The organism is Microbacterium sp. MYb45 (assembly GCF_002979655.1).
In the GTDB taxonomy this organism is placed as follows: Bacteria; Actinomycetota; Actinomycetes; order Actinomycetales; family Microbacteriaceae; genus Microbacterium.
In genome coordinates, this window is sequence record NZ_PCPG01000002.1 from 111250 (window position 1) to 166053 (window position 54804).

At 70.2% G+C, this 54804-nt stretch carries 57 protein-coding genes, 1 tRNA gene and 1 pseudogene (2 of these 59 cut by a window edge); 26 read left to right on the forward strand and 33 right to left on the reverse strand.

Going from position 1 to position 54804, the window contains the following annotated elements:
• The 4 genes in view from CQ034_RS06910 to CQ034_RS06925 are tightly spaced (at most 56 nt apart) and all read right to left on the reverse strand, a layout consistent with a single transcriptional unit that may run on beyond the window.
• Nucleotides 1–333 carry the start of an FAD-dependent oxidoreductase gene (locus tag CQ034_RS06910; protein WP_105710450.1) on the reverse strand. 1041 nt of this gene lie to the left of the window's left edge, so only the first 333 of its 1374 coding nucleotides appear in the window; the start codon lies at nucleotides 331–333; its stop codon lies off the left edge, out of view.
• 56 nt (nucleotides 334–389) lie between these two features.
• Nucleotides 390–1451 (reverse strand): polyprenyl synthetase family protein, encoded by a 1062-nt coding sequence (locus tag CQ034_RS06915; RefSeq protein ID WP_105710451.1) that lies wholly within the window; start codon nucleotides 1449–1451, stop codon nucleotides 390–392.
• Between the two features lie 47 nt (nucleotides 1452–1498).
• Entirely contained in the window at nucleotides 1499–2218 is a 720-nt protein-coding gene (locus tag CQ034_RS06920; RefSeq protein WP_105710452.1) for a class I SAM-dependent methyltransferase, read from the reverse strand.
• The gene (locus tag CQ034_RS06925) at nucleotides 2215–2778 is read right to left on the reverse strand and encodes a hypothetical protein (protein WP_029260903.1); all 564 of its coding nucleotides are present in this window, start codon (nucleotides 2776–2778) and stop codon (nucleotides 2215–2217) included. The genes CQ034_RS06920 and CQ034_RS06925 overlap by 4 nt, the downstream gene beginning before the upstream one ends.
• Nucleotides 2779–2834: 56 nt before the next feature.
• On the opposite strand from CQ034_RS06925, the gene CQ034_RS06930 reads away from it, so the two are divergent.
• The gene (locus tag CQ034_RS06930; protein ID WP_105710453.1) at nucleotides 2835–4088 is read left to right on the forward strand and encodes an isochorismate synthase MenF; all 1254 of its coding nucleotides are present in this window, start codon (nucleotides 2835–2837) and stop codon (nucleotides 4086–4088) included.
• A gap of 6 nt (nucleotides 4089–4094) precedes the next feature.
• Here the strand turns inward: CQ034_RS06930 and CQ034_RS06935 are convergent, their stop codons facing one another.
• From CQ034_RS06935 to CQ034_RS06945, 3 genes are read right to left on the reverse strand one after another with little or no spacing between them, the layout of a single operon-like run.
• Entirely contained in the window at nucleotides 4095–4937 is an 843-nt protein-coding gene (locus tag CQ034_RS06935; protein ID WP_105710454.1) for a PPK2 family polyphosphate kinase, read from the reverse strand.
• 16 nt (nucleotides 4938–4953) lie between these two features.
• Nucleotides 4954–6603: a 2-succinyl-5-enolpyruvyl-6-hydroxy-3-cyclohexene-1-carboxylic-acid synthase gene (gene menD / locus CQ034_RS06940; protein ID WP_105710594.1), complete on the reverse strand. Its 1650-nt coding sequence runs from the start codon at nucleotides 6601–6603 to the stop codon at nucleotides 4954–4956.
• A gap of 14 nt (nucleotides 6604–6617) precedes the next feature.
• Nucleotides 6618–6968: a PLD nuclease N-terminal domain-containing protein gene (locus CQ034_RS06945; RefSeq protein ID WP_029260899.1), complete on the reverse strand. Its 351-nt coding sequence runs from the start codon at nucleotides 6966–6968 to the stop codon at nucleotides 6618–6620.
• A 74-nt stretch (nucleotides 6969–7042) separates the two neighbouring features.
• Between CQ034_RS06945 and CQ034_RS06950 the strand changes: the two genes are divergently transcribed.
• Together CQ034_RS06950 and CQ034_RS06955 are read left to right on the forward strand one after the other, a co-directional pair.
• The gene (locus tag CQ034_RS06950) at nucleotides 7043–7471 is read left to right on the forward strand and encodes a hypothetical protein (protein WP_258134114.1); all 429 of its coding nucleotides are present in this window, start codon (nucleotides 7043–7045) and stop codon (nucleotides 7469–7471) included.
• Nucleotides 7472–7540: 69 nt separating this feature from the next.
• A complete protein-coding gene (locus CQ034_RS06955) occupies nucleotides 7541–8191 on the forward strand; it encodes a thioredoxin domain-containing protein (RefSeq protein WP_105710456.1) in 651 nt (216 codons plus the stop codon).
• 14 nt (nucleotides 8192–8205) lie between these two features.
• On the opposite strand, the gene CQ034_RS06960 is transcribed toward CQ034_RS06955, so the two are convergent.
• A complete protein-coding gene (locus CQ034_RS06960; protein ID WP_258134115.1) occupies nucleotides 8206–8748 on the reverse strand; it encodes an RNA polymerase sigma factor in 543 nt (180 codons plus the stop codon).
• Nucleotides 8745–9371, reverse strand: a complete 627-nt coding sequence (locus CQ034_RS06965) for a hypothetical protein (protein ID WP_146114813.1) — start codon at nucleotides 9369–9371, stop codon at nucleotides 8745–8747. The genes CQ034_RS06960 and CQ034_RS06965 overlap by 4 nt, the downstream gene beginning before the upstream one ends.
• A 140-nt stretch (nucleotides 9372–9511) precedes the next feature.
• On the opposite strand from CQ034_RS06965, the gene CQ034_RS06970 reads away from it, so the two are divergent.
• The 3 genes from CQ034_RS06970 (at nucleotide 9512) to CQ034_RS06980 (ending at nucleotide 13349) form a co-directional block, all read left to right on the forward strand.
• On the forward strand, nucleotides 9512–10318 hold the full coding sequence (locus CQ034_RS06970; protein ID WP_105710458.1) for a tyrosine-protein phosphatase: 807 nt from the start codon (nucleotides 9512–9514) through the stop codon (nucleotides 10316–10318).
• Nucleotides 10319–10352: 34 nt separating this feature from the next.
• A complete protein-coding gene (locus CQ034_RS06975; RefSeq protein ID WP_105710459.1) occupies nucleotides 10353–12431 on the forward strand; it encodes a bifunctional lysylphosphatidylglycerol flippase/synthetase MprF in 2079 nt (692 codons plus the stop codon).
• A gap of 93 nt (nucleotides 12432–12524) precedes the next feature.
• A complete protein-coding gene (locus CQ034_RS06980; RefSeq protein WP_258134116.1) occupies nucleotides 12525–13349 on the forward strand; it encodes a nucleotidyltransferase domain-containing protein in 825 nt (274 codons plus the stop codon).
• Nucleotides 13350–13384: 35 nt separating this feature from the next.
• On the opposite strand, the gene CQ034_RS06985 is transcribed toward CQ034_RS06980, so the two are convergent.
• The 3 genes from CQ034_RS06985 to tet(42) are packed head-to-tail and all read right to left on the reverse strand — an operon-like array spanning nucleotide 13385 to nucleotide 16074.
• Nucleotides 13385–13756, reverse strand: a complete 372-nt coding sequence (locus tag CQ034_RS06985; RefSeq protein WP_105710461.1) for a GntR family transcriptional regulator — start codon at nucleotides 13754–13756, stop codon at nucleotides 13385–13387.
• Nucleotides 13753–14709 (reverse strand): hypothetical protein, encoded by a 957-nt coding sequence (locus CQ034_RS06990; RefSeq protein ID WP_105710462.1) that lies wholly within the window; start codon nucleotides 14707–14709, stop codon nucleotides 13753–13755. The genes CQ034_RS06985 and CQ034_RS06990 overlap by 4 nt, the downstream gene beginning before the upstream one ends.
• 51 nt (nucleotides 14710–14760) lie before the next feature.
• Nucleotides 14761–16074, reverse strand: a complete 1314-nt coding sequence (gene tet(42) / locus CQ034_RS06995; RefSeq protein ID WP_258134117.1) for a tetracycline efflux MFS transporter Tet(42) — start codon at nucleotides 16072–16074, stop codon at nucleotides 14761–14763.
• A 70-nt stretch (nucleotides 16075–16144) separates the two neighbouring features.
• Here tet(42) and CQ034_RS07000 point away from each other — a divergent pair, with 70 nt between their 5' ends.
• Entirely contained in the window at nucleotides 16145–16759 is a 615-nt protein-coding gene (locus CQ034_RS07000; protein ID WP_105710463.1) for a TetR/AcrR family transcriptional regulator, read from the forward strand.
• A gap of 60 nt (nucleotides 16760–16819) precedes the next feature.
• Entirely contained in the window at nucleotides 16820–18136 is a 1317-nt protein-coding gene (locus CQ034_RS07005; protein WP_105710464.1) for a Fic family protein, read from the forward strand.
• Here CQ034_RS07005 and CQ034_RS07010 read toward each other — a convergent pair.
• A complete protein-coding gene (locus CQ034_RS07010) occupies nucleotides 18123–18422 on the reverse strand; it encodes a hypothetical protein (protein ID WP_105710465.1) in 300 nt (99 codons plus the stop codon). The two genes, CQ034_RS07005 and CQ034_RS07010, sit on opposite strands and share 14 nt — an antisense overlap.
• Nucleotides 18423–18445: 23 nt before the next feature.
• Nucleotides 18446–18886: an alternative ribosome rescue aminoacyl-tRNA hydrolase ArfB gene (gene arfB / locus CQ034_RS07015; RefSeq protein ID WP_105710466.1), complete on the reverse strand. Its 441-nt coding sequence runs from the start codon at nucleotides 18884–18886 to the stop codon at nucleotides 18446–18448.
• A 117-nt stretch (nucleotides 18887–19003) separates the two neighbouring features.
• Between arfB and CQ034_RS07020 the strand changes: the two genes are divergently transcribed.
• The 9 genes from CQ034_RS07020 to CQ034_RS07060 all read left to right on the forward strand — a co-directional run bounded on the left by CQ034_RS07020 (nucleotide 19004) and on the right by CQ034_RS07060 (nucleotide 28625).
• Nucleotides 19004–19846 (forward strand): AraC family transcriptional regulator, encoded by an 843-nt coding sequence (locus tag CQ034_RS07020; RefSeq protein ID WP_105710467.1) that lies wholly within the window; start codon nucleotides 19004–19006, stop codon nucleotides 19844–19846.
• 168 nt (nucleotides 19847–20014) lie between these two features.
• Complete coding sequence (locus CQ034_RS07025) at nucleotides 20015–21082, forward strand: ABC transporter substrate-binding protein (protein WP_105710468.1); 1068 nt, start codon at nucleotides 20015–20017, stop codon at nucleotides 21080–21082.
• The gene (locus CQ034_RS07030; protein ID WP_105710469.1) at nucleotides 21079–22164 is read left to right on the forward strand and encodes an iron ABC transporter permease; all 1086 of its coding nucleotides are present in this window, start codon (nucleotides 21079–21081) and stop codon (nucleotides 22162–22164) included. The genes CQ034_RS07025 and CQ034_RS07030 overlap by 4 nt, the downstream gene beginning before the upstream one ends.
• Nucleotides 22161–23264, forward strand: coding sequence for an iron chelate uptake ABC transporter family permease subunit (locus CQ034_RS07035; RefSeq protein ID WP_105710470.1), 1104 nt, complete (start codon nucleotides 22161–22163; stop codon nucleotides 23262–23264). Before CQ034_RS07030 ends, CQ034_RS07035 begins: the two co-directional genes overlap by 4 nt.
• Before the next feature lie 11 nt (nucleotides 23265–23275).
• Nucleotides 23276–24064: an ABC transporter ATP-binding protein gene (locus tag CQ034_RS07040; protein ID WP_105710471.1), complete on the forward strand. Its 789-nt coding sequence runs from the start codon at nucleotides 23276–23278 to the stop codon at nucleotides 24062–24064.
• A complete protein-coding gene (locus CQ034_RS07045) occupies nucleotides 24061–25695 on the forward strand; it encodes an ABC transporter ATP-binding protein (protein ID WP_105710472.1) in 1635 nt (544 codons plus the stop codon). Before CQ034_RS07040 ends, CQ034_RS07045 begins: the two co-directional genes overlap by 4 nt.
• Nucleotides 25688–27475: an ABC transporter ATP-binding protein gene (locus CQ034_RS07050; protein ID WP_181156242.1), complete on the forward strand. Its 1788-nt coding sequence runs from the start codon at nucleotides 25688–25690 to the stop codon at nucleotides 27473–27475. The genes CQ034_RS07045 and CQ034_RS07050 overlap by 8 nt, the downstream gene beginning before the upstream one ends.
• A complete protein-coding gene (locus tag CQ034_RS07055) occupies nucleotides 27472–28362 on the forward strand; it encodes a siderophore-interacting protein (RefSeq protein WP_105710474.1) in 891 nt (296 codons plus the stop codon). The genes CQ034_RS07050 and CQ034_RS07055 overlap by 4 nt, the downstream gene beginning before the upstream one ends.
• Nucleotides 28363–28433: 71 nt before the next feature.
• Entirely contained in the window at nucleotides 28434–28625 is a 192-nt protein-coding gene (locus CQ034_RS07060) for a hypothetical protein (RefSeq protein WP_029260876.1), read from the forward strand.
• Between the two features lie 34 nt (nucleotides 28626–28659).
• Here the strand turns inward: CQ034_RS07060 and CQ034_RS19545 are convergent.
• Both CQ034_RS19545 and CQ034_RS07065 read right to left on the reverse strand, forming a co-directional pair.
• A tRNA-Met gene (locus tag CQ034_RS19545) sits at nucleotides 28660–28735 on the reverse strand.
• An 87-nt stretch (nucleotides 28736–28822) separates the two neighbouring features.
• Nucleotides 28823–29809 (reverse strand): YafY family protein, encoded by a 987-nt coding sequence (locus CQ034_RS07065; RefSeq protein ID WP_105710475.1) that lies wholly within the window; start codon nucleotides 29807–29809, stop codon nucleotides 28823–28825.
• A 62-nt stretch (nucleotides 29810–29871) separates the two neighbouring features.
• Between CQ034_RS07065 and CQ034_RS07070 the strand changes: the two genes are divergently transcribed.
• On the forward strand, nucleotides 29872–30936 hold the full coding sequence (locus tag CQ034_RS07070; RefSeq protein ID WP_105710596.1) for an ABC transporter ATP-binding protein: 1065 nt from the start codon (nucleotides 29872–29874) through the stop codon (nucleotides 30934–30936).
• The gene (locus tag CQ034_RS07075) at nucleotides 30933–31712 is read left to right on the forward strand and encodes an ABC transporter permease (protein ID WP_105710476.1); all 780 of its coding nucleotides are present in this window, start codon (nucleotides 30933–30935) and stop codon (nucleotides 31710–31712) included. The genes CQ034_RS07070 and CQ034_RS07075 overlap by 4 nt, the downstream gene beginning before the upstream one ends.
• A 129-nt stretch (nucleotides 31713–31841) precedes the next feature.
• Here CQ034_RS07075 and CQ034_RS07080 read toward each other — a convergent pair.
• Together CQ034_RS07080 and CQ034_RS07085 are read right to left on the reverse strand one after the other, a co-directional pair.
• A pseudogene (locus CQ034_RS07080) lies at nucleotides 31842–32836 on the reverse strand (NADP-dependent oxidoreductase).
• A gap of 9 nt (nucleotides 32837–32845) precedes the next feature.
• Nucleotides 32846–33556 carry an SDR family oxidoreductase gene (locus tag CQ034_RS07085; RefSeq protein ID WP_105710477.1) on the reverse strand — a complete coding sequence of 237 codons (711 nt, stop codon included), beginning with the start codon at nucleotides 33554–33556 and terminating at the stop codon, nucleotides 32846–32848.
• Nucleotides 33557–33658: 102 nt separating this feature from the next.
• On the opposite strand from CQ034_RS07085, the gene CQ034_RS07090 reads away from it, so the two are divergent.
• The gene (locus tag CQ034_RS07090) at nucleotides 33659–34264 is read left to right on the forward strand and encodes a TetR/AcrR family transcriptional regulator (RefSeq protein WP_105710478.1); all 606 of its coding nucleotides are present in this window, start codon (nucleotides 33659–33661) and stop codon (nucleotides 34262–34264) included.
• A 10-nt stretch (nucleotides 34265–34274) separates the two neighbouring features.
• On the opposite strand, the gene CQ034_RS07095 is transcribed toward CQ034_RS07090, so the two are convergent.
• From CQ034_RS07095 to CQ034_RS07110, 5 genes are all read right to left on the reverse strand, one after another.
• Entirely contained in the window at nucleotides 34275–35663 is a 1389-nt protein-coding gene (locus CQ034_RS07095) for a DUF6716 putative glycosyltransferase (protein WP_105710479.1), read from the reverse strand.
• Nucleotides 35660–36532 (reverse strand): N-acetylneuraminate synthase family protein, encoded by an 873-nt coding sequence (locus tag CQ034_RS19665; RefSeq protein ID WP_029260868.1) that lies wholly within the window; start codon nucleotides 36530–36532, stop codon nucleotides 35660–35662. The genes CQ034_RS07095 and CQ034_RS19665 overlap by 4 nt, the downstream gene beginning before the upstream one ends.
• A gap of 93 nt (nucleotides 36533–36625) precedes the next feature.
• Nucleotides 36626–37807: an acylneuraminate cytidylyltransferase gene (locus CQ034_RS19670; protein ID WP_258134118.1), complete on the reverse strand. Its 1182-nt coding sequence runs from the start codon at nucleotides 37805–37807 to the stop codon at nucleotides 36626–36628.
• A gap of 20 nt (nucleotides 37808–37827) precedes the next feature.
• Nucleotides 37828–39174, reverse strand: coding sequence for a polysialyltransferase family glycosyltransferase (locus CQ034_RS07105; protein ID WP_105710480.1), 1347 nt, complete (start codon nucleotides 39172–39174; stop codon nucleotides 37828–37830).
• Entirely contained in the window at nucleotides 39171–40151 is a 981-nt protein-coding gene (locus tag CQ034_RS07110) for a glycosyltransferase family 2 protein (RefSeq protein WP_105710481.1), read from the reverse strand. Before CQ034_RS07110 ends, CQ034_RS07105 begins: the two co-directional genes overlap by 4 nt.
• A 405-nt stretch (nucleotides 40152–40556) precedes the next feature.
• On the opposite strand from CQ034_RS07110, the gene CQ034_RS07115 reads away from it, so the two are divergent.
• Nucleotides 40557–41483 carry a hypothetical protein gene (locus CQ034_RS07115; RefSeq protein ID WP_105710482.1) on the forward strand — a complete coding sequence of 309 codons (927 nt, stop codon included), beginning with the start codon at nucleotides 40557–40559 and terminating at the stop codon, nucleotides 41481–41483.
• 9 nt (nucleotides 41484–41492) lie between these two features.
• Nucleotides 41493–41792: a DUF4229 domain-containing protein gene (locus CQ034_RS07120; protein WP_029260863.1), complete on the forward strand. Its 300-nt coding sequence runs from the start codon at nucleotides 41493–41495 to the stop codon at nucleotides 41790–41792.
• Nucleotides 41793–41807: 15 nt separating this feature from the next.
• On the opposite strand, the gene CQ034_RS07125 is transcribed toward CQ034_RS07120, so the two are convergent.
• The 3 genes from CQ034_RS07125 to CQ034_RS07135 are packed head-to-tail and all read right to left on the reverse strand — an operon-like array spanning nucleotide 41808 to nucleotide 43501.
• Nucleotides 41808–42782 carry a 1,4-dihydroxy-2-naphthoate polyprenyltransferase gene (locus tag CQ034_RS07125; RefSeq protein WP_029260862.1) on the reverse strand — a complete coding sequence of 325 codons (975 nt, stop codon included), beginning with the start codon at nucleotides 42780–42782 and terminating at the stop codon, nucleotides 41808–41810.
• A gap of 51 nt (nucleotides 42783–42833) precedes the next feature.
• A complete protein-coding gene (locus CQ034_RS07130) occupies nucleotides 42834–43124 on the reverse strand; it encodes a DUF4287 domain-containing protein (RefSeq protein ID WP_029260861.1) in 291 nt (96 codons plus the stop codon).
• A 14-nt stretch (nucleotides 43125–43138) separates the two neighbouring features.
• A complete protein-coding gene (locus CQ034_RS07135; RefSeq protein WP_105710483.1) occupies nucleotides 43139–43501 on the reverse strand; it encodes a cupin domain-containing protein in 363 nt (120 codons plus the stop codon).
• A gap of 45 nt (nucleotides 43502–43546) precedes the next feature.
• On the opposite strand from CQ034_RS07135, the gene CQ034_RS07140 reads away from it, so the two are divergent.
• On the forward strand, nucleotides 43547–44572 hold the full coding sequence (locus CQ034_RS07140) for a DUF5937 family protein (protein ID WP_105710484.1): 1026 nt from the start codon (nucleotides 43547–43549) through the stop codon (nucleotides 44570–44572).
• Between the two features lie 11 nt (nucleotides 44573–44583).
• Here the strand turns inward: CQ034_RS07140 and CQ034_RS07145 are convergent, their stop codons facing one another.
• Nucleotides 44584–45042: an Lrp/AsnC family transcriptional regulator gene (locus tag CQ034_RS07145; RefSeq protein ID WP_029260858.1), complete on the reverse strand. Its 459-nt coding sequence runs from the start codon at nucleotides 45040–45042 to the stop codon at nucleotides 44584–44586.
• 72 nt (nucleotides 45043–45114) lie between these two features.
• Here CQ034_RS07145 and CQ034_RS07150 point away from each other — a divergent pair, with 72 nt between their 5' ends.
• Nucleotides 45115–46554, forward strand: a complete 1440-nt coding sequence (locus tag CQ034_RS07150) for a DUF6421 family protein (RefSeq protein WP_105710485.1) — start codon at nucleotides 45115–45117, stop codon at nucleotides 46552–46554.
• 131 nt (nucleotides 46555–46685) lie between these two features.
• Nucleotides 46686–47345, forward strand: a complete 660-nt coding sequence (locus CQ034_RS07155) for an SDR family oxidoreductase (RefSeq protein ID WP_105710486.1) — start codon at nucleotides 46686–46688, stop codon at nucleotides 47343–47345.
• 157 nt (nucleotides 47346–47502) lie between these two features.
• Here CQ034_RS07155 and CQ034_RS07160 read toward each other — a convergent pair whose 3' ends face one another.
• Entirely contained in the window at nucleotides 47503–48966 is a 1464-nt protein-coding gene (locus tag CQ034_RS07160) for an MFS transporter (RefSeq protein ID WP_105710597.1), read from the reverse strand.
• Nucleotides 48967–49050: 84 nt separating this feature from the next.
• On the opposite strand from CQ034_RS07160, the gene CQ034_RS07165 reads away from it, so the two are divergent.
• The gene (locus CQ034_RS07165) at nucleotides 49051–50118 is read left to right on the forward strand and encodes a low specificity L-threonine aldolase (RefSeq protein ID WP_105710487.1); all 1068 of its coding nucleotides are present in this window, start codon (nucleotides 49051–49053) and stop codon (nucleotides 50116–50118) included.
• A 21-nt stretch (nucleotides 50119–50139) separates the two neighbouring features.
• Here CQ034_RS07165 and CQ034_RS07170 read toward each other — a convergent pair whose 3' ends face one another.
• The 5 genes in view from CQ034_RS07170 to CQ034_RS07190 are tightly spaced (at most 23 nt apart) and all read right to left on the reverse strand, a layout consistent with a single transcriptional unit that may run on beyond the window.
• On the reverse strand, nucleotides 50140–50862 hold the full coding sequence (locus CQ034_RS07170; protein ID WP_051662290.1) for a FadR/GntR family transcriptional regulator: 723 nt from the start codon (nucleotides 50860–50862) through the stop codon (nucleotides 50140–50142).
• Nucleotides 50863–50876: 14 nt separating this feature from the next.
• Nucleotides 50877–52319, reverse strand: a complete 1443-nt coding sequence (locus CQ034_RS07175; protein ID WP_105710488.1) for an aldehyde dehydrogenase — start codon at nucleotides 52317–52319, stop codon at nucleotides 50877–50879.
• 1 nt (nucleotide 52320) lies between these two features.
• Nucleotides 52321–53694, reverse strand: coding sequence for a glutamine synthetase family protein (locus CQ034_RS07180; RefSeq protein ID WP_146114814.1), 1374 nt, complete (start codon nucleotides 53692–53694; stop codon nucleotides 52321–52323).
• On the reverse strand, nucleotides 53691–54455 hold the full coding sequence (locus CQ034_RS07185; RefSeq protein ID WP_105710490.1) for an SDR family NAD(P)-dependent oxidoreductase: 765 nt from the start codon (nucleotides 54453–54455) through the stop codon (nucleotides 53691–53693). The genes CQ034_RS07180 and CQ034_RS07185 overlap by 4 nt, the downstream gene beginning before the upstream one ends.
• 23 nt (nucleotides 54456–54478) lie before the next feature.
• Nucleotides 54479–54804, reverse strand: partial view of a gamma-glutamyl-gamma-aminobutyrate hydrolase family protein gene (locus CQ034_RS07190; RefSeq protein WP_105710491.1) — the final stretch only. Its footprint extends 445 nt past the window's final position; only the last 326 of its 771 coding nucleotides appear in the window; its start codon lies beyond the right edge, outside the window; the stop codon is at nucleotides 54479–54481.

Sequence of the window (54804 nt, forward strand, 5' to 3'; positions counted from 1 at the left end):
GATCTCCATCGAGGTATCGCGGATCGCGCCGGTCGCGAAGACCACGGCGTTGTAGTGCTTCTTCAGGTCGTCGAGGGTGATGTCCTCACCGAAGCGCACGTTGCCGAACAGGCGGATGTCCCCGCGGTCGAGCACGTCTCGCAGCGCGTTGACGATGCCCTTGATGCGAGGGTGATCGGGGGCGACGCCGTAACGCACGAGTCCGTACGGAGCAGGGAGCTGTTCGAAGAGGTCGATCGAGACGTCGAACTTGCGCTCGGCCTTCAGCAGGATGTCCGCGGCATAGATGCCGGCGGGGCCCGCACCGACGATGGCCAGTCTGAGCTTGGTCATGGGAGGTCCTTTCGTATGCCGACGCAACCGGCGCGCGACCCGACGGTCGCGCGCGATCAGCTGGAGCGTTCGGCGAGGGTCTCTGCGAATCGGGTCAGCGCCTCGCGCACGGTGCCACGCGGCAGCGGTGCGAGCGCGTCGACGGCATCCCGCGTCCACGCGTGCGCGAGTTCGAGGGTCTTCTGCGTCACCCGGTGATCGCGCAGCTCGTCGAGCGGGCCGTCGAGGATCGCGGGGTCGGCGCCATCGGCGATGAGGGCCACCCCGTCATCGATGCGCGCCGCGAGGTCGACGGCGGCGTCATCGGGCTCGGCCTTCAGCAGCAGGTACGGCATGGTCGGGACGCCGGCGCGGAGATCGGTACCCGGCACCTTCCCGGTCTCTTCGGGCTTGGCCGACAGGTCGATCACATCGTCGAGCAGCTGGAACGCGACGCCGATCTTCTCGCCGTACATGCGCAGCGGCTCCTCGTACTCGCTCGGCGCGTTGGAGAAGATCACACCGCCCTGCGTGGCGGCGGCGATGAGAGAGCCGGTCTTGTCGGCGAGCACCTGGATGTAGAACGCGATCGGGTCGTCGTCCTGCTGCGGCCCGAGGGTCTCGTGCATCTGACCGAGGACCAGGCGCTCGAACGTGTCGGCCTGGAGCCGGATGGCGCGCTCACCGAGCCGGGACATCAGCTGGCTGGCGCGGGAGAAGAGGATGTCGCCGGTGAGGATGGCGATGTTGTTGCCCCACACGGCATGCGCCGCCGGCACGCCACGACGGCGGTCGGCGCCGTCCATGACGTCGTCGTGATACAGCGAGCCCAGGTGGGTGATCTCCAGCGCCTTGGCGACATCGATCACCTCGGAGGTGTTGCCGTCGCCGAGTTGGGCGGCGAGCAGCGTAAGCACGGGACGGATGCGCTTGCCGCCCGCCTCGTACAGATAGCGGCTGGCCGCATCGGCCAGCGGGTCGGCGACCCGGACGTCTTGGGCGAGGCCGGTCTCGACGAGCTCGAGGCCGTCTTCGATCGCGCGCGCGACCTTGCGTGCGGCAGGGCCGATGAACACGCGGTCGCTGAACCCCAGACGGCTGGCCAGCCGCGAACCCGGGGCGATGGGGCTCGAAGTCACGGTCCCAGCCTACCTGCGCCGGGATGCCGCAGTTGCGTGCACGGCGCTCACGCGGGCTTGCGCGCTCGGTGCAGGGCGACGATGCCGAACGTGAGGTTGCGGTAGGCCACGTCGCCCCACCCCGCCTCGCGGATCCAGGCCGACAGCTTCTTCTGGTCGGGCCACTCGCGGATCGACTCGTTCAGGTAGTCATACGCGTCGCCGTTCGTGCCTGCCACCCGGGCGACACGGGGCAGCACCTGCGCGTTGTAGAACCGGTATGCGCCGCGGAACAGCTTCGCCGGAGGCGTGGAGAACTCGTTGATCACGAGCCGGCCGCCGGGCTTGGTCACCCGATACAGCTCGCGCAGCGCCTTCTTCGGATCGTTGACGTTACGCAGCGCGTACGACATCGTGACCGCGTCGAACTCGGCATCCGCGAACGGCAGCGCCGTGGCATCCGCCTGCACGAACGAGAGGTTGCGCATCGCACCGTGGCGACGTTCGCCCTCGGCCAGCATCCCGGGCGAGAAGTCGGCCGCGACGACGTCAGCACCGCTGCGGGCGAGCGACGCCGACGACGACGCGGTACCTGCCCCGAGGTCGAGGATCCGCTCCCCCGGCTTCGGTGCGACCGCACGGGTGGTCGCCGCGCGCCACAGCACGTCGTTGCCGAAGGTCATGGCCGTGTTGGTGCGGTCGTACCCGGCGGCGACCTGGTCGAACATGCCGCTGACGCGGGCGGGGTCCTTGCCGAGATCGGCGCGGTTCTTCTCGTTCGAAGTCACGCGTTCAGTCTAGGCGCGAGGCCCAGGGCTTCGAGGCGGTCGAGCCACGGATCGGCGGTGGCATCGTCGAACGGTGCGACCTGCGCGCGCACCCGATCCTCCAGGTCGAGCGCGAGCGTCTCGAGATGCTCCATGACGTCGACGGGATAGCCGTAGCGGACGCTGTGCTCGGCCCACTCGTCGCGGTCGTCGACCCAGGTGCCCCGGGCCCCGGCCACGCGCACGACATCGAGGTCCATGTCGATGCCGGTCGCGAGGAGCGGGTCGTCGGACCAGTGGATGTCCCACCCCAGGTCGATGTAGATCCGCATGCCGCGGCGGTGGCGACGGTTCACCGTCACGGCGTGGTCGCCGCTCGCCGGAACGAGCGTGACGTTGGGTCCGCCCGCATGGAACTCGGCCCCGGGCCGGAAGCTGTGCCAACCCACCGGCTGCCCGATCCAGTCGCCCCACTCGTCGGCGCCGAGATACACGCACTCGTGCCGCCAGTGCGGCGACCCGTCCCACTTGCGCCATTGGAAGACCATCTCGGTGCCGGGTGCGGGGCGTGCAGCGCTCATCCGTTCACCCTACGTCGGCGCAGATCCGTGCCGTGAGAGCGGCATAGGCTGGATGCGTGCACACCACCCACCTGGTCGTGGAGACCCGAGAGATCGACCCGGTCGAAGACCTCCTCGCCTACGCGGATCCCGCCCGCCCGCTCGCCTGGCTGCGGCGCGGAGACGGCATCGTCGCGGTCGGCGAACCGCTCGCCGAGGTCCGTCAGCCGTCGGCGGCCGGACTGTCGCGCACTGCGGCGCTCGCGAACGCCTGGCGAGGCATGGTGGCACAGGCCGAGATCTCCGACCCCGTGGGCCTGCCCGGCAGTGGGCTGGTGGCTTTCGGCGCGTTCGCCTTCGACGAGGAGTCGGCGGCCGACAGCGTGCTCGTCGTGCCGAGTCAGGTGCTCGGGCGCCACGGCGATCGGTTCTGGGAGACCCGCATCCGCCTCGCCGCATCGCCCGTCTCCGAGGAGCCGTTCGCGACCCAGCCGTACGGTCCGCACTGGGCCGGCACCGTCGGCCCGGGAGCCCAGAGACCGCAGGGCTACCAGGACTCGGTGCGCCGCGCGCTCACCCGCATCGCCGACGGCGAGCTGAGCAAGGTCGTGCTCGCGCGCGACCTCACCGGCAGCGTCCCGGCCGGGTCGGACCTGCGCCGTCTCGTGCGTGCCCTGTCGACCGGCTACCCCGACACCTGGGCCTTCGCCGTGGACGGGCTGATCGGCGCGAGCCCGGAGACCCTCGTCACGGTGCACGACGGCACCGTGACCGCTCGTGTGCTCGCCGGCACCATCGGCCGGGGCGCGGATGCGGACGCCGACACCGCGGCATCCTCCCACCTCGCCTCGAGCACGAAGGATCTCGACGAGCACCAGTACGCCGTGCAGAGCGTGCTCGCCTCGCTCCGCACCCACACCCGGGCGTTGGCCGCGAGCGAGCAGCCCTTCCTTCTGAAGCTGCCGAACCTCTTCCATCTCGCGACAGACGTCGAGGGCGAGCTCGCCGACGGCGAATCGGCGCTCGACCTGGTGCAGGTGCTGCATCCGACCGCCGCCGTCGCCGGCACCCCGACGCCCGCGGCCATCGCCGCCATCCGCGAGCTCGAGCCCTTCGACCGCGGCCGTTACGCCGGCCCGGTCGGCTGGGTGGACGCCGCGGGCAACGGCGAATGGGCTATCGCCCTGCGCTGCGCACAGTTCACGGCAGGATCCGGGGAGATCGGGGTGACGGCATACGCCGGCGCAGGGATCGTCGCGGGCTCGGACCCCGAGAGCGAACTGCTCGAGACGCGGGTGAAGTTCCGGCCGCTGGTCGACGCGCTGGCCTGAGCGCGCTCAGCTCGCGGCGAGGCGCTTCTTCTCGGCCTCGACGTCGAAGTCGGCGACCGGCCACTGCGGGTCGATGTCCTCCAGGGCTGCGAGCAGCAGCTCCTGCACCGCGAGGCGGGCGTACCACTTGGCATTCGCCGGGATCACGTGCCACGGGGCCGCCTCGGTGGAGGTGCGGTCGAACACGGTCTGGTACGCCTGCATGTACTGCGGCCACAGCATCCGCTCGTCCACATCGCCGGGGTTGTACTTCCAGTACTTGTCCGGGCGTTCGAGCCGCTCCATGAGCCGCTCCTTCTGCTCCTCGGGCGAGATGTGCAGCATGACTTTGATGATGCGGGTGCCGGATGCCGCGACGCGGGCCTCGAACTCGTTGATCGCGTCGTACCGGCGCTCGATCTCCGCGGCGTCCGCCAGCTCGCGCACCTTGCCGATCAGGACGTCTTCGTAGTGGGAGCGGTCGAACACCCCGATGAAGCCCGGCTCCGGCAGACGCTTCTCGATACGCCACAGGAAGTCGTGGCTGCGCTCCTCGAGTGTCGGCGCCTTGAACGCGGCGAGCGCGACGCCCTGGGGATCGACCCCGCCGACCACGTGCCGCACGATCCCGCCCTTGCCGGCCGAGTCCATCGCCTGCAGCACCAGCAGTACGGCATCCTTCGCCACCCCGACCCGGCTCTCGGCGAACAACCTCTCCTGCAGATCGTTCAGCTTCTCGAGCCCCGCCGCGAGGTCTCGGGCGCCGTGCGACTTGCCGCCGACGTATCCGGGCTTGGTGTCGGGGTCGAGATCGGCGAGGCGGAATCCCTCGCCCACTCGTAGCGTCTGCGTCCAGCGGTGCGCGTCCATACGCACATCCTGCCAGTCAACGCGGCAGCGGCACCTCGATGATCTGACGGCCGCCGCGCGGAGTGGTCAGCGCCTGGTCGAGCGCCGTGCGGGTCGTGACCCTCTGGTACTCCCAGCCGTAGGCCGACGCGAGGTGCTCCAGGCGCACGGTGTGCGGGGTGTAGAAAGCGCGATCGAGGTCGGCCGGCGACGCGGACCCTGCGACCTCCAGGGAATCGAAGATGGTGCCGCCGCCGTCGTTGCCGATGATGACCTGGAGCCGAGGCTCGGTCTCGTCCGGAGGCAGCAGCAGCGCACCGATGTCGTGCAGGAAGGCGAGATCACCCAGCAGCACCCTCGTCACACCGGGGGCTCCGGCCGCCTGACTGGCGAGTGCGATGCCGGTCGCCGTCGCGATGGTGCCGTCGATCCCGGCGAGTCCGCGGTTGGCGTGCACGGGCACCTTCTTGCCGCCGAGCACCTGATCGGCGACGCGCACCAGCCGCGAAGAGCCGAACACCAGCCGGTCGTGCGGCCAGGTGGCCCGCCACACGGCGTCGACCAGGAGTGCACGGTCGAGCGGGCGGCGGACGGCGTCGAGCTCGGCTTTGACGGCTTCTCTGCGGGCGGCGAAGTCGGTGGAGGCCAACCCGTCGGGGTCGGGGGCGTCCTCGCTCAGGTCGACGACCTCGGCAGCCGAGGCCTGGAGCCAGTCGCCGAGCCAGGCGCGATCGGCGGGGCCGGGGGCGACGGATACGGCGCCGACGGCACGGGTGCGGTGGTTGAGGTTCAGATCCTCCCCACCCCCGCGCATCGCGATCACGTCGACATCCGCACGGGCGAGGAGTGCTGCCACCTCACGGCTGAGCGTCGGGTGGCCGAGCACGACGACCCGTTCGATGCGCCCGCCGAGCTCGTCGCGCGACAGCAGCCGACGGTAGCCGTGCACGACCTGTCGCCCGAAGCGTGCACCGCTCACGATCTCGGCGATCAGGGGCCAGCCTCCTGCGTGGGCGACCTCCTCGGCATCCGCTCCCGCATCGGCGCCCGCGATCACGACGGTGCGCGGACCGCGCTCGAGTGCGAACGGCTCCTCCGCGAGCGGACGGGGCGCGTCGCCCGGGGCTGCCGTGATCGCGGTGAGGTCGCCCGAGAGCGGTTCCCTGGCGGGGAGGTTGAGGTGCACGGGGCCCGCGACGCCGGGCAGCGCGCCATCGACCTCGCGCGCTCCCATCGCGCCCGCCACAGCACGCTCGGCGAGCCCGGCCCATTCACCGTCCCCCGGCACCGGGGCATCGATCTGGTCACGCACCCAGGGGTCGAAGAGACCTTCTTGGCGCGTCGCCTGATTCGCTCCGACGCCGCGGAGTTCGGGCGGACGGTCGGCGGTCAGCAGCAGCAGCGGGACACCGGAGTGGAACGCCTCCAGCACCGCGGGAAGCAGGTTGGCGACGGCCGTGCCCGAGGTGCAGATCACGGCAGCGGGCACACCCGTCTCCCGGGCGATCCCGAGCGCGGTGAACCCGGCGACGCGTTCATCGATGCGCACGTGGACGCGCACGTGCCCGTCATCGGCGAAGCGCACGGCGGCGAGCGCGAGCGCCTGCGAGCGCGAGCCCGGCGACAGCACGATGTCGCGCACACCGTTCGCGACGAGGTCGGCGATCAGGGAAGCCGCGGCCTCCATCGCCGGCGACGACGTCACGGGCGCGGGTCCGAGGCGGGAGGCTCGTCGGTCTCCTCGTCCAGACGGGCGAGCTCCTCTTCGAGGCGGCGGATGCGCGCATCCTGCTCGGTCTTGCTGATGCTGCGCAGGAACGCAGGGTCGTCGTCCGGCGCGATGACGGGGCGGGTACCGGAATCGTTCGCACGGCGCCGGCCGATCACGAACCAGAGGATTCCACCGATCACGGGGAGGAGCACCACGATCGCGATCCAGGCGGCCTTGGACACACCCCGGTGCCGCGTCGCCGGCTGCACTGCGCAATCGACGATGCTGTACACCCAGAACACGGCGGCGAGGAAGCCGCCGACGATCAGTAGTCTCGCCACCCCTCCAGTGTAGGCGTGTCAGCGGTGGCCCGGCCCCGGAGAGACAGAGGCACCGTTGCTAGACTGCGCGGGAAATGCTGCCCTCACCGCCGGATCGGATGCTGCGAGCGCGGGCTGATCGGACGCTGATCGCCCGCGCGATCACCGCCGTCGGCCTCGCGCTCCTGCTGGTGATCGGCGCCTGGTCCAGCTCCCACGGCCCGGCCGATGTGCACGCCACCCTCTGCCTCGCGTCCGGCGTCTCGTCTCCGACTGACACCGTGTCCGCCGGCGGTGGCCCCGACAGCGCGACGGCCATCGACGTGCTCTCCTCCGACATCGGCGTCTGCGTGCTCGCCGTGCTGTGCGGCGTCGCACTGGTGCTGCTGTTCCTCCGGCTTCGCGGTCGGGGCTCCCGGCCCCTCGGCACCCGCGCTCCCCGCCTTACGACGCCGAGCCGTGCCGGCCCGCGCCTCGTCGTCCCCGCCCTCTCCCTGACACAGCTCTCGATCTCCCGTACCTGACCCCGACGCGTGCAGCGAGCCGCCTCGCGCGGCATCCTTCCCCGTCGTACCCCTGTGTCTGGAGACCCCATGAAGAACTCTGTCAAAGCGACCCTGATCGCCATCGCCGTCGCCATCGTGCTGCTGATCGTCGGCATCGTGTTCGCCCTCAACCAGAAGGCGACCACCGCACCACCCGAAGGCGAGGAGCGGCCGACCGTGCGCACCGACTCGCACGTGCTCGACGACGGCGGCGAGGGCGCCGTCACCGTGGTCGAATTCCTCGACTTCGAGTGTGAGGCGTGCGGGGCGTTCTACCCGATCGTCGAAGAGCTGCGCGAGAAGTTCGACGGCGAGATCACCTACGTCGTCCGCTACTTCCCGCTGCCGGGGCACATCAACTCCACCCAGGCCGCCCTCGCCGCCGAGGCGGCGGCGCAGCAGGACCGATTCGAGGACATGTATCACCGGCTGTTCGAGACCCAGGCGCAGTGGGGCGAGCAGCCCGAGGAGACACCAGAGGTGTTCCGTGGCTTCGCCGAGGACCTGGGCCTCGACATGGCTGCCTACGACGCCGCGATCGCCGACCCCGCCACCGCGGAACGCGTGCAGGCCGACAAGAGCGACGGCGAGCAGCTCGAGGTGAGCAGCACCCCGTCGTTCTTCGTCGACGGCCGGAAGGTCGAGCTGCAGGAGTGGGACGACCTCGAGCAGGCGATCGAGAAGGCCGTCAACGGCTGACACGGCACGCCGGCTCAGGCGCCCTCGGAGGCCGAGGCGCTTGAGCCGGCAGCCTGGGGTGACAGCAGCATGTCAGCGAGCCGGCGCCGGGCATTCCGATACCGCCCCCTCGCCGTGGACGCGGGGATGCCGATGATGCGCGCCGCCTCCTCGAGCGTGAAGCCTTCCCAATGCACGAGCCCGATCAGATCCCTCAGATCGTCCGGGAGCCGGCGGACCGCATCACGCACATCGATCGCCTGGGCATCGTCGTGCGTGTGCGGATGGGTGGCCAGGTGGCCCCGCAGTCGCTCCGCGAGCTTCCACCGCCGCACGGATGCCCGTTCGGCGTTCGCGAGGATCCGCCTCGCGACCCCGAACAGCCACATCCGCGCCTCGATGTCGTCCTTCGGCAGGTCGTCGATACGCCGCCATGCCGTGAGCATCGTCTCGGACAGGAGATCGGCGGCGTCAGCGCTCGCCGTTCTCCGTTCGAAATACGCCAGCAGATCCGGCGAGCATGCCGAGATGCAATCGAGGGCACGGGCTCGGGCGCCCCCTCCCGACACAGGGTTCACCGGCCCTCCTCCGTGCAGATCGCCTGCCCGGAGGAGGCGATCATGTTGTCCGACCGCTCGGGGTCGAACCCGCGCTCCTCGAGCTCGGTGATGACGACGTCGTTCACCGCGCGCGACATGGCCATCTGCGCGATGACGTCGTCGACTGTGGGGAGGGTGGTGCGGCCCGATTCGATCCACGAGCGGGCGGTCTCGGTGACGTCGGGCTGCGCTTCCAGCCGACGCTCCCACTGCACGGGATCAGCCGCCGCGACGACGTCGGTGTCCCGGAAGATGCTCTGGATCGCCGCGCGCACCTCGGGATTCTCTGCCGTGATCTCGCCCACCCGCTCCTCGCATTCGATCCCGCTGGGCAGCACATAGGTGAACGTCCCGTCCGGCGTCTCCGCCCACGGCCGCCAGAGGCCTGTGGCCGCGGCCGCTGCGCCGCCCGCCAACAAGAGGGCGACACCACCGGCGGCCGCGATCGCTCCGACCCGATGGGACCGAGTTCGCCGACCACGCGTTCTCGTCGCGACCGAGAGCCTCGCCAGCTCCCTTTCCAGCTCCGGCGTTCGCGGCGCGATCAGCTCGCCCGCGACCTGCAGCGCGCGGTCCAGATCGTCATCCCCGATGCCGCGCATCTCGTTCTCCTCGATTCGCTCCATACCTGTATATGTGCAGCACAGGACGAAACGTCCACGCCCACCCCGAAACGGTGAGAACGCCGGATGTGCACTCCCGATACGCTGAGACCAAAATCAGGGAGAGGGCCCGGACGACCATGGAACTGACGTCGATTCTGCAGGGGACGCACAACGCTCGAGAGCTCACCGGGCTCCCGCTCACCGGCGGCGGAACCCTCGCCTCCGGTCTCCTCTTCCGCTCCGACGCCCTCGCAGGGCTCACCGACGAGGGGCTGCAGGAACTCGTCGACCTCCGCATCGGGACCGTGATCGACCTGCGCACCGACGGCGAGCGCTCCCGCGCGGCGGACCGGCTTCCCGAAGACGGCAGCGTCACCCTGCTGCCCCTGCCGATGCAGGGCGGCGCCATGGACGAGATGGTGAAGCGGCTGCTTCCCGCGGCGGGTGGCGCGAGCCTGTCGGTCACGCAGGTCGCCGACGTGCTGAAGCAGGTGCCGACGCTGGAGGGGCTGTATGTGGCGATCCTCGAGGCGAGCGCCGCGCAGTTCGCGACCGTCGCGCGCACCGTGCTCACCGCCTCTCGCACCGAACGTCCCGGAGTGCTGTTCCACTGCACGGCGGGCAAGGATCGCACCGGACTCGCCGCGGCGATCCTGCTGTCGGTCGCCGGCGTGCCGCGCGAGGTGATCGTCGACGACTACAGGCAGACGGAGAAGAACCTGGCTCTCGGTTTCGCCGAGGCTCTCACCGCGCTCATCACCTCCCTCGGCGTCCCCCTCACTCCCGCCCTCAAGACGCTGGCGACCGAGTCTCCCGCCTCGGCGATCGAGGCGGCCCTGGAGTGGATCGACGCGAACCACGGCGACGTCTCGGGCTACCTGCGCAGCGGCGGCATGACGAACGACGAGATCGCGGACCTCCGCCGGGTGCTGCGCGGAGAGTAGCCACAGCACGGAGCCCCCTCGCTACGCTGAGCGCATGACTGAGGAGCGCTCCCCCACGCCCCACCCGGCCATCGCCGTCGTCCGCCGCATCCCGGCGACGCTGATCATGGCGCTGCTGATCCTCATCGTCGGGGTCATGTGGAACGGGCTCTGGGCACCGTTCGAGGACACGAAGCTGTTCCCGACCGTGGCCTACGGTCTGCCGAACCTCGTCGACGGCAAGTGGTGGACCCCGCTGACCGGCACGTTCTTCGTGAACCAGCCGTGGGTCTACGTGTTCACGATCGCCGGCTTCTGGGGCATGGCGTACCTGGAGTTCCGGCGCGGATCGCGGGTCGCACTCGCGTACTACTGGATCGGTCAGCTGTTCGCGATCTTCGCCACCGCGCTGCTGCTCCTCCTGCTCTCGCAGTTCCCCTGGGAGTGGGCCACGACCCAGGCGCAGGCGCTCGACGTCGGAGCATCAGGCGGAACCATGGCCTGCATCGCCGCGGCCGTCGGCCTGTTCCGCCCACCGTGGCGGGTGCGCGGCTGGCTGATCCTGCTCGGCTTCGTGTTCATCGCGATGCTGTTCTGGGGCAAGATCGCCGACCTCGAGCACCTGCTCGCCGTGCTGCTGATCCTCGTGGTCGACCGCTCGCTGCGCGTGCGGCACACGACCGTCCGCGAGCAGAGGCTGATCGCGGTGATCGCCATCCTCGTGCTCGGCGCGGTCGAGATCATCACGACCCTCCTCCCCACCGACGGCCCGTTCGGCCCGACCGAACCCGCATCGGGTGGCTTCATCGACCTCGCGATCGACGTCGTCGTGATCCTGGTGCTCGTGAACGGTCTGCGCCGCGGCCGCCGCTGGACCTGGGTGCTCGCACTGCTGCTCGGCCTCTTCAACGTCCTGGTCGCGGCGCTCGTGCTCACCCTCATCACCGTCTTCAGCCAGGCCCAGGTCGACTTCCGCTGGGACGGCGAGACCGAGCTCTCCCTGGCGAACGGTTTCCTCTGGTTGGTCATGCTCGTCTACCTCATCTGGGTGCGCCGGGCGTTCGGGGCCAGGCGCAAGACGAAGCTCGGCATCCAGCCCTCCCCCACGGCGGACGACATGAAGAAGGAGCTGCGCACGCACGGCGGAGGCACCCTGTCGTGGATGACGACCTGGGACGGCAACAGCTACGCCCGGGTGACCGGCGGCATCGTCGCGTACCAGCGGCGCAACGGCGTGGCTCTGGCGCTCGCCGACCCGATCGGCCCGGCGGATTCTCGCGCCGAGGCCGTGACGGAGTTCATCCGCACCGCTGAGCAGGCAGGTCTCGTGCCGTGCTTCTTCAGCGCCGATGAGGCCACCCGGGCCGCCGTGCCCTCGACCTGGCGCATCATCGTCGTGGCCGACGACACGATCGTCGACCTGCCGGGGCTGGAGTTCACGGGTAAGCGGTGGAACTCCGTGCGCACCTCACTCAACAGAGCCGGCCGCGACGACATGACCTTCCGGATGACGCACCTGAAGGCCGAGTCCTGGGGTGTGCAGCAGCAGCTGCGGGCGATCTCCGAAGCCTGGGTCGGCGACAAGGATCTGCCGGAGATGCGCTTCACCCTCGGCACGCTCGATGAGGCGGAGGACCCGGAGGTGCGCCTCGCGCTGGCCGTCGCCCCCAACGGCGACATCGATGGGTTCCTTTCGTGGCTGCCCGTGTACGGCGGCGACGGTGCGGTGCGCGGGTGGACGCTCGATCTGATGCGCCGCCGCGACGGCGGGTTCGGCCCGGTGATGGAATATCTCATCGGATCCTCAGCGAAGCAGTTCTCCGAGGAGGGGGCCGAGATCATGTCGCTCTCCGGCGCTCCCCTCGCCCACGACTATCCGCCGGATGCCGGTGTGATCGCCGCGCTGAGCGAGCGACTCGCGGATGCCCTGGAGCCGGTCTACGGCTTCGGCTCACTGCACCGTTTCAAGCAGAAGTTCCACCCGCGCTACGAGACCATGTACCTCCTGTTCCGCGACGAGAGCGATCTCACCCGCATCGGCGGCGCGCTCACGCGGGCGTTCCTACCGGATGCCACCCTGCGGCAGTTCGCCGGGGCCGGACTCGAGCTCGTCCGCGGCGGTGGGAAGGACTGACTATTACGTTTTCCGGATAACACAACGCGATGCGGATTTCCGGATATCACCCGCCCCGCACCCGGCGGGCCCGACGTGAGTACGATCGGTGTCGTGCTCGATGAAGACCGCCTCCGCTCCATGGCCGACGAACTCACCGGCGTGCCCGGTGTGCGCGCCGTCACACTCGGAGGCAGCCGAGCCCGGGGCACGCATCGCCCGGACTCCGACATCGACCTGGGTCTCTATGTCGACGCGGACGTCGACCGCGCGGGCCTGGGGCGTGTGGCGAGCAGCTGGACGGGTGCGCCCGTCGAGATCGCCGAACGGGGCGGCTGGGGTCCATGGGTCGACGGCGGCGCCTGGCTGATCGTCGACGGCGTGCCGGTCGATCTCATCCTCCGCGACGTGGACCGGGTAGCGGAGCAGTGCGCTCGCGCCGCGAGGGGCGAGTTCGCCTTCCACCCCCAGCCGGGGCATCCGCTCGGCTTCCTCGACGTCGCCTACGCCGGCGAGGTCGCGACGAGTGTGCCGCTGCGCGACCCGGAGGGGATCCTGATCGGCCTCGCCCGCAGCGTGACCCCCTACCCGGAGGCACTGCGGGATGCGTTCCTCACGAACCTCTGGCAGGTCGACTTCCTGCTGAACGCCGCCCTGAAGGGTGCGAAGTCCGGTGACGTCGCCTACGTGTCGCTGTGCGGGACCACGACGACCATGCTCACCGCGCACGCCTGGCACGCCTCGGCCGGCAACTGGGTCACGAACGAGAAGGGGCTCGTCACGAACGTCGCTCGCCTGCCGATCGACACCCGCGGGTTCAGTGCGGCGGCCGCCGAGGCGCTCGGGAGTCTCGGCACCTCCCCCGAAGAGCTGCTCGCATCGATAGTGCGGCTGCGGGAACTCCCGCGCCCGGTCGCGCACCCGGCGGATGTCCGCTGACGAAACCACGCGACGCCCGCAGGCCCCGGATCGGCTCAGTGCGCCGCGGGCGTCTGGGGGTGCAGTGCGAGCCAGGCGGTCCGGACGGCGCTGAGGGCCTGGTCGAGGTCGAGATCGCCGATGGTGCTCACGTAGCGCTTCGCCGCACGCTGAACCTCTGGAGGATGTGCTTTCCCCGGCGCGACTCGGGTTCCTCGAGTTCTGCTGGTTTCGATGAGACCTTCGGATTCGAGGGTCGCGTAGGCCTTCGCCACCGTCCCGGCCGCGACGCGCAGATCGGCGGCGAGTTGGCGTATGGAGGGCAGTCTCTGGCCGTCGGCGAGGTCCCCGGAGCGGATCAGGTCGGTGATCTGCCCGCGGATCTGCTCGAAGGGGACGACGCTGCTCTGTGGATCGAAGGTGATCATCGAGGCAGTCCCGCAGGCGCGGTCTCGGCGTTCCGCGGACCGGCCGGTGCTCCGGCGGCGAGCGCCGCGTCCGGGAGCGTGAAGGCCCAGAGCGTGGCGAGCGTGAGGACGACGATGCTGCCGATCATCAGGACGAGTCCCGCTCCCGCAAGCGTCTGACCGAGCACGTCCCAGATCGCGGGGACGCCTTCGAAATAGGTGTTGTGCATCGCCGACCCCGATTGGAGGGCGGTACCGCCGAACTGGAGCAGGAGCATCGCGCCGCCGACGGCGAGGATGATCCGATTGGTCGCCCGCCGCCAGCCGGCATCCACGTCGGCGCGCTCACGCTGGGGCAGTGCGGGCGTGGAGCTGACGCGCCAGAGCGCGAGGAACGTGGCTGCCACGAGGACCACCGTCGCCACGAGAAGAGGAACACCATAGAACCAACCGGGGTAGGGGCTGCTGGCGCTGGCGGAGTCCGCGGTCTGGAAGGCGATGGTCCGGTAGCGGCCCGATCCGTCCGGACTCGACGTCACCCCCGTGAAGATGAGGAACGCGACCTGGAGGATCACGGCCGCCGCGAGCAGGCCCGTCCCCACCGGGGGCACGAACGACAGGGGTGTCCGGGGCGTCAGGGATGCTTCGCGTGCGGCGCCGGAGGCGACCACGACCGCACGAGGCGGGGTGGCGGAGTAGAGAAGCAAGCCCGCAGAGCCGCCCAGGGCAGGGGCGAGAGCGATCGGAAGGCCCGCCAAAGACTGCAGGAAGGACCCGGCCAGGAAGAGGGCGACGATCACGACGCCGGAGAAGACGACGGCGATCACCGCCCGCCGCCTGGCCGCGTCGAGAAGCGACTGGACGGATGCCGCCAGCGGCTCGGTTCGCCGTGGACGGCCACGGACGACCAACCACACGACGGCGACCACCGCCGCGACGCAAACGATGTATCCGACAAGCGCGATCCCCGCCATGGTTCTGCCTCCGTGTATCACTCAGGTGATACAGAGTCTGCCCGTGGTGTATCAATCTGTCAACACACCAGCCGACGGATCACGCTGCCCGACGGACTCCCTCGGGGCATCCGCATCCGCATCCGCGCCGACCGGGCGCTTGGCGGTGTTCGCGACGTGAGCGCGGCTGACCACGACCACGGCGACGATCATGATCGCGACGCCCAGCCAGTACGGGGCGGCGGGGCTGACCAGTGCGTAGAGCGCGCCCGCGACGAGCGGGGCCGCCGTGCCCATCGCCGCGTTCAGCGACTGCGTCGCCCCGCCGAGCCAGCCCTGTTCATCGTCGCCGACGGCGTTCGACATGGCGCCGTCCATCGCGGCCTGCGAAGCACCCTGGCCGGCGGCGAGCATGAGGGCGCCGACGATGAACACCCACGGCTGGGCGAAGATCGACGCCACGATGGCGAGGGCTGCGAGGCCGATCACCTGCGCGACGATGCCGCTCACGATCACACCGCGCTCCCCGATGCGCGGGAGCAGGATGCCGAGCAGCACGCCCTGGATGAGGATGTCGATGATGCCGACCGCCGCGGTCAGGAGTCCGATCTGCGTCGGCCCCCACTGGATCGAGTCGAGCGCCAGCACGCTGAAGTTGTTCACGAAGAAGCCGAACGGCAGGGCGAGCAGGCCGAAGCCGATCATGAGCCCGCGCAGCTCCTTGCGTCCGAACGCCTCCTTGAACACCGCGAAGGGCTGCACGTCACGGAGCTTGATCGTGGCGATGCGGTTGCCGGGCTTCAGGCTCTCGGGGAGCAGGAAGATACTGAGGATCGCGATCGTGAGGGCGACCGCGGCAGTGAGGAAGACCGGGAGTTGGAGGCTCACGGCGGCGAGCAGACCGCCGATCCCCGGGCCGATCATGGTCCCGATGCCGGACAGCGCACCGAGCAGGCCGAAGCGCTTGGCACGCTGCTCGGGCGGGGTGATGTCGGCGAGGTAGGCGAAGAGGGCCGGCAGGTCGCCGGCCGTCAATCCCTGGATGACGCGGGCGAGGACGAGGACCCAGATCGCGCCGCCGATGCCGAACAGCGCCATCGAGAACGCGGCCCCGAAGGCGGCGACGATGATGACGGGTCGACGGCCGAACCGGTCGGAGAGGCGGCCGAGGAACGGTGCGGCCAGGAAGGCGCAGAGCCCGTTGACCGCCTCGAGCACGCCCACCCAGATGGCGAGGTCACTCTCGTGAGAGACGTACTGGAGCACCACGAAAGGCAGGACGGGGAGGACGACCGTCATCCCGATGACAGTCAGCATCGTCAGCACGATGAGCATGATCCACGCGCGGTTCTGTTCCCGACGCGTGAGGGTGTTAGGTGAAGTCATACCGAAAGTGTAGCGATACCAGTTTTGGTGTCAAGCCAGTTTTGTGCTCGGTTCACGATAAGGTGAGGACATGACGACCCCAGAGCCCCTCGGGCGCCGCGAACGGAAGAAGGCCGCGACCCGCAAGGCGATCTCCGACGTCGCGACGATGATGTTCCTCGAGCGCGGCTTCGACAACGTGAGCATCCGCGAGGTCGCCGACGCCGCCGACGTCTCCCCCACCACCGTCTTCGCGCACTTCCCGCAGAAGGAAGCCCTCGTCTTCGACGAGGACGACGAGCAGCGCGACCGCCTCGTCTCCACCGTCCGAGACCGGCCGACGGGCACCACGATCAACCGTGCGATCCACGACTTCTATACGGCCGAGCTCCGCGCGAACGTCGACGAGCACGGCAACGACGTCACCCGTGTGTTCCTGCGCTTCCTCAACGAGACGCCGGCACTGCGCGATTACGCGGCGAAGATGTGGCTCCGGCACGAAGACGCGCTCGCCGACGCCATCGCCGAAGAACTCGGTCTCGCCGACCCGATCGCCGAGATCCGTGTCTACGCCCGGTTCGTGCTGCAGATGCAGCTGCTCGTCAACGACAGCGACGACCCCCTCGGCACCCTGGACGCAGGATTCCGGCTGCTCGACAGCGGCTGGGCGCCGATCGAGGCGAAGATCGCCGAACTCCGGACTTGATTAACTTTAGATGCGCTAAAGTTAATCAAGCGACACGGTCGCCCACGTTAGGAGGCGACCATGGCACGTTTCGTCGAACGCTTGTGGAACCCGACCGGGTACGGTCAGCTGAGCCGACGCGACCGCGCGGCCGGACGCTACCGCGCCTACATCCCCGATGAACTCGGGTCTGCACTCCCTCCGATCGGCCCCGACGCCCAGGCCGCTGCGGAAGACGCCCTCACCGTACTCGCGCGTGCCGACGAGCGCATCGGCTCCCGATCCTCCTATCTGAACCACCTGCTCATCCGGTCGGAGAGCATCTCGTCATCATGGATCGAAGGCAACCGCATCACACCCAAGCGCCTCGCGGTGGCCGAGCTCCTCCATCACGGTCCCCGCGTCGCGCTCGACGTGATCGCCAACGTCCGCGCAACCGAAGACGCGATCGACACGCTCGCAGATCACCGTCACGTCATCAGCGTCTCCGACATCGAGGATCTGCAACACGTGATCGAGCCTTCCCTCGAGCGCGGGCTCCGGACGGAGCAGAACTGGGTCGGGGGAGCCGGGTGGAGCCCCCTGCGCGCCGAGTTCATCCCCCCGCCCGAGTCCGAGGTGGAACGACTGGTGTCCGACCTTGCCGGATTCCTCACCGAGACCTCAGGAAATGCCGTGGTCCGTGCCGCCATCGCCCATGCCCAGTTCGAGACGATCCACCCTTTCATCGACGGCAACGGGCGCACCGGGCGGGCGCTCATCCACACGGTACTGCGACGTGCGGATGCCGTGCGCCATGCACTGATCCCGATCAGTACCGTCTTCGCCGGCGATACGGATTCATACATCGCCGGCCTCTCGGCCTTCCGAGCGGACCCTCCGCGCCTCGACGAATGGGTGCTCGGCTTCGCGAGGGCGACTGAGATCGCCGCCACCAACGCGGTGCGCCTCGCGGATGACATCGCCTCGCTGGACGCACAGATCAAGGCCGACTTCATCACCTACCGCCGCGCGCAAGGCCTCGCGCCTGCCGTGCCGAGACGCGACTCCGTGGCCCTCCGCATCCTGGAGCACCTTGCGGCCGAGCCGGTCCTGACGCTCGATTCGGTCGCCGAGCGCCACGGCGTCTCGACCACGGCCGCCCATCGAGCCCTCACGCTGCTGGCCGACGCAGACATCCTGTCCCGCACCAAGGACCAGCGCGGACGGCTCGTGTGCTGGACCGCCGATCGCCACCTGGCCCTCGTCGCGCTCACCGAACGCAGCAACCGCGTCGGCGGGGCTGATACTGCGGCGCGGACTCCGAGATCAGGACCACCCCTGCCGCACGTCGACCGCCTCGGACCGCTGCGCGCGGAGCCGATCGACGGCGACGAGACCGCGATCAGGCGACAGTGACCGAGGTCGAGGCGTAGTCCGGGAGCTCGATCGCCTCGGACTTGTCGAGCATCCGCGCGACGATCTGCCGCATCGGCCAGTGGTGCATGAGCCGAGCGGTGAACACCCGCATCCGGAGCATGAATCGACCGCGCGGAAGGAAGCCGTCCACACCACCGGGTGCCAGCGTGTGGGCAGTCGCGACGTAGGGGCGCATGATCTCCTCGTAGCGGGCGAAGGCCGCGGCATGATCTCCGGCCGCACGCCCGAGCTCGCCGGCCAGCACATACGCGCTGCTCGACGGCATCGAGAGCTGGTTGCCGCGCGGACTCAATCCTCGCGAGGCCGGCGGCGCAGACTCTTGACGTCCGTCCGTCGCTGCTTGGCCTTGAGCCGACGCTCCTTCGACCCGCGACTGGGCTTGGTCGCACGACGCGGGGGCGCCGGCGGGCGCAGCGCCTCGGCTACCAGCGCGACCAGCCGGTCGCGCGCGGCGTCGCGGTTGCGCAACTGCGCGCGATGCTCGGAGGCCGCGATCGTCAGCACCCCGTCGACCAGGCGTCCGCTCAGCCGATCGAGCAGCCGCTCGCGCTGATGCGGCGTGAGCGCTGCGGAGTTCGCCGCGTCCCACACGAGTTCCGCACGCGAGTCGGCGGTGTTCACGCCCTGCCCTCCCGGGCCCGACGACCGCGAGAAGCGCCACGACAGCTCGGCCTCGGGGATCGTGAGACCCGACGAGACCCGCAGACCGGGGCGATGGGCGGAAGGCATGTCTCCATCATCGGGCCTCCCGAAGCCGCCCGCTGCAGTCCGGCTAGCATTGCGGGGTACGACGAGCCGCGCAGCATCCACTCCACGGCAGCGCACGCGGCCCTCACGCGGAGCACGATGAACTCATTCCGGCAGGACGACTGGGCGGCGAGCCCCTCGTTCCCGTCGACGGTGGCCGAGCCGTACTTGATGGGCACGGGCGTCGTCACCGGGGAGGACACCGGCGCTCGTCCGCTCTCCCCTCCGCACAGCCACGCTGATCCGATGCTCGCCTGGTGCTACCGCGGCACGGTCTGGGTGCACCTGCACGACGCACGGTGGCGACTGGCCCCGGGGCAGGGCGTGTGGATCCCGGCGAACACCCCGCACACCGCCCACCACGAGCCCGACTCGATCGGCTGCTACACCTACATCCCGGATACGGCCCTGCTCGCTCCGGTCGACCAGATCACCCGAGTTCTGGTGCCGCGGGCGGTGCAGGAGATGCTGCTCCACCTCGGCATCAACGACATGCCCACCGACCTGCGCGTGCGCATCCAGTCGGTGCTGATCGAGATGCTGCAGCAGCCGCTGCCCGAGGCCGCGAGCGAGTGGGGCGAGGTGCCGATGCCCACCGACGAACGGGTCGCCCCGCTGGTGCAGGCGGTACTCGCCGACCCCGGCGATCCGCGAGGTTCCGTCGAGCTGTTCCTCGCGCACGGACTCCACGAGCGCACGGTCCTGCGCATCTTCCAGAACGACGTCGGCATGAGCTTCGGCCGGTGGCGCACGGGAGTCCGGATGACGCTGGGCGCGCGCCTGATCGTGGACGGCACACCCATCGGCGCCGCCGCGCACCGCTGCGGCTACGCGACCACGAGCGCATTCTCCGCCGCCTTCAAGGAGCGGTTCGGAATCACCCCCCGCCAGCACGTCGCGCGCGTGCAGGCCGACACCGCCCATCAGCTGTACTGGCGCTGACCGCCCACGGTTGTTCCGACCGCCATTGTCGGTTCCGCGACACAAGTCGTCGCTCCCGCGACACTGAGCGAGCCATCCGCGTTCTAACATCTTTCTGTTAGGGCATGCTTACCTAACTTCTCGCCGCGTCGACGCGGCACACCCCTCCCCCCTTCCCGAAGGAGAACCATGTCGCACGCTTCTGCGCGCCCGAAGATCCGCCGAGGCTCGGCCCTCGTCGCCGCGGCCATCGCCGCCGCGCTCACCCTGGCAGGGTGCACGGCATCCGGTGAAGCCGCCGGATCCGCACCCACGTCGGCCGCCGTCGACGGGGTGGTCATCGAGCACGGCCACGGGAAGACCGTGATCCCCGAGAAGCCCCAGCGCGTGGTCGCCCTCGGCTGGATGACGCCCGACATCGTCGCGGCCCTCGGGACCAACCCGGTCGGCATCGAAGAGGTCTGGGGCGCCGACGAGAGCGGCTACCAGCCCTGGTTCGAGGACTACGTCACCGAGGAATACGGCGAGACCCCCGAGATCATCCCCTTCGTCGAGGACGGCCCGAACTACGAGGCCATCAAGGAACTCAAGCCCGACCTGATCCTGAGCCTCTACTCGGGCGTCACCGACATCGAGTACGAGCGCCTGAGCGAGATCGCTCCGACGGTGCCGTACATCGAGGGTCCGTGGAACCCGGGCACCTGGGAGGGCATGACCCGCACGGTCGGCAAGGCCCTGTCGGAGGAGACGAAGGCCGAGGAGCTGATCGCCGAGACCGAGGAGCAGATCACCACCCTCTCCGGAGAGCACCCCGAGTTCCAGGACAAGACCTTCGTCTGGGGCCTGACCCTGAACGAGGGCGGCACCGACCTCGGCGTCTACCTCGAGTACGACCCGCGCGTGCGCATCACCGAGGCGCTGGGCTTCACCTCCACCTCGGCGATGGACAGCTTCCTCGCGAGCGCCGAGGGCGACAACTGGTACACCGGCGTCAGCCTCGAGAACCTCTACGACGTGCAGGCCGACCTGTTCGCAGCCTGGGGCGGCAGCGCGGATGAGGGGAAGTACACGGTCGAGAACAAGGTCGTCTCCCGTTGGGAGCCGATCGCCGACGGGTCGTACGTGATCTACGCGAACGACGCCGAGGCCTCCGCGATCAGCGCACCGACCGTGCTGTCGCTGAAGTACATCCTCCCGAAGTACGTCGACGACCTCGCAGCCGCACTGCAGGGCGAGCCGACCATCGACGGGAAGTGACCCGCGAGATGTCCCTGGCGACGCAAGACGACACGGACGTCTCGAACACAGGTGCGGGGAGTCGCAGCGACGACTCCCCGCACCGCAACGGGACGCTGGTGCTGGGACTCATCGTCTCCACCGTGGTGCTGGTGGTCGCCGTCGTCGCCTCGCTCGCGATCGGCAGCCGCGCGATCGATCCCCTCACCGTGCTGCAGTCCCTCTTCTCCTACGACGACGAGAACCCGCTGCACCTGATGGTGATGGAACTGCGGGTGCCGCGCACGCTGCTCGGCATCGTCGTCGGTGCCGCCCTCGCCGTGTGCGGCGGACTCATCCGGGCCTTCACCCGCAACCCGCTGGCCGACCCCGGCATCCTCGGAGTCAACGCCGGTGCCTCCTTCGCCGTCACCTTCGCGGTCGGCGTGCTCGGCCTGACGGCACCCGGCGCCTACGTGCCGTTCGCCCTCGCCGGCGCCTTCGTCCTGACCGTGCTCGTCTACGTGCTCGGCTCGTTCGGGGCATCGGGCGCGACCCCCATGAAGCTCACCCTCGCCGGGGTCGCCCTGGGCGCGGCCTTCACCGGATTCACCACCGCGATCGTGCTGCGCGACCTCGGCACCCTCCAGGTCATGCGGTTCTGGGGTGTCGGCTCGATCGGCGGACGCACCCTCGACCAGCTCGCGTGGGCGGCGCCACTGATCGCGATCGGTCTGCTGATCGGACTGCTGTGCGCGCGCTCGCTGAACGCCCTCGCCCTGGGCGATGACCTCGCGCAGGCGCTCGGCGCACGCGTGCGCGTGACGCGGATCCTCGTCATCATCGCCGTCACCCTGCTGGCAGGAACCAGCGTCGCCGCTGCCGGCCCCATCGCCTTCGTCGGGCTCATGATCCCGCACATCGTCCGCTGGTTCACCGGACCCGATCAGCGCTGGGTGCTGACCTACTCGATGGTCATCGGCCCGGCGTTCCTGCTGTTCGCCGACATCCTCGGCCGCATCGTGCTCCCGAACGGGGAGATGCGCGTCGGGATCGTGACCGCTCTGCTCGGCGCCCCGATCCTGATCATCCTCGTGCGCCGGAAGCGGGTGAGCGGACTGTGAGCATCGACCAGAAGTCCGTCACCCTGCCCGCCATCAACTCTTCGCACACCGAGTTCGCCCCGGTCGATCACGGCCGCCGCCTGATCCGGATCGAGACCCGGCGCATCGCCGCCCTCATCCCGGTGCGCTCCGTCATCGTCAGCGTCGTGCTCATCATCGTCATCGTCGGAACCGGCCTGGCCTCGATGACCATCGGCGCCTACGAGATCGACTTCCCCGCGGTCCTGCGCGCCATCGTCGATCCGGCATCCGACCCCGACATCCGCCAGGTGGTCTTCGAGTGGCGTCTGCCGCGCGTGCTCTTCGCGGTGCTGTGCGGAGCAGCGCTGGCCCTCGCCGGCGGGATCTTCCAGTCCCTCACCCGCAACCCGCTCGGCTCCCCCGACATCATCGGGTTCGGCATCGGGGCCCAGTTCGGCGTCACGCTCGTGATGATCGTGCTCGAGCTGAACACCTACATGTTCAAGGCGGCCGGAGCCCTCGTCGGCGGATTGCTCACCGCGCTGCTCGTCTACGTGTTGGCCAACAAGAACACGATGTCGTCGTTCCGCCTGATCATCGTCGGCATCGGCGTCTCGGCCGGCCTCGGGTCGCTCACCTCGTGGATCCTCATCTCGGTCAGCGTCGAGAAGGCGATGATGGCGGCGACCTGGGGCGCAGGCTCGCTCGCCTCACTCGGCTTCGACCAGCTGATCCCGGCGGCGATCGTGTTCGCGATCGTGACCGTGCTCTCCCTCCCCCTCGCCCGCACGCTGCCGGTGCTGGAGATGGGCGACGACGCGGCCACCGCGCTCGGCATCAGCCCGGGGCGCACCCGCCTCGCGGCCATGATCTTCGGCGTGGCCCTGGTCGCTCTCGTCACCGCCGCCGCCGGCCCCATCTCGTTCATCGCCCTCGCGGCCCCGCAGATCTCGCAGCGGCTCACCCGCTCGAACACCCCGATGGGCACGGTGCCCGTGATGCTGACCGGCTCCGCGCTCGTCGTGGTGTCGGATGCCGTCGCCCAGCTCGTCGCCGTGCCGGTCGGCGTCGTGACGGTGTCGGTCGGTGGCATCTACCTCGCCTGGCTGCTGGCCGCCCAGTACGCGCGCCGCACCTGAAAGGAACACCCATGACCGCTTCGCTGCTGGCCCGCGACATCACGCTGGGCTACGGAGAGACCCCCATCATCTCCGACCTGTCGCTTGAGGTCCCCGACGGCTCTTTCACGATCATCATCGGACCGAACGCGTGCGGAAAGTCGACCCTGCTGCGCGGGTTCGCCCGCCTGCTGCGCCCGACGACCGGCGCGGTGCTCCTCGACGGTGACGAGCTGCGCTCGCTCAAGCCGAAGGAGGCCGCCCGCAAGCTCGGCCTGCTGCCGCAGTCGTCCATCGCCCCCGACGGCATCACCGTCGCCGACCTCGTGGGCCGCGGTCGGTTCCCCCACCAGAGCGCCATGCGCACGTGGAGCAGCGCCGACGAGCGCGCGGTGTCCGAGGCCATGGCGGCGACCGGGGTCACCGACCTGTCGCGGCGCCTGGTCGACGAGCTCTCGGGCGGGCAGCGGCAGCGGGTCTGGGTGGCGATGGCCCTCGCCCAGCAGACGAAGCACCTGCTGCTCGACGAGCCGACGACGTTCCTCGACATCGCGCACCAGATCGACCTGATGGAGCTGTTCGCCGACCTGCACCGCGACGGCACCACGCTCGTCGCCGTGCTGCACGACCTCAACCATGCCGCCCGCTACGCGACGCACCTCGTGGCGATGCGTGACGGCGCCATCGTGGCGCAGGGCGACCCGCGCGAGATCATCACCGCCGAGCTCGTCCAGGCCGTGTACGACCTGCCCTGCAAGGTCATCACGGACCCGGTGTCGGGCACCCCGCTGGTGCTGCCGCTCGGACGGCGGACGCCGTGACGTCCACTCCGCGAAGGCTGTTCGGGATCGCGCTGAAGTCCGATGGGCGCGGCATCGCCCTCGCCGGGGCCACCGCGCTGCTCATCGTGCACTCCCTCGCCGAGGCGACCATCCCGGTCCTCATCGGGGCGACGATCGACCGCGCCGTGCTGCCCGCCGACCCCGCAGCCCTCGCGCTCTGGCTCGGCGTGCTGGTCGGCACGTTCCTCGTGTTGACCGCGAGCTACCAGGCGGCCTCGCGGCTCATGGTCTCGATCTACGGGTACGGCGAGCAGGCGCTGCGCCACCTCGCCCTGTCGCGGATGCTGCGCCCCCGGCTCTCCCGTCGCGCGGTCACTCCGGGCGAAGCACTCACGTTCGTCACTTCCGACACCTACCGCGTGGCCGGAGTCGCCTGGTCGGTCGCGCAGCAGTGCTCGACGATCGCCGCGATCATCGGGGCAGGTCTCGCGATGCTCGTGATCTCGCCCGTCGCGACGCTCGTGGTGTTCGGCTCGACCATCGCGATGATGTTCGTGATGCAGGTGGTCTCGCGCCCGCTGGAGCGTCGCGGCTTCGCCGAGCAGCACGCCGCGACCGAGGCCGGGGCGGTCGCAGCCGACTTCATGAGCGGCTTCCGGGTGCTCGTGGGAATCGGTGCGCGAGAAGAGGCCGTGCGGCGGTACATCGCGGCGAGCGACACCTCTCGACGTGCCGCGACAGCCGCCGGAAGATCGCTCGCCTCGTACGAAGCGGTGAGCGGCACCCTGGCCGCGGTCGCGACGACCGCCCTCGCGGGCATGTCTGCGTGGTTCGCGGCGGAGGGCCGCATCAGCATCGGCGAACTGGTGACCGTGCTCGGACTCGCCCAGTTCATCAGCGGGTATCTCGCGTACGCGGGCTCGTTCCCGAGCAACTGGATCCACAAGCTCGCCTCGGCCAAGCGCCTCGCCGAGGTGATCGACGCCGAGGATCTGCTCGACCCGCCCGCCGCGTCTTCCCCGACAGAGCCGGCCGGCGATGTCGTGCTGGCTTTCCGCGCCGGCTCGGGATCCCCGCTCGTGGAGGTGCGCGAGCGTGAGGTGCTCGGCATCCGTCCCGCCGACAGCGACGCGGCCCGCGCGCTCTCCCGCCTGCTCGGGCTGCGCTCGCGCGCCGAGCCCGGGCTGGTGTCGGTCGCCGTCGACGGCGGACTCCGTGATCTGACCACCCTCGACCCCGTCGAGTACCGCCGTCGGGTCGTCGCCCCGCCACACGAGCAGACGATCGTGAGCGGGTCTCTGCGCGAGGCCGTGCGCGGCCACGGGGCGGACGGACCCGCGCATCCGCCGTTCATCGAGATGGCAGCACTGCACGACACCGTGGCGCAGGTGGGCGGCTGGGAATCGCAGGTCGGCGAGGCCGGTCGACGGCTCTCGGGCGGGCAGCGCCAGCGCATCGGGATCGCCCGCGCCCTGCACGCGGAGGCCGACGTGCTGGTGCTCGACGAGCCGACCTCGGCCGTCGATGCCCTCACCGAGGCGCGCATCGCCCGCGCCCTCGCGGAGCACAACGAGACCGTGATCGTGATCACCACCTCCCCGGTGCTGCTGGGCGCCTGCGACCGGGTCATCGACCTCCCCTCTCCCGGATCGGATGCTCCCCATGAGTGACACGACCCCGACCACCGCTCTGCTGCCGATCGCGTCCAGCGCCCGCGTACGGGCCGTCGTCGGCGGGCTGCTGCGGCAGCATCCGGGCCGGGCCGCCGCCGTCGCCGCGCTCTTCCTCGCGGCATCCGCGCTCGGGATCGTGATGCCCGCATGCCTCGGCCGGATCGTGGATGCGGTCGCGTCGGACGCCGGCTTCGTGATCATCTCCGGGTGGGTCGCCGGAGCGGGCCTCGGCGCGATCGGCGCGACCGTGATGATGCTGTGGGCCGTGCGCGTGCTCACCGGTCTGGTGCAGGACATGCTGGCCACCCTGCGCGAGGACGTGTTCGCCTCGGCGATGCGGTTGCCGGTCGGCGAGGTCGACGACGGCGAGAGCGCCGACCTGCTCTCCCGCGTCACCGGAGACGTGGATGCCGTGGCCGAGGCCGGCGGCAACGTCGCCCCGACGCTCCTGTCGGCGAGCTTCGCGATCGGGGTCTCGGTGGTCGCGCTGACCGCCCTCGACCCGTGGCTCGCCCTCGCCGGAATCGCCTCGGCACCCTTCTATGTGCTCGGCACCCGGGCGTTCCTGCGGCGGTCACGCGTGGTGTTCCGCGAAGTACGGGTGCGCGAGGCCGCGCGCAGTCAGGCCGTGCTCGACGCGGTCGAGGGTATCGAGACCCTCACCGCGTTCAACGAGCAGGACCACGCGCTCGAGCGGGTCCGTGAGCGCGCCGAAGCGTCGATCCACATGCAGATCGAGGGCGTGCGGGTGACGAACCGGCTGTTCCGGTGGATCAACGGCGGCGAGCTCGTCGGGCTGGCTGCGATCCTCGGCACCGGGTTCCTGCTGCAGTCCGCCGGCGCGATCACGGTGGGCGCGGTCACGACGGCCGCGCTGCTGTTCCATCGACTGTTCGGGCCGGTCGGGCAGCTGATCTTCGGGCTCGACGACATCCAGCGCGCGGCGATCGGGCTCGCGCGACTCGTCGGGGTCATCGACCTCGCGCCCGCGTCGGCCCCACGAGACGAGGAGACGGATGCGGCACCACGGGCATCCGTGGGCATCGAGGTGCGGGACCTGACCTTCCACTATCCGACCACCGGTCGCGGCATCAGCGACGTGAACCTGCGGGTCGACCAGGGCACCACGGCGGCACTGGTCGGCACCTCGGGGTCGGGCAAGAGCACGCTCGCGCGCGTGATCGCCGGGCATCATCCGCCCACCTCGGGCAGCGTGCACCTCGCGTCGAGCGCGGAGACCCCGTACTACCTGTCGCAGGAGCTGCACCACTTCCGGGGCACGATCGCCGACAACCTGCGGCTGGTCGCCCCCGAGGCGAGCGACGACGAGATCGTCGCCGCATTGCGGGCGGTCGGAGCGGAGTGGGCGGTCGAGGCGATGGTCCTCGAGCGGGACGGCGGTGCCGCATCCGAGTCGGCCGTGCCGCTCGACGAGGGACGCATCCAACAGCTCGCGGTCGCGCGGGCGTTCCTCGCCGACCCCGACGTCGTGATCCTCGACGAGGCCACCGCCGACGTCGGTCTCCATCACCGCGAAGCCGTGGAACACGCGATCGCGGCGCTGCGCAAGGGACGTACCGCCGTGCTCATCGCGCACCGTCTGCAGCAGGCCGTCACCGCCGAGCAGATCGTCGTGTTCGCCGACGGCAGGCCGACGCAGCGCGGCACGCACGACGAGCTCATCGCCACGGCGGGTCTCTACCGCGACTCCTGGCTCGCCCAGACCCGCAGCACTCCCCACCCCCAGACCCCCACCACAGAGACGGAGACTCCGTGAGCATCCACCGCGGCATCGTCAGCAGCACCACCACCCTCACTCCGACCCTGGTCCGCGTCACACTCGGCGGTGACGGCATCACCGACTTCCTCAGCACCGGCATCGGCGACGAGTACGTGCGGGTGTTCTTCCCGCACGGCGAGGACCCGAAAGATGTCTCGCTTCCCGTGCCCGCGGGCGACTGGTGGGAGACGCCGGAGGGCGCGCCCGAAGCGCCGATGCGCACGTACACGATCAGCGGTGTGCGCCCGGATGCCGGCGAGCTCGACATCGACTTCGTGATCCACGAGGCGGGCATCGCGGGGCCGTGGGCGGCGCGCGCGGAGCCGGGGCACGTGCTCGGTCTGAACTCCCCGACCGGTCTCTACTCGCCGCCGGAAGACATCACGTGGCAGGTGCTCGTGGCCGACCTCACCGGGCTTCCCGCCGTGGCACGCATCATCGCCGAGGTGCCGTCGGGCGTGCGTACCCGGGTCGTGCTCGAGGTACCGAGCGAGGCGGACCGCGTGCCGCTCGAGGTCGGCCCCGACGTCGAGGTCACCTGGGTGGTCGGCGGCAACGGCCACGGCCCCAGCGCGCTCGGCCCGCTCGTGCGCGGCATCGTCGACGACCGGCTCCCCCTCGATGAGGGGTACGTGTGGGTGGCCGGCGAGACCGTGGCGCTGCGCGATGTGCGGAAGTACCTGCGCAAGGAACTCGGCCTGCCCGCGACCCGCTTCAAGGTCGTCGGCTACTGGACTCCCGTCGCCGCCTGGGACGAGAAGTTCGCCGCCCTCCCCGACTCCGTGCAGAAGGAGTTGGATGCGATCTGGGCCGAGGCCGAGGGCGACGAACCGGAGGATGTGCAGGTGCGCTTCGAGGAGCGGCTGGATCAGTTGGGGTTGTGAGGGGCCGAGGTCGACGCCCCCTAAGAGCCTCCCCGGTCGACACCGACGCGCCCGACTGGCAGGGTGAAGTGATGCGAGGCAACGGAACCAGCACCGGCATCCACTGGGGGCTGCTCGCCTTCGGCGCCCTCTTCGGGCTGACCTGCGCGGTGCTGATCCTCACCGAGGTGCTGAGCCCGACCCTGTGGTTCACCGTCGTCGCAATGGCCTGCGTGGTGCTGTCTCAGGCGCTCACGATCCGTTCGAAGCGACGGAACCGCTGACGATTCCGACTGCCGCCCGACGGCTGACCTGAAGTGGACGCGACGGCGGGAGTCGAACCCGCAACGCCATCAGGTATGAGCTGAGGCCCGGGACCGCCCGGATCGCCGCGATGGGAATGACGTTACCCGGCCGTGATCTGACCCGCCAGGACCGTTGCCTGGGATAACCCTATGAGTCCGAGGATGACGGATGCCGGTCACGCGGCGTCATCGGGCTCCGGGGCGTCGAGGGCGCGCAGCAGCCGGGCGACGGCCTCGCGCAGCTCGCTCCGGTGCGGTTCGGCGAGCGCCACCGCGTACTCGACACCCTCGGGGATCCAGAGCAGTGCATACATGGCCTCGCGCCAGTCCGAGCCTCCGAACGGCCACCGCGTGCGGTCGTCGCCCACCGCCGTCGCTCCCTGCGACCACGGGCCGAAGCGCTCCTGCATCTCGGCGAGCGGCAGCTCCATCACCGCGGCTGCCTCGACCTTCTGCGGCGACCACGACGAGGCGATCAGCACGCGTTCCTCGATCTCCTCCTCGGTGATGTCGCGGCGGGCGAACAGTATGCGCGTGTGCTCGACGGCAGCGATGCGGTCGACGCGGAACGTGCGCCAGTCCTCGCGGTCGACGTCCCAGCAGAGCAGGAACCACTTGCGACCGGCCGGCGCCAGGGCGTGCGGCTCGACCCGGCGCACGCTCTCGCGCCCTTCGCCATCCACGTACCGCAGCCGCAGCCGCTCGGTGTCGCGCGTGGCGAGCGCGATCTCCCCCAGCACCTCGGGCGAGACGACCGGACCGTCTCCGATGCTCGGTGCCTGCACCGATGCGGCGAGCGCGTTGACCCGCTGGCGCAGCGCCGACGGCAACACCTGCTCGAGCTTGGCCAGGGCGGTGAGCGTCACCTCGGGACCGCCGACGAGCTGCTGCGTGGCGGCGACCCGCAGCCCGATGGCCATCGTGACGGCTTCGTCGTCGTTGAGCAGCAGCGGAGGCACCGCACTCCCGGCCTCGAGCCGGTAGCCGCCGGCGATGCCCGGGGTGGACTCCACGCGGTACCCGAGCTCGCGCAGCCGGTCGACATCGCGGCGCACGGTGCGCTCGGTCACGCCCAGCCGGGTGGCGAGCTCGGTCCCCGGCCAGTGCCGGTGCGTCTGCAGCAGGTTGAGCAGAGCCAATGCACGCGAGGTGGTGTCGGTCATGCGTCTCAGATTGCCAGATGATGCGGACAGGATCTGTCCGCATGGGTTTCTACGCTCTCCCCATGAACGAATCCCTCATCGAGACCGAAAGCCTGACCAAGGTCTTCACCGTCAAGAAGACGCCGGTGCATGCCGTGACCGACGTCTCCTTCACCGCCGTGCGCGGCGAGCTCGTCGCCTTCCTCGGCCCGAACGGCGCCGGCAAGTCGACCACCCTGCGGATGCTGACCACCCTCATCCCGCCCACCTCGGGGAGCGCACGCGTCGTCGGCCACGACATCCGCACGGATGCCGCCGGGGTGCGCGCCCGCATCGGCTACGTCGGCCAGCTCACCAGCGGCAGCTTCTCGCAGCGGGTGCGCGACGAACTGCTGAGCCAGGGTGCCTTCTACGGGATGTCACGGCGCGACAGTGCTCGGCGGGCCGACGAGCTGATCGAGTCGCTCGACCTCACCTCCTTCGCGACGCGGACCGTGCAGCAGCTCAGCGGCGGGCAGAAGCGCCGGCTCGACATCGCGCTCGGGCTCATGCACGCACCGCCGCTGATCTTCCTCGACGAGCCTTCCACCGGACTCGACCCGCAGAGCAGGGCGAACCTGTGGGAGCACATCCTCGACCTGCGCACGCAGCACGGCACCACGGTCTTCCTCACCACGCACTACCTGGAAGAGGCCGACCGCTACGCCGAGCGCGTGATGGTCATGGACAAGGGGCGCATCATCGCCGACGACGACGCCGCCTCCCTCAAGGCGACGCTGGCCGGCGACGTGCTCACCTTCGGGTTCGCGGATGCTGCCGAGGCGGCGAGCGCCCGCGCCGTGGTCGCCCGCCTCAGCAACGCCGAGGTCACGGTCGAGGGCGAGTCCATCTCGCTCGCGGTGCAGGACGGCGACCGGCTGCTGCCGGTGATCGTGCGCGAGCTCGACGCCGCCGGCATCCTCGTCCGCCGGGCGACCGGCGTCCCGCCCACGCTGGACGACGTGTTCCTCGCGCTCACCGGCCGCACCCTGCGCGACGCCGGCGAAGGAGCGGATGCCGCCGGCGAAGCATCCGATTCCGCCGACACCAGCACGACCTCCGCGAACAGCACGACCGCTGCGAACAGCACGACAGGAGTCCTCTCATGACCGCCACCGACACGCTCGTGCGCCCGAACCTCGCGCGCGACACCCGCAACGTGCTGACGCGCGAGCTCAAGCCCGTGGTCCGCGATCCGTTCACCCTGATCTTCAGTCTGCTGCAGCCGCTCGTCTTCCTCGGGCTGTTCGCTCCGCTGCTGATCGGCGACTCGGGGCAGCCGGCCGGCGAGACCCTGGCCTGGTTCGTGCCCGGCGTGCTCGTGATGATCGTGCTGTTCGGCACCGGTGCCACCGGTTCGAACCTGCAGTACGAGATGATGACCGGCTCGCACGAGCGCACCCTGGTCGCCCCGCTCGCCCGCTCCTCGCTGCTGGTCGGGCGTGCGCTCAAGGAGATCGCGCCGATCGTGGTGCAGGCGCTCGTGATTGTGCTGATCGCCTGGCCGTTCGGCTTCGCCGCCGACATCCCCGGGCTGCTCATCGGGCTGGCGCTGCTGGCCGTGTTCGGGGTGGGCCTCGGCTCGCTGTCGTATTCGCTGGCGCTGGCGACGAAGGACCGGGAGTGGCTGTTCTGGGGAGTGCAGCAGTCGCTGATCTTCCCGCTGCTGATCCTGTCCGGGATGCTGTTGCCGCTCGACGATGCTCCGGAGTGGATGCGCGCCGTGGCGTCGGTCAACCCGGTGAACTGGGTCGTGCAGGCCGAGCGGGCGCTGTTCGCCGGAGACCTCGGCGACGTGACTGTCCTGTGGGGGTGGGTCTCGGCTCTCGCGGTTGCGGTGGTCGGACTGATCGTCGGGGTGCGCGCCATCCGCCGCAGCAACTGACCCGGCCCGACGGTGCGCCGCCGCCTGGATGCGAAAACCCAGCCGCAGCGGCGCACCGTCGGCGTGTCCACCCGCGACGCGCCGGCGCCAGCACGATGCGTCCGGGTTTCGGCTGCCGACGCCGAGGGTTCAGTCGTTCGTGACCACGAGCTTGCCCCGGCTCACCCCGGCGGCGAGGTCGGCGAGGGCCTGCGGCAGACGGTCGAACGGGTACGCCTTCGCGACGACGGGGCGGATCGCGCCGCTGTCGACGAGCGCCGTGATCTCGCGCAGCTGGTCGCCATCCGCACGCATGAAGAGGAACTCGTACCGCACGCCGAGCTTCTTCGCCTGCCGCCTGATCTTGCGGCTGAGCCCTGCGATCGCGAGCCGCACGAGCGCGTTCAGCCCCTGGGCGCGGGCGAAGGCGGGGTCGGGCGGTCCCGATATCCCGACGACCAACCCACCCGGCTTCAGCACCGCAGCGACTTCTCGAGGTTCTCGCCGCCGAGGCTGTCCAACACGAAGTCGTAGCCCGACAGCTCCTCTGCGAAGTCCTGCCGACGATAGTCGATCACGATGTCCGCGCCGAGCTCGCGGACGAACTCGGCGTTCGCGGCACTGGCCGTCGTGGCGACCGTGGCCCCGAGGTGCGCCGCGAGCTGGATGGCGATGGATCCGACCCCACCGGCGCCGGCGTGGATGAGCACCTTCTGGCCCGCCGTGACCCCACCGCGCTCGACCAGCGCCTGCCAGGCCGTGAGGGCGACCAGCGGGAGCGACCCCGCCTCGGCCATCGAGAGACCGGCGGGCACGGGGGCGAGATCCTTCTCGGCGACGGCGATCCGCTCGGCGAACGTCCCGATGCGGGCGGCGTCGGGACGGGCGTATACGCGGTCGCCGGGCCGGAATCCGTCGACGAGCCGACCGACACGGATCACCGTCCCCGCCACATCGTTGCCGAGGACCAGGGGCAGCTCGTAGGGCAGGATCTGCGCGAACTCCCCCAACCGGATCTTCTCGTCCAGCTGGTTGAGGCTCGCGGCCTCCACCCGCACGAGGACGTCTCGGTCCCCCACCTCGGGTTCGGCGACCTCCCGCTCCACGAGCGGCTGCTTGTACTTGTCGACGACGAATGCACGCATGACGTCTCCTCAGGCGTTCGCCCGCAGCTGCGGATAGACCGCTTCCAGCGGAGCGCTCAGCCCCGCCTTGACCTGCACCGAGATCTCATCCGCGAGCACCTCGTACTCGTCGCGCTCGGTCGCGTCCAGCACGGCCCTGACGAGGTCCGCCGGATCGGTCTTGGGGTCGGTGACGTGCTCGGCCATGGCGGTGTCGACGTACCCGACGTGCACCCCCACGACGTGCACTCCCGCCGGGGCGAGCTCGAGGCGGAGCGAGTTCGTCGCCGACCACAGCGCCGCCTTGGTCGCGCTGTAGATGCCGCCGACGGCGTACCAGGCGAGGGCGGAGTGGATGTCGATGATCGCCGCTCCCTGGCGTCCGGCGAGAAGCGGTGCGTAGGCCCGCGTCAGGAAGAGCGGTCCGAGGAAGTTCGTCTCCACATTCCGGCGGATGTCCTCGTCGGAATGTGTCAGGATCCCCGCGGTCGGCACCGAGGCGCCCGCATTGTTGATCAGCACCGTCACGTCGGGCGCCGCGTCGACGGCGGCGCGGATCGACGCGGCATCCGTCACATCGAGGGCGAGAGGGACGACGCGTTCGTCGTCCCAGGTGCGCGGCGTGCGGGCGCTGGCGTAGACCTTGGCGGCTCCGCGCGCGAGCGCCTGGTGGACGAACTGCGTGCCGATGCCTCCGTTCGCTCCGGTGACGAGGACGACGGCTCCGTGGAGTGAAGGCATGGACTGCTCTCTTCTTTGCGATGATGAGTGATAGTTGAGCGTGCGCATAAGCGACTCTCGTCATAACTGAGCGTAATCAGTTTCTATTCCCGGAGGAAGAGTATGTCGACGTCCGCTTCGAACGCCCTCGGTCGTCGCGAGCGCAACAAGCAGCAGAAACTCGAACGGATCACGGCCGCGGCGTCGGAGCTCTTCGCCGAGCACGGCATCGACGATGTCACGACCCAGCAGATCGCCGAGCGAGCCGATGTCGGCACCGGCACCCTGTTCCTCTACGCGAAGACCAAGGGCGAGCTGCTGCTGCTCGTGCAGAACGCGCACTACGCCGTCGCCCTCGAGAAGGGCATCGCGGCGGCCGAAGCGACTCCCGATGCGCGCGCGGCGATCGTCGCACTGCTGCGACCGATCGTCGAGTGCAACCGCGTTCAGGTCGAGAACGGACGCACCTACCTGCGCGAGATGGTGTTCGCCGAACCCTCTGACGGGCACCATGCCGAAGCGCTCCGCATCGTGGGCGAGACCGAGGACGCCGTGGCGTCGGTCCTCCGCCGCGACCCGAAGACGAGCGAGGAACGTGCCGCCGCCCTCGCCCGTATCGTGTCCGCCATCATGTTCCTCACCCTGACGGCGAGCACGAACGTCGATCTGACCGTCGACGAGCTCGTCGACGACATCGACCGTCAGATCGTGGCTCTCCTCGGGCGCTGAGACGGCCGATTCAGCGCCGGAGGGAGTCGTCGAACGGGTTCGGCTCGAGCGTGTAGTCCGTCGACGCATCGGACCAGGTGCCTCCGCCGGACGGCGCCCGGCGCGCGCGGACCGCGGCCATCGCGCGAGTCGCAGGAGAACCCACCGCAAGCGCGACCGCGCCCTGCACCGTGCGATCCTCGGCGCCGAGCACGCTCGCCCGATGCCACGCCTCGTGCAGGGCTCCCCCGCGAGCGGCCGGGACGCGGCGTGCCGGCAGCGCGCCCGAGCGCCGCAGCGCCACGAGCTGCTCCACCCGCTCCCACCACGTCGACTCGACTTCGGGATGGAAGTAGTTGTCGCGGAGCCAGTCCGGATGCGGATGCCGGAACCGCCCGGCGACGACCTCGCTCCGACCGCCGAGCAGCCCACTTCCCACGAACACCGTGTTCAGCAGGCTCTTGCTCACCCCGAAGGAGTCGAGCGCGATCACGGGCACGCCGAGCGCGGTGGCCTCGATCGCGGCGGTCGAGCTCACCGTGACGAGACCGGCGGCCGTCTGCAGGGCGGCGGACATCGAGTCGTACGAGAAGACCAGGTTCTGCGGAAGGCGCGACGGCAGCAACCCCGCGTAGGGCTCGCGTTCGAGGTGCGTCTCCGACTCCCCCGGCCGCGACCGCAGCTTCACCACCACGCGTCGCGCGGGCTCCGCCTCCGCCGCCCGGACCAGCATGGCCGCGATCTCGGCCCGCTCGTCCTTCCCGACGGGCACGAGCGCCTGCGCGGCGAACACGATGTCCGTCGCAGGCGGTCGCGCCGGAGCAGCCGGTGCCGGGCGCTCGGCGACCGCGATGCCACCGCGACCGCCGGCCGCGGCGTCGACCCGTATCCGCTCCGGGCGCAGCATCCGCTGCCGGCGCCGGGCGAACGGCAGGGTCGCGAGCGCCACGGGCGTCTGCACGCCGATGCGTCGCCCGAGCTCTTCGAACGCCCGCACCTCTCGATGGGAATGCACGACCAACAGGTCGGTGTGGCGTCGATAGTCGAGCGCCCCGCGCTGGGCGGGGATCGCCATACCCGGCAGCCCCGAGACCGTGACCGGTCGATGCTCCAGCGCGTCGATGACGCGCCCCATCAGCCGCACGAACGGTCCGCGCCCGGCGAGCAGCACCACGTCGGGGCGCTGCCCGGCCAGCCAGGCCGCCGTCTCCGCGAACCCGATCCGGGTGATGTCGTCGGGGCCGAGCGCCGTGCCCGCCAGCGCGGTGCGCTGCTGCTCGACACTGGCCGTGAGCGGGGTGCGCACGAGCAGCAGGTGCGGACGCAGGCCCGGTACCGAGCCGAGCAGCGAGGCCCCCCACTTCACGAAGGAGTCGGCGTCCGCGATGGCGACGACGCGGATGCCGGTGGCCTCGGTCATGCCGAGATGCGGCGCAGCTTCGCCATCGGCGCGCGCTCGCTGTCGAACACGCGCTTGACGCCGTCGCCGGTCGCGCGCTCGATCACGCGGATGTCGCGCACCAGGTGCTCGAGACCGGTCGGCTCGAGGGAGGCCGCGTGGTCGGAGCCCCACATCGTACGGTCGAGCGTGATGTGGCGCTCGACCGCGACTGCGCCGATGGCCACCGCGGCGAGGGAGATCTGCAGGCCGCGCTCGTGCCCCGAGTAGCCGACGGGCACACCGGGGTAGCGGTCGCGCAGGGTGGCGATCACGCGCAGGTTCGCCTCTTCGGGCTCGAGCGGGTAGGTCGAGGTCGCGTGCATGAGGACCACCCGGTCGGTGCCGAGCGTGTCGAGAGCCCGGTCGATCTGCTCGATGGTCGACATGCCGGTCGAGAGGATCACGGGCTTGCCCGTCTCGCGCAGGGCGACCAGCAGCTCGGTGTCGGTGAGGCTGGCCGAGGCGACCTTGTGCGCCACCACGTTGAGGTCTTCGAGGAAGTCGACGCTCGGCACGTCCCACGGCGACGCGAACCAGTCCAGGCCGAGCATGGTGGCGTGATCGCCGATCTCGACGTACTCGTCGCGGCCGAACTCGACGCGACGGCGGTAGTCGAGGTAGCTCATGACGCCCCACGGCGTCTCACGCGGAACGTCGCGCATGTGCTCGGGAGTGGAGATCTCGGGCGTGCGCTTCTGGAACTTCACCGCATCGGCGCCGGCGCGGGCTGCGACGTCGATGAGCTTCTTCGCGATGTCGACATCGCCGTTGTGATTGAGTCCGATCTCGGCGATGACATAGGCGGGACGACCGCCGCCGATCACTCGTGAGCCGATGCTGACAGTCATGATTCCTCCGGTCGTCGAGCGCTGGTGCACCCCCTCCCTCCTGACTACGGGCCGAGGATGAACACCGGGCGACGACCGGGTTACCGGCATCGGTCAGCTCGACAACACCCGTTCGATCAGTTCGCGAACAGCACCCTCGCCACCGCGGCGGCTCAGCACGACCCTGGCCTCTTCGATGACGAGCGGATGTGCGTTGGCGACCGCGACCGGCCAGCCCACGATCCGCATCGCCGGAAGGTCGTTGACGTCGTTCCCGAGGTAGGCGATGTCGGCGAGCGGCACGTCGTTCTCCTGCGCCCAGTCGCGCAGTGCCGTCTCCTTGTCGTCGAGGCCATGGAGCACCGGAACGCGGAGCTTCGTCGCCCGGGCGCGGACCACGGGATTGGCCTCGGTCGACAGGATGAGCAGCGGCACACCGGCGCGGCGCAGCAGGGCAACCCCCATCCCGTCCTCGCGGCTGACCCGCACCCGTTCCCCGCCGTCTGCATCGATGATCGCGGTGTCGTCGGTGTGCACGCCGTCGAAGTCGGTCACGACCGCCCGCACCGGGATGCGCCCTGGAACCTCGTGCAGGGTCGCGAGAGCACGGGCGACCCGGAGCTGATCCGCATCGTCGATCTCGATCGCCGTCCACTCCGGCACCGCAGCGATGCGGATCCTGCCGAAGAACCGATGCCGGCTCTCACGGAACCCCGCGGCCCGGAACACATAGAAGGCGCCGGTCTCGAGGTGGTGCGGCTCCCGGTCCTGGCGCCGCGGGCGGTGCGCGGCTTCGTGGTTGATCGCGACCGCCTCACCGCGGTCGTCTTCCCGCCACAGGAATCCGTAGGTCTCATGGGCCGCGAACACGCTGTCGGCGCGGTCTGCACGAATCTCCTCCACGGCCGCGGCGAGCGCGTCACTCGGGATGAACGGCGACGTCGCCTGCAGGAACGCCACGATCTCGACCCTCTCTCCGGCTGCTTCGAGCTCGTCGAGGGCATGCAGGATCGCGCTCTCCGAGGTCGCAGTGTCTTCGGCGAGCTCGGCGGGGCGGCGGATGACACGGGCTCCCGCGGTGTTCGCGACCGCGGCGATCTCGTCATCGTCGGTGGACACCACGACCAGGTCGATGCCGGATGCCGCGGTCGCCGCCCGAACAGCACGCTCGACCAGCGGGACTCCGCCCACTCGCTGGAGGTTCTTGCGCGGCACCTGCTTCGACCCGCCGCGCGCGGGGATGATCGCCACCGTGAGGGGCCGCTGCTCGTCCATGTCGTTCATCCTCGTCGTCATCGTCATCCTCGTCGTCATCGTCATCGCCCGCGCAGCGCCCGCCAGGCACGACCGACTCGTCGCCGCGCGCCGAGGGCGTGGAGCCGCCACTCCTCGACCCTGCCCACTCCGCCGGCGGGGCGCAATGCACGGTTCAGGGCGCTCTCCCGCGGTGCTCCCGGCAGCCGCAGCTCCGCAAGCCGTCGTGGCGCGAAATACCGATCCCGCTCGACCGAGTCCAGGTCGTGCAGCAGCTCTTCGGCGCGACCGCGCAGATGGGCGGCGTTCTCAGGCTGCATCGCGTAGCCGACCGCGTCGACCAACAGCTGCAAGCGGGCGGGGTCGCTGTAGGGCGCGTCGTCGCGGGTGAGGGCATCGACCAGGGTCACGGGTATGCGATTGCTGTTCTCGAACGGCGTCAGCGCCGCCAGCACCCGGTCGTTGCCCGCCGATCCGATCGCCCGGCCGAAGAGCGTGTGCACCGTCGGCAGCGCGGTCGAGAACCCGGCGACGACGGCCAGCGCATCCAGTCGTTCAGCGAGCAGCTCGGCCGCGAGCGGGCCGCGATACTCGACGAAGTCGATCCCGTGCACGTGCGCCCGATCGCGGACCGCCGCGGTCATCAGCGGCGGTGCGGCGGGGTGCGGCTTGAAGACGATGCGCTGCGGAGCCCACCGCGCGGCGCGGTCGATCAGCTGCTTCTGCAGGTCGATCTCCGCGGCGGGCGTCATGAGTCCGAGCGCCGACAGGTACTGGCCGAGGACGAGCACGCTGGGCGGATCGTCGCCGACGCCCGGGTCACCGGCATCCGTCTCCCGCAGTGCCGCCGCGAACACCGAGGGAGGAACCGGCATGATCTCCGCCCGAGGAGACCCGACGAGCGGCCGCACTCCGGGCACCACGTCCGCATGGACCACGCGTTCGATGCGCGCCGCGACCGCATACGGCAGCCGCACCCGCATCGGCGAGTAGGTCATGAGCCCATCCCCCACGATGGTGATCCGCGCGTGCGGGAACAGCGCCATCAGGGTGCGGGCCGGCGCGACCTGCGGGCTCTGCACGAACAGCTCCAGGCCCTGAGGATCGAGTCGCCACGCCCGTACGAGCAACCGCTCCAGGATCGGGAGGTCGGCCTCAGCGGGTTCCCACGAGCTCGGATGCAACGGGCCGAGGACATCTTCCAGCGGCTCGACGCGGTCGAATCGCGCGCGCAGCGGCCCGAGCACGGGGTCGCCCGCGATGCCGACCGCCGTCTCCGGCACCCGGCTCGAGGTGAACGGCACCAGGATGCGCTCCGCCCCGCCGTCGCGGCCGAGGAGCCCGGCGTCGATCGCCGCGGCGGCCGTGGCGAGTCCGTACGCACTGTGCAGCGCGAACAGCTGGGTCATGCCGTGCGCCCCGCCTGTCGGAGAACGCGCGCCAGCACCCGCCGGCGCGGCCCGTCGAAGCGCGTGAGCGTCTCGTCGAGTTCGTCGTCCGGCAGGCGGCGGAGCATGTCCCGGATGCCGCCGCGCATCTCGGCGCGCAGCCGCGGGCTCATCCGACGCGCACGCACCAGGTGGTGGGAACTGAGCGCGAGCGCGGTCCACACGACCTTGGGCAGGAAGCGCTCCGCCTCCGCGTCCTGCTCCACGACGGCGATGACCTCGTCCATCGCCCTGGCGAAGTCGAGCTGGCGGCGATCCCTGGCCTGGGTGAGGGATGTCGCGACACCTCGTCGGTAGAGCAGCGCGGGCGCGTCCACGACTGCGAACGACCGCGCGCCAAGATGGAGCCGCCAGATCCAGGGCCGGTCCTCCGCCGTGAACAGCCCCTCGGAGAACCGCGCCAGCCCGTCGTCGAGAACGCGGCGGTGGAAGACACCCGCCCACGCGTAGGGGTAGTCGACCATCGTGGATTCGTTCTCGGGCAGGATCGCCGCCCTCGGAACGAGCACGCGTTCGCGCCACGGGTGCGGGGCACGCACGAGCGCCCGGTGCGACCCGGTGACCGTGACGTGGTCGGTGCGGAGGAAGTCGCAGTCCAGCTCGCGCAACCGCGACACCAGCACCTCGAGCCGGCGCGGCTGCATCCAGTCGTCACCGTCGAGGAAGCAGAAGGCGTCGCCCTCGACCCGTTCGAGCCCTTGATTCCGGGCGGTCGCCAGACCCCGGGCGATCGGGTTCCGGATGAGCTCGACGTGCGGGAGGCGCTCGGCATACGCGCGCATGAGTGCACCCGTGTCGTCGCGTGAGCCGTCGTCGATCGCGACGAGCTTGAGCGCCGACGCATCCTCGAACTGGCGGGTGAGCGTCTCGAGCGTCGTCCCGATGTACGCGCCGGCGTCTTTCGCGGGCAGGATGACGGTGACGAGGGGTGTGCGCACGGAGCTCCAGGGAGAGGCGGTGTCCCGGAATCGTGCCAGGTCACCGTTGCCGGACGGCGACCTGGAGGTGAACGACCGGTGTCCGCCGATGCTGCGGCCCGTGCGCAGTGAGGTGTGGCCCCGTACCCGAACGGAGCCACACCTCCCAGTGCTACGCACTGCCGAACGCGAGGCGTTCGGAGAGCGGGGCCACCGATGATGGCCCCGCCCGCCTCGTGCCCTGCTGACCCCCATCAGCCGGACCCGGGACGTTGTGTGTCGTCGCGCTCCCTCCCCCCAGAGATACGCGCGACGACACGTAACATAATACATGTCGCATTTCGTGAAGCTGTACGTAGGCCGAGATACGACGCTCGACTCGCGGTCGAGTTCGCGAGGATCCGTTCGATCGGCGACGATGGGAGCATGCTCTGGCCCTTCGGATCGACGTGGCGTCCGGTGCGGCAGAAGCAGCGCGACACCCTGGACCTGCGATGGCTGACCGCCCGGACCTGGACCCGACGCTGGTACCCGCAGGGCATCGACCTCGGCGAGTGGCGGGGTCGACGCACCGTGGCGGTGAGCTGGTTCCGGCAACAGCTCGACGGCGTGCATCTCGCCTCCCGCGTGACGTTCGTCGACCTCGAGCGCTCCCGCCATCTCGACGTGCTGCTCGCCGTCCCCGGCAACGACGGCGAACTGCAGCCGGCACCGATCCACGCCGGGGGCCTCGCCTGGTTCGACGACCGGCTGTTCGTCGCGGCGACCGGACGCGGCATCTGGGAGTTCGATCTCGCGGATGTGCGGACGGTCCGCGGCGCCACCGCTCAGCGCATCGCCGGCAGGCGACCTCGGCGCGGTCGTACCACGGCGCTCGTCGCCGTCCGCACGCGCGTGCACCCCGTCGCGCTGCGCTGCTCGTATCTGGGTCGAGTGTTCGACGAGGACGGCACTCCCCTGCGGCGTGTCCTCATCGGCGAGCACCTCACCGACGACCGCGGCCGGATCGGCGAGTTCTCGATCCCGGAGGACGCCGACGGCCGGTTCACGGAGGAGCACGTCTTCAGCCCCGGCATCCCCCGCATGCAGGGCGCCGTGCGGTGGGGAGACCGCCACTTCGTCTCACAGTCCGACGGCCTGCGCCCCGGTGCACTGTGGAGCGGGCCGCGGTCGGCGCTGGAGCGGGATGACATGCCCCTCCCGGTCGGCTGCGAAGACCTGGCGCTCGACATCGGCGCCAGGCTGCTGTGGTCGCTCGGGGAGCATCCGTGGCACCGGGTCGTGCGCGGCATCCCGTTTGCTCGGCTCGGCATCGAGGGCACCGGCACCGAGCCACCCCCGCGGCGAACGTAGACTGGAAGGGTGAAGAAGCCCGCGCCTTTCCTCGTCTACACCGTGCTGCGGCTGCTGGCGTTCCTCGTCCCGCTCGCCATCCTCTGGTTCTTCTTCCCGATCTTCCGCGAATACTGGTGGCTCGCCGCGATCTTCGCCGCGCTCATCGGCATGAGCATCTCGATGCTGTTCCTGCGCACGCCGCTCACCGATGCTTCGGCCCGACTCGCGGAGCGCCGCGAGAGCCGGTCGTCCGGCAGCCAGGCCGATGCGGATGCCGAGGACCAGGCGATCGACGCGAACGAGCCCGGCGACGACCCGAAGGTCTGACCGCCGCGCTACTGCTCAGCCGACGAACGCCCAGAACAGGGCGCCGGCGTACAGCAGTGATGTCAGCGACGTCAGGGCGAGCGCGGTCACCAACTCCCTCGGCTGCCGGTAGGCCCAGACGATGACGATGGCAGGGAGTCCCGCCAGCAGTGCGAGGAGCGAGATCCATGCGATCGGGAACAGCAGCGCGAGGAACACGGCGATGCCGAACGGCGCCAGGACGAACAGGGTGAACAGCACCTGCGTGGCGCGGCGTCCGATCAAGACGGTCAGGGTGCGCTTGCCGACCTCGCGGTCCTGGTCGATGTCACGCAGGTTGTTGGCGAGCAGCACGGCACACGCGAACAGGCCGGCCGCGATGGCTCCGAGCCACGCCTGCAGCGGCAGCTCGAACACCTGCACCCAGGTGGTGCCGAGCGTGGCGACGAGTCCGAAGAACACGAACACGAAGACCTCGCCGAGGCCGTAGTACCCGTACGGCCTCTTGCCGCCGGTGTAGAACCAGGCCGCGACGATGCACGCCGCACCGACGGCCAGCATCCACCACTGCTCGGTGCGCACGACGATCGCGAGCCCGACGACCGCGGCGAGCGCGAAGAAGATCAGGCCGATGATCAGGACGGTGCGCGGCTTCACCCGCCCGGATGCCGTCAGGCGCGCGGGCCCGACCCGGTGGGCGTCGGTGCCGCGGACGCCGTCGCTGTAGTCGTTCGTGAAGTTCACGCCGATCTGCAGCAGCACCGCGACGGCGAGGCACGCGAGCGCGATCACCCAGTGGAACTCGGGGCCGGTGCTGCGCGCCGCACCGGTTCCGATGATCACCGGGGCGATCGCGAGCGGGAGGGTGCGCAGCCGCGCGGCCCCGATCCAATCGGATGCGGTGACCGGCCCCGCCTCGACGACCGGACGCCGCGCCGGGTTGCCGCTGGTGCGGGCCGGGGTGTGCTTCGCGGTCCGACTCTTCTTCTTGCGCTGGGAGGATGCTGCCACGCAGGGAATCCTACTGGCCGGGGCGATGCCCGACCTCAGCGGGACGACGGATCAGGGGTTCGGGTTGCTGTCCTTGCCGTCGAGCCAGAGCGTGTCGGAGGCGTCGCCGTGCGCACCGCCCGTGCCGACGTGCTTGCTGCTGATCTGCGGGCCCTTGGTGATCACGTGCACGAGGGCCATCGCGTGCCCCTGCCCCAGCGCGTAGTCCTCCTTGAGCCACGCGACGATGGGCGTGGCCTTCGTCGTCCGGTCGAACCCCTTCTCGGTCGCGAGCTCGATGAACTGTCGCGGGGTCAGCCCCGTCTTGGTCTCGATGTTGTCGAGGTATGCCTGGAAGGACATGGTGCTCCTGGTGCTCAGTCCTCGTCGAGGAACGTCTGGATGATGGTGGCGGATGCGTGGATGCCGATGATCCTGAGGACCCCGTCTCCCGCGTTGGTGAAGCAGTGGGGGACGAAGGCGGGGCCGGTCGCGGTGTCGCCCGCCCCGGCGACGAAAGTCTCCTCGCCCACGGTGATGCGGGCAAGTCCCTCGATCACGACCCAGGTCTCGGCGTAGGGATGCCAGTGCCGCCCCGGGCCTTCGCCCGGCTGGTTCTCGACGAAGAAGTACGACACCTCCGCGCCGTGCTCTGCGCCGACGAACCTGCGACTGCGGCCCGTGCCGATGCGGATGTCCGCGCCGGCGACGATTCCGGATCCGGGGGTTGTGCTGTTCATGACTCCAGTCTCGACAGCGCGCAGGGCCACCCCTAGAGTTTCGATGTGAATCGAAACACAGGGCCCGTCGAGGGCGTCGAGCACCCCGACCACCGCGTCGAGTTCCACCTGAGCCCCGGCGATGTCGAGGCGGTGCGATTCGGCATCTCGCCCGGGCACGAGCTGGCCCACGCCGTGCGGGTCCTGCGGCGCCCCGAGGCGCATCCCCTGCAATGGGGGTGGCTGCGTGCCGTGCGCGAGCGCCTGCCCCGCGAGGAGTTCGCCCTGCTCGCGACCGTCATCGGGGACGACGGCTACCTGCCCGACTTCCTGACGACCGCACCGCGATGGGACCTGAGCCCGGAGGGCGAGCTCGACGAGCTGCGCATCACAGCTCTCGACCCGATGCGCGTCGACTTCGGGAAGATGGTGCGGCGCTCGACCGGAGCGCGGCAACGGGCGCTGGGCGAGATGCAGGGGAAGCCGGCACGGGCGCGCTCGATGATCGCCGACGCCTGGTCCGCGGTATGGGATGCCGCGCTGGCTCCCGTCTGGCCGCAGCTCGAACGCCTGTTGCGCGCCGACATCGCGTTCCGTGCGCAGCGGATCGCGACCGGCGGCTTCGCGGGGATGGCCGGAGACCTGCACCCGCAGGTGACCTGGGGAGAAGGCGCCGTCCGCGTCTCGCTGCGTCGCCACAGCGAACAGGTCGACTGCCGGGGAAGCGGCCTGGTGCTGGTGCCGTCGGTCATGTCGTCGTGGGGCTGCATGGTGCTCACCGAGCCCCCGGCGCAGCCGACGCTGTTCTATCCGGCCCGCGGCGTCACCGCCGGCTGGGCGCGGGACACCGCCGACATCGAGGATGCTCTGGGCGCCCTGCTGGGTCCGGCCCGCGCGGGAATCCTGCTCCGAGCAGGAACCGCCCGCACGACATCGCAGGTCGCTCAGGATGCCGGTGTCGCGGTCTCGACCGCGTCGCATCACCTCACCGTGCTGCGGGGCGCGGGGCTGATCGGCAGCGAGCGCGACGGCACCCGGATGCTGCACCTGCGCACTCCCCTGGGCGAGGCGATGGTGGGCGCGGTGCTCTGACGCGCTCCCGACTACTCCGCCGAGCCGACCGGGATGATCGGCCGGTGCTCGTAGTAGGTCTGCAGCACCACGGTGGTGCGGGTGCTGACGTTCGCCGCGAGCCGCACGTCACGGACGAGCTCCTCGAGCGCACGCGGAGACGGCACGCGAACGAACAGCATGTAGCTCGCGTCACCGGCGATGGAGTGGCAGGCCTCGATCGCGTCGAGGTGCTCCAGCAGCTCCGGAGCGTTGTCGGGCTGGGCGGGGTCGAGTGGGGTGATCTCGATGAAGGCCGAGAGCGGGGTGCCCACCTGCTCGGGGTCGAGGATCGCCTGGTAGCCGGAGATGACTCCCCTCGTCTCCAGCCGGCGCAGACGCGACTGCACGGCCGAGACCGACAGGCCGACGGCCTCCGACAGCTGGGAGAGCGTGGCGCGCCCGTCACGGGAGATCGCGGTCAGGATCGCGCGGTCGACAGAATCATCCATGGCTGTAAGATTATCGTCAGGATTCCGTATATGCCGGAATCTTTCCGTTGAAAACTCCGATCGGAGGTCCCGATGTCCCTTCTTTCCGCCAACAGTTCCGCTGTCCAGGCCATCGTCGGCGAACCCGAGGTCGTCGAGGACGCGTCGATCGCCGAGCAGTCCGCCGCCTGGGCGCAGCTGAAGGACGCCGCGATCGCCCTCCGCGAGATGCAGATCAAGGACGGCTCGATCCCGGATGCCGCGCACCACGCCGCGGCCCGCGAGCTCGTCGGCGCGATCACCGCCGCGATCCGCGCACTCGCCCCTGCCTTCCCGCACGACGCGGAGTACCTCACCGCCTCCGTGGTCGACTTCGACCGCTGGGCATCCGAAGACTTCGGCGTGCCGGACTTCCTCGATTCGCTCATGGCCTTCCAGCCACAGCAGACCCGCGTCGACGGCATCCGTCACCTCGTCGTGTTCCCGATGTACACGCAGAACGGCTCGAGCGACCGCCTGGTCGAGGCGCTGATCGTCGAGACGATCTGGCCCGAGTTCATCGCCGCCCTTGAGGCCGGCGACTACGGCAACAAGCTGTTCGTCTCGCTGCGGCTCGTCGACTTCACGCCCGGCTACGACACGAACTCGGCCGTGCTGTTCCCCGAGACCGTCGCGATGCGCGAGATCCCGACCTTCACGTGGGGTGCGATCTTCCAGGACCGCGAGGCCGCTCGCTACCGCCGCGTCACCCGTGCCGCAGCCGAGATCACCAACCTCGATCTGCCGGAGCGGGCCGCCGCCATGCTCGACGACCAGCAGGTGGCCGAGAAGACCTTCGTCATGTGGGACATCATCCACGACCGCACCCACATGCGCGGCGATCTGCCGTTCGACCCGTTCATGATCAAGCAGCGGATGCCGTTCTTCCTCTACTCCCTCGAGGAGATGCGCTGCGACATGACCGCGTTCCGCGAGTCGGTGAAGATCGAGCGCGCCCTCGCGGCCCGCATCGCCGCCGGTGAGGAGCTCACCGAGACGGAGCAGGAGATGCACGATTACGCGCACCTCGTGCAGTACGCGGTGATCTTCGACCGCATCTTCCGCTTCTCGATCACGGGCACCCGCACACGCAACTACGACGCGGTCGGCGGACAGCTGCTGTTCGCGTGGCTGCACCAGCGCGGCGTGCTGCACTGGACCGACACGGCTCTCACCTTCGACTGGGACGCCGTGCCGGATGCCGTCGTGGCGCTCGGCGACGCGATCGACGACCTGTACTGGCACTCGATCGACCGCCCCAAGGTCGCGCACTGGCTCGCCGCGTACGAGCTCGTCCGCGGCACGCTCACCCCGCACCCGGCCTCGCAGTGGGCCCGCGGCCTGTCGGACGAGATCCTCGCCGGCGCGCCGAAGGGGTACACGGATGCCGTGATGGACGACGAGTTCCCGCTGTCGATGTTCTTCGAGACCCTTCACAAGAAGATGAAGCCCGTCATCGAATCCACCGTGGGCATCCGCGGCACGGACGACTGATGACCACGCGCGCATGGCGCGCGTTCCGAGTGTGACGCTGGGGCGCACCGCGCTGCGGCCGGAACCTGTTCTGCGGATCTCTCCGCGGGTTCCGGCCGCAGAAGCCCCTCCGAACCGGAAGAGTGAGCGACATGGATGAACTCATCGACTCGAGACTGTCCGGCCGCACGGTGGTGCTCGCCGGAGCGACCAGTGCGGCGGGGCGGGCGGCGGCACGCGCTCTGCACGGTGCGGGGGCACGGGTGATCGCGACCGGCCGGTCCGCAGAAGGGCTGCAGCAGTTGGCGGATGCGGGCACGGAGGTCTTCCTCGCGGATGCGACCTCGCTCGACGAGATGACGGTTCTGGCGGGGCAGATCGGCCCCGTCGACGCGGTGGTCCCCCTCGTCGGGGGCTGGCGCGGGGGCGGCGGCCTCGCCGGGCAGTCCGACGAGGACTTCGCCGCGCTGCTGCCCGCGCTCGAGGCCGTCCGCGCGACGAGCCGGGCGTTCGACACGGCGCTGCGCGCGTCGGGGGCGGGTCGGTTCGCGATCGTGTCGTCGACGGCGGTCGCGCGGCCCCTCGCCGGCGGGGCGAACTACGCCGCGGTGAAGGCTGCGAGCGAGGCCTGGACCCGGGCCGTCGCCCAGGGGTACGCGAAGTCCGCACGCGATTCCGGTGAGCAGCTGCGCACGGCATCCGTCGTGTTCCGGGCCAAGTCGCTCGATCCCGATGTCTTGGCCGCACGGCTCCTGATGCTCTGGGACACGGACGCCACCGCCCTCAACGACCGGGTGTTCGACCTCGACTGATCCCGAGTGTCGGACGATCCGCCGACGGAGTGACGATCTGCGGAACTTCTTCCATCGGAACCTCGGGGAAACGTCCGAACCTCGGGGAATCGTCCGAGGCTCGGGGAAACGTCCGAGGCTCAGCGGGACTCGTCGGGGCTTGGGGAATCGTCCGGGCTCAGCGGGACTCGGGCGGCATGCCGGGGACCACGGGCGGAGCCTCACTGTGCCGGGCAGGGCCCGACTCGATCGACGACTCCTCCGCCACGGCTTCTGCGCCGGCATCACCGCCGTCTTCCCCGCCGGTCTCGCCGTGGTCGATCTCCTGCTCGGGCGCCTCGGCGTAGAGCTCGGTGAGCTTGCGGTACGACCGGGTGAAGAAGGCCAGCGTCGCGGCCACGACCATGATCAGTCCCGCGAACAGGCAGATCAGCGCGATACCGCGGGCCTCGCCCTCGCCGAGCAGCCAGCCCCAGCTCTGTTGCCCCTCGCGGGTGTTCATGTAAGGGATGATCAGGAACTCGGCGATCGGGGCGATCAGGAACGCGGTGATCGGGGCCGCCGCCGCTTCCATCGCCGCGGCCACGCCGAACACGCGACCCTGCCGTTCGTACGGCACGACCTTCTGGATGATGGTCTGCTCCGCCGCCTCGACCGGGGGCACCAGGGCCATATAGGCCCACATGCCGATCACATACAGCGGCCACCACTCCCGCAGCATGAACACCGAGCCCAGCAGCCCCATGGCGATCACGACGAGCAGCATGGTGCGCATGGGCTTGGGGCCGAGCCCGAACTTCGCCACCAGGCCGCCGCCCACCAGGAAGCCGGTCGAGGCGAACGCCAGAGCGAAGCCCCAGGTCTGGGCATCGAAGAGGGTCAGGCCGTACGGGTCCATGAGCGCCATGTAGACGCCGCCGATGAGGTTGTTGAAGGTCGAGAAGATGATCAGGGCGAACAGGCCGGGAGCGAGTCGGATCGCCCGCACGCTGCCGCGGAAGTCGAGTGCGCTCGATGCGTTCGGGTCGGGCTCCGGCGCACCCTCGGGGATGCGGATGAACAGCAGGTGGGCGAACGTGAGCGCCATGGCCGCGATCGCGATCGCGAGGGTCCATCCCATGCCGAGGAACCCGATCGACAGGCCCGAGAACACGCTCGTGACGAGGAAGGCGATGCCCTGCACGGTGCCGACGAGCCCGTTGGCGTTCGCACGCTTGTCTTCGGGGATCAGCAGAGTCACCGTCGTGGACAGCGCGATGTTGCGCAGCTGCTCGATCACACCGCCGAAGAGGATCACTCCGGAGAACAGCCAGAACCACGGGCCACCCAGATCGAGCAGTGCCGCCTCGGGCTGCCAGAGGTAGAGGAGCCCGGCCACCAGGAAGGCAGCGGCGGAGATGACACTCGAGATCACCATGACGGTGTGCTTGCGGTTGCGATCGACGATCGTGCCGAACGCCATCGCGAAGAACGCGACGAACAGCATGTACGCGCCGCCGATGATGCCCGTGGCCAGCACGGACTGCGTCTCGATGTACACCCAGAACGTGAGCGCGAACCAGAGGAAGCTCGTCGTCACGTTCGCGATGAGCGTGTTGACGAGGACGTTGCCGAATGCCCGAGTGGCGGCGGTGCGCTCCATGAAGTCGAGGGTAGGGCCGGCATCCGACATCCGGAAGACCCTCCCCCGGACCGCGAGGGCGATGCGGACAATTAGGCTGGGTCGGTGAGCATCCAGCATGACCCCGCGATCCGGGGCTTCGCCAGTGACAACTACTCCGGCATCCACCCCGAGGTCCTCGCGGCCATCGCGGCGGCGAACGGCGGACACCAGAGCGCCTACGGCGAGGATGCGTACACCGCGCGCTTGCAGGAGGTCTTCCAGGCGCACTTCGGCGAGGGCGTCGAGGCGTTCCCCGTGTTCAACGGCACGGGCGCGAACGTCACGGGCCTGCAGTCGATGCTGCCCCGCTGGGGCGCGGTGATCGCGGCATCCACCGCCCACATCAACGTCGACGAGGCCGCAGCTCCCGAGAAGATCGGCGGCTTCAAGCTGCTCACGGTCCCCACCGACGACGGCAAGCTCACCACCGAGCTGATCGATCGCGAGGCCTGGGGCTGGGGCGACGAGCACCGCGCGCAGCCGCTGGTGGTGTCGATCACGCAGTCGACCGAGCTCGGCACGCTGTACACGGCCGACGAGATCCGCACGATCGCCGACCACGTGCACGAGCGCGGCATGAAGCTGCACCTCGACGGCGCGCGCCTGTCGAACGCCGCCGCCGCCCTCGATCTGCCGCTGCGCGCGTTCACCCGCGACGCCGGGGTCGACGTGCTCACCTTCGGAGGCACCAAGAACGGCGCGATGCTCGGCGAGGCGATCGTGGTGCTGAACCCCGACGCCGCGGACGGCCTGAAGTACTCGCGCAAGTTCAACATGCAGCTCTCGTCGAAGATGCGGTTCGTCTCGGCGCAGCTGATCGCGCTGCTCGAGGGCGACCTGTGGCTGCGCAACGCGAAGCACGCGAACACGATGGCCGCGCGCCTGCGTTCCGAGATCGAGGCCGGCATCGCCGACGGATCCATCCAGGGCGTCGACTTCACGCAGCCGACCCAGTCCAACGGCGTCTTCGCAATCCTGCCCGACGGTGTCGCCGACCAGCTCCGCGACTCGTTCCGCTTCTACGACTGGGATGCCGCGCGCAAGGAAGTGCGCTGGATGTGCGGCTTCGACACCGAAGAGGCCGACGTCGACGCGTTCGTCGCCGAGCTCTCCCGCCTCACCACGCGCTGACCTGCCCGAGCCCCTCGGGCGTCAGGATTCGACGACGCGCGTGAATTCCTCGCGCGTGGTGCGCAGGTGCGCGCGCATCGCGGCATCCGCGGCCTCGGCGTCGCCCCGACGCACCGCGTCGAGGATCTGCTCGTGCGCCTGCCAGCTCGACTCCTTCACGAAGTCGAAGCTCATCAGGTCGACGGGCTCGAACATGCGAACCCTCGCCTCCTCGACCGCATCACGGACGAAGGAGTTTCCGGAGGCCTCGGCGAGGGCGATGTGGAAGTCGGTGTCGGCGATGCGGGACTCGGCCTTCGTGCCGGCGGCGGCCAGGTCGCGCTGCGCCAGCACCATCGCCTCCAGGTCGGCGTCACTGCGGCGGTTCGCAGCCAGCGCCGCCCCACCGGACTCGACGATCGAGCGGAACTCGGTGAGCTCACCGATCTCAGCCGAACGCGTGCGCACCTCCTCGCGGATGAGCCGCGGGTCGAGGGCGGCATCCTGCACGAACGCCCCACCGGACGCACCGCGCGAGATCACGATCTGCCCGCTGCCCTCGAGGATCCGCAAGGCTTGACGCAGCGTCTCGCGCGAGACGCCGAGCTGCTCCGCGAGCCGACGCTCCGGCGGAAGCCGATCGCCGGGGCGGATGCGGCCGAGCGCCATCTCGCGCCGCAGAAACCCGGCGACCGCCTGATAGCCGGAGACCGGCTGCAGGACGGCACGGGAGAAGTCGTGCGGCGCGTCGTCACGCTCGCTCATCCGTGCTCCTCCGATCAGAGGGGCAGACCCGGGCGGTCGGAGCCCACGATCTGCTTCCCCACGAAGAAGTCAAGCACATCGGCGTCTCCGTGCCCTCCCAGTCCGCTCGCGCCGAAGAAGCTCTGCGACGACTCCGGCGACATGTCGAGCACGCTCGTGCCGTTGACCTTGACCTCACCGGCGACGAGCCGTGTGCCGAGTGCGGCCGCGGCGTGCTCGTCGGCGCCGAACACGTAGCCGGCGAGTCCGACCTGCCCGGTGTTCGCGAGCGCCACCGCCTCGTCCTCGTCGGCATAGCCGCCCACGAGCAGCAGGGGTCCGAAGACCTCGTCCGCGAGGCCGGGACCGTCGAGCACCGCCACCGTCGGCTCGAAGAACCATCCCTGTGCGGGCACCTGCGTGACGCGCAGCAGCTCGGCACCGGCCTGCGCCAGCCGCTCCCGCTGCTCGACGAGCTCGTCGCGGCGCCCGGCGAACGCGACCGGGCCCACCTCGGTCGCCTCGTCCAGGCTCGACCCGATCGCCCGGCGGCCGAACTCGGCGATCAGGAGACCTGCCAGCTCGTCCCGGCGCGCACGGTCGACGAGCACCCGGCGGGGTGCCTCGCACCACTGGCCCGACAGCTTCAGCACACCATCGGCCAGCGCCTTCGCCGTCTGCTCCAGGTCGGCGTCGGTGCGGACGATCGCGGCGTTGTTCGAGCCCAGCTCCAGCTGCAGTCTCGCGAAGCGCGAAGCGGCCGTCGCGGCGATCGCGCGCCCGGTCGGCGTCGAACCGGTCATCGAGATCGCGGCGATGCGCTCGTCGGCGACGAGGCTGCGTCCGACGCCCCCGCTGCCCTGCACGAGACCCACCACCGCGTCGGGGATGCCGACCGCGTGCACACCCTCCAGCAGCAGCTGGGCGCTCCACGGCGAGAACGAGGACGGCTTGAGCACGACCGTCGCACCGGCCGCGAGCGCGAACGCCGTCTTCTTCACCGCCATGGCCGACGGGGCGTTCCACGGCAGGATCAGCGCGGTCGGCCCCCAGGGCACACGGTGCAGACGCACGGGCCCGTGCTCGGCGGCGAGCGCCCGCGAGTCGCCGACCGCGACCGCGCGCCGGGCGGCATCCCGCAGGGTCGCGCCGTTCGCCCCGCCGAACAGCCGCGTGACGGAGATCGGCACGCCGCTGTTGAGTGCGTCGAGATGCGCGACCTCCTCGGCCCGCTCGTCCAGCCAGTCGGCGAGCGCGTCCAGCTTCTCCGCGCGGCGCTCGGGGGCGAGTCCGCGCCAGCGCCCGTCGTCGTGCGCCTGCTGCGCCGCGGTCACGGCACGGCCGACCTGGTCGAGTGAGCTCGACGCGGAGGCGACCAGGGCCTCCCCCGTGTTCGGGTCATGCAGCCAGGTGCCGTCGCTCTCGGGGCTGTCCTCGGCGACGCCGGCGATCCAGGTGCGCAGGGCGGGGTACGTCATGTCAGATCCGATCGAAGTAGCGGTGCAGGTCCCAGTCGGTGACGCGGGCCATGAACGTCGTCCACTCGTGGTCGAGCAGCACCTGCTGATGCGAGATCAGCTCGGGAGTGAGCAGCTCCTGCACGAGCGGGCTCTCGCCGAACAGGATGCTCGCCTGACGAGGATCCGCGGGCATGGCCCCGTCGGCGGGAAGGTCGTAGGCGCTTCCGACCACGGCGTCACCCAGCACGGTCTCCTTCTCCATGCCGTCGCGCGCCGACGCCAGGACCCCGGTGAGGGTGAAGTACGGGTTCGTGTCGGCGCCGGGCAGGCGGAACTCGAAGCGCAGCGCCTGCGGCGAGTGCCCCACCACCCGCACCGTCGTGGTGCGGTTGTCGAAGCCCCAGGTCTGACCGCTCCCCGCCACGTCGGACGAGTTGCTGCGGCGGTAGGAGTTGACGGTCGGCGCGTACCAGGCCATCAGCGCGGGGGCGTGTTCGAGCGCGCCGGCGATCGCCGACCGCATCCGCCCGCTGAGGCGATCCGGAGCCGACTCGTCCCAGAACACCGCCGTGCTCTCGTCGTCGACGAACGAGACGTGCACGTGGCAGGAGGATCCGGGCTGGTCGTTGAGCGGCCGCGCCATGAACGTCGCCGACATGCCCGCGCGAGCGGCGGTGTCGCGCACCGCCAGCTTGTAGAGCGCATGCCGATCGGCCATCTCCAGCGGGTCGCCGTACTCGAAGGTCATCTCCCACTGCCCGAGTCCCCATTCGCTCTGCGCGGCTTCGACGAGGATGCCGCTGGCACGGAGGTCGGCGCGCAGCTTCTGGAAGAAGGGCTCGTAGAGATTGCCCTCGTGGATCATGAAGTCCGACGGCGTGAGGGTGGTCGGGTCGAGGTCACGGAATCCGGAGCGGCGCAGCTCCCTGGGGTCGTTGCGGAACAGGTAGAACTCCAGTTCCGTCCCCGCGAGCGGGGTGAGCCCGAGCTCCCGGATGCGGGCGAGCTCCTGCTTCAGCAGCACGCGGGGTGAGAGCGGCATCGGCTCGTGCGTGTGCACGTCGACCGGGTCGGCGAGGCAGATGGCCACCCCCTCGAGCCAGGCCGCGGGGCGGAGGGTCTCGAGGTCGGGGATCAGCGTCACGTCGGGGACGCCGTTGTGCATCCCGCACAGCGCGAACTTGTTCGCATCGATCAGTTCGAGGCCCTGGTCGATGTCCCACGCCCAGGCACAGGTGCAGATGTCGACACCGTTCTCCACGACGCGGCCGAAGCCCTCGACCGGGATGCGGCGGCCGACGAGTCGACCCTGCAGGTCGGGCGTCGCGACGATCACGGTGCGGATGCCGGCAGCCTCCAGCTCGTCCGGAGCCAGGCGCACGTCGTCGATCATCGCGTCAGCCACCCTCCGTCGACGGGGAGCTGGATGCCGTCGATCCAGGACGCCTCGTCGCTGAGCAGCCAGGAGACCGCGGAGGCGATGTCGGCGGGCACGCCCACCCGCGGCACCAGGAGGCGTTGCTTCATGAACTCCAGAGCCTCGGGGCTCGTGACGCTCTCGTAGTCGAAGAAGTCCGTCGCGATCGGGCCGGGGGCCACGCAGTTGACGCGGATGTTCTTCGCCGCGAGCTCGACCGCGAGCGCCTTCGTGAGCATCGGCACGCCGCCCTTGCTCGCGTTGTAGTGCGGTTGCGCGGTGCCGGTGCTCGTCACGACGACGAGGGCCTCGACGGTCGACAGGTTCACGATCGCCCCGCCGCCGGACTCAGCGATGAGCGGGGCGACCTCCTGCGCGACGAGGAACTGTCCCTTGAGGTTGATGTCGAAGACGAAGTCCCATGCCTCCTCGGTGAGGGTCTCGAACGAGTGCTCGGTGACGACTCCGGCGTTGTTCACCAGGAGGTGCAGCGACCCCCAGGCCGCACGCGCGAGGTCTACCGCCGCGCGGATCTGCTCCCGCGAGCGCACGTCCACCACGGACGCAAGGGCGGTGCCGCCTGCCTCCTCGATGAGGCGGACCGTCTCGGCCGCACCATCGGCGGACACGTCGGTCACGAGGACGCGCGCTCCCTCACCGGCGAGCCGGAGGGCCGTCTCCCGCCCGATGCCGGAGCCTGCGCCCGTGATGAGGGCGTTCTTGTCTGCGTGTCGCATTTCTTCTCCTTGTTCGGTGACGCCTAGGCGATGTTCTGTGTGGCGGACGCGGCGAGCGTCGCACGGGCGGCGGCCTGTGCGACCAGCCACCCGAAGACCGGGTCGGCTCCGAAGGTCTCGGGATGCCACTGCACCCCGATCGCCGGAAGGCCCTCGAGCTCGATGGCCTCGACGACGCCGTCCGGCGCCCACCCGGTCACCACGACTCCGCGGCCGGGCACGTCGACCGCCTGGTGATGGAAAGAGTTGACACGGGTCGTCTCGCCGTAGAGCGTCTGGGCGACGCTGCCCGGCGCCGTGCGCACCTCGTGCACCCGATGGGCGCGCGGGTAGGCGTAGGAGCCGTGCG

What these genes read in the sequence shown, in the direction of transcription:
- CQ034_RS06955 (WP_105710456.1), top strand. Translation starts at nt 7,541, where the DNA reads ATGAAGAACTCTGTCAAAGCGACCCTGATCGCCATCGCCGTCGCCATC.
- CQ034_RS06985 (WP_105710461.1), bottom strand. Translation starts at nt 13,756, where the DNA reads ATGATCACCTTCGATCCACAGAGCAGCGTCGTCCCCTTCGAGCAGATC.
- CQ034_RS07065 (WP_105710475.1), bottom strand. Translation starts at nt 29,809, where the DNA reads ATGACCGACACCACCTCGCGTGCATTGGCTCTGCTCAACCTGCTGCAG.
- arfB (WP_105710466.1), bottom strand. Translation starts at nt 18,886, where the DNA reads ATGCCTTCCGCCCATCGCCCCGGTCTGCGGGTCTCGTCGGGTCTCACG.
- CQ034_RS07145 (WP_029260858.1), bottom strand. Translation starts at nt 45,042, where the DNA reads ATGGATGATTCTGTCGACCGCGCGATCCTGACCGCGATCTCCCGTGAC.
- CQ034_RS07170 (WP_051662290.1), bottom strand. Translation starts at nt 50,862, where the DNA reads ATGAGCGAGCGTGACGACGCGCCGCACGACTTCTCCCGTGCCGTCCTG.
- CQ034_RS06965 (WP_146114813.1), bottom strand. Translation starts at nt 9,371, where the DNA reads ATGCGCGGCATCGGGGATGACGATCTGGACCGCGCGCTGCAGGTCGCG.
- CQ034_RS07130 (WP_029260861.1), bottom strand. Translation starts at nt 43,124, where the DNA reads ATGTCCTTCCAGGCATACCTCGACAACATCGAGACCAAGACGGGGCTG.
- CQ034_RS07115 (WP_105710482.1), top strand. Translation starts at nt 40,557, where the DNA reads ATGCTCTGGCCCTTCGGATCGACGTGGCGTCCGGTGCGGCAGAAGCAG.
- CQ034_RS06950 (WP_258134114.1), top strand. Translation starts at nt 7,043, where the DNA reads ATGCTGCCCTCACCGCCGGATCGGATGCTGCGAGCGCGGGCTGATCGG.
- CQ034_RS07090 (WP_105710478.1), top strand. Translation starts at nt 33,659, where the DNA reads ATGTCGACGTCCGCTTCGAACGCCCTCGGTCGTCGCGAGCGCAACAAG.
- CQ034_RS07075 (WP_105710476.1), top strand. Translation starts at nt 30,933, where the DNA reads ATGACCGCCACCGACACGCTCGTGCGCCCGAACCTCGCGCGCGACACC.
- CQ034_RS07025 (WP_105710468.1), top strand. Translation starts at nt 20,015, where the DNA reads ATGTCGCACGCTTCTGCGCGCCCGAAGATCCGCCGAGGCTCGGCCCTC.
- menD (WP_105710594.1), bottom strand. Translation starts at nt 6,603, where the DNA reads ATGGAGGCCGCGGCTTCCCTGATCGCCGACCTCGTCGCGAACGGTGTG.
- CQ034_RS06970 (WP_105710458.1), top strand. Translation starts at nt 9,512, where the DNA reads ATGGAACTGACGTCGATTCTGCAGGGGACGCACAACGCTCGAGAGCTC.
- CQ034_RS07000 (WP_105710463.1), top strand. Translation starts at nt 16,145, where the DNA reads ATGACGACCCCAGAGCCCCTCGGGCGCCGCGAACGGAAGAAGGCCGCG.
- CQ034_RS07005 (WP_105710464.1), top strand. Translation starts at nt 16,820, where the DNA reads ATGGCACGTTTCGTCGAACGCTTGTGGAACCCGACCGGGTACGGTCAG.
- CQ034_RS07020 (WP_105710467.1), top strand. Translation starts at nt 19,004, where the DNA reads ATGAACTCATTCCGGCAGGACGACTGGGCGGCGAGCCCCTCGTTCCCG.
- CQ034_RS07010 (WP_105710465.1), bottom strand. Translation starts at nt 18,422, where the DNA reads ATGCCGTCGAGCAGCGCGTATGTGCTGGCCGGCGAGCTCGGGCGTGCG.
- CQ034_RS07040 (WP_105710471.1), top strand. Translation starts at nt 23,276, where the DNA reads ATGACCGCTTCGCTGCTGGCCCGCGACATCACGCTGGGCTACGGAGAG.
- CQ034_RS07155 (WP_105710486.1), top strand. Translation starts at nt 46,686, where the DNA reads ATGGATGAACTCATCGACTCGAGACTGTCCGGCCGCACGGTGGTGCTC.
- CQ034_RS06990 (WP_105710462.1), bottom strand. Translation starts at nt 14,709, where the DNA reads ATGGCGGGGATCGCGCTTGTCGGATACATCGTTTGCGTCGCGGCGGTG.
- CQ034_RS07160 (WP_105710597.1), bottom strand. Translation starts at nt 48,966, where the DNA reads ATGGAGCGCACCGCCGCCACTCGGGCATTCGGCAACGTCCTCGTCAAC.
- CQ034_RS07085 (WP_105710477.1), bottom strand. Translation starts at nt 33,556, where the DNA reads ATGCCTTCACTCCACGGAGCCGTCGTCCTCGTCACCGGAGCGAACGGA.
- CQ034_RS07180 (WP_146114814.1), bottom strand. Translation starts at nt 53,694, where the DNA reads ATGATCGACGACGTGCGCCTGGCTCCGGACGAGCTGGAGGCTGCCGGC.
- CQ034_RS07050 (WP_181156242.1), top strand. Translation starts at nt 25,688, where the DNA reads ATGAGTGACACGACCCCGACCACCGCTCTGCTGCCGATCGCGTCCAGC.
- CQ034_RS19670 (WP_258134118.1), bottom strand. Translation starts at nt 37,807, where the DNA reads ATGACGACGAGGATGAACGACATGGACGAGCAGCGGCCCCTCACGGTG.
- CQ034_RS07135 (WP_105710483.1), bottom strand. Translation starts at nt 43,501, where the DNA reads ATGAACAGCACAACCCCCGGATCCGGAATCGTCGCCGGCGCGGACATC.
- CQ034_RS07175 (WP_105710488.1), bottom strand. Translation starts at nt 52,319, where the DNA reads ATGACGTACCCCGCCCTGCGCACCTGGATCGCCGGCGTCGCCGAGGAC.
- CQ034_RS07060 (WP_029260876.1), top strand. Translation starts at nt 28,434, where the DNA reads ATGCGAGGCAACGGAACCAGCACCGGCATCCACTGGGGGCTGCTCGCC.
- CQ034_RS07105 (WP_105710480.1), bottom strand. Translation starts at nt 39,174, where the DNA reads ATGACCCAGCTGTTCGCGCTGCACAGTGCGTACGGACTCGCCACGGCC.
- CQ034_RS07070 (WP_105710596.1), top strand. Translation starts at nt 29,872, where the DNA reads ATGAACGAATCCCTCATCGAGACCGAAAGCCTGACCAAGGTCTTCACC.
- CQ034_RS06975 (WP_105710459.1), top strand. Translation starts at nt 10,353, where the DNA reads ATGACTGAGGAGCGCTCCCCCACGCCCCACCCGGCCATCGCCGTCGTC.
- CQ034_RS07150 (WP_105710485.1), top strand. Translation starts at nt 45,115, where the DNA reads ATGTCCCTTCTTTCCGCCAACAGTTCCGCTGTCCAGGCCATCGTCGGC.
- CQ034_RS07185 (WP_105710490.1), bottom strand. Translation starts at nt 54,455, where the DNA reads ATGCGACACGCAGACAAGAACGCCCTCATCACGGGCGCAGGCTCCGGC.
- CQ034_RS19665 (WP_029260868.1), bottom strand. Translation starts at nt 36,532, where the DNA reads ATGACTGTCAGCATCGGCTCACGAGTGATCGGCGGCGGTCGTCCCGCC.
- CQ034_RS06925 (WP_029260903.1), bottom strand. Translation starts at nt 2,778, where the DNA reads ATGAGCGCTGCACGCCCCGCACCCGGCACCGAGATGGTCTTCCAATGG.
- CQ034_RS07095 (WP_105710479.1), bottom strand. Translation starts at nt 35,663, where the DNA reads ATGACCGAGGCCACCGGCATCCGCGTCGTCGCCATCGCGGACGCCGAC.
- CQ034_RS06935 (WP_105710454.1), bottom strand. Translation starts at nt 4,937, where the DNA reads ATGGACGCGCACCGCTGGACGCAGACGCTACGAGTGGGCGAGGGATTC.